The 55927-nt window shown below is 65.3% G+C and carries 57 protein-coding genes and 1 pseudogene (2 of these 58 cut by a window edge); 24 read left to right on the plus strand and 34 right to left on the minus strand.

Annotated elements, in window-relative coordinates; translation table 11 throughout:
• From OHQ90_RS26555 to OHQ90_RS26575, 5 genes are all read right to left on the minus strand, one after another.
• Positions 1-1305, minus strand: partial view of a nickel-dependent hydrogenase large subunit gene (locus OHQ90_RS26555; RefSeq protein ID WP_328401931.1) — the 5' portion only. Its footprint begins 492 nt before the window's first position; 1305 of the gene's 1797 nt are visible here — the first part of the coding sequence; its start codon is at positions 1303-1305; the stop codon falls past the left edge of the window.
• A gap of 11 nt (positions 1306-1316) precedes the next feature.
• The gene (locus OHQ90_RS26560) at positions 1317-2372 is read right to left on the minus strand and encodes a hydrogenase expression protein HypE (RefSeq protein ID WP_328401933.1); all 1056 of its coding nucleotides are present in this window, start codon (positions 2370-2372) and stop codon (positions 1317-1319) included.
• A gap of 88 nt (positions 2373-2460) precedes the next feature.
• Complete coding sequence (gene hypB / locus OHQ90_RS26565) at positions 2461-3282, minus strand: hydrogenase nickel incorporation protein HypB (RefSeq protein WP_328401935.1); 822 nt, start codon at positions 3280-3282, stop codon at positions 2461-2463.
• Positions 3240-3614, minus strand: coding sequence for a hydrogenase maturation nickel metallochaperone HypA (hypA, locus tag OHQ90_RS26570; RefSeq protein ID WP_328413123.1), 375 nt, complete (start codon positions 3612-3614; stop codon positions 3240-3242). Before hypA ends, hypB begins: the two co-directional genes overlap by 43 nt.
• 85 nt (positions 3615-3699) lie before the next feature.
• The gene (locus tag OHQ90_RS26575) at positions 3700-4437 is read right to left on the minus strand and encodes an SDR family oxidoreductase (RefSeq protein ID WP_328401937.1); all 738 of its coding nucleotides are present in this window, start codon (positions 4435-4437) and stop codon (positions 3700-3702) included.
• Between the two features lie 174 nt (positions 4438-4611).
• Between OHQ90_RS26575 and OHQ90_RS26580 the strand changes: the two genes are divergently transcribed.
• Both OHQ90_RS26580 and OHQ90_RS26585 read left to right on the plus strand, forming a co-directional pair.
• Positions 4612-7758 carry a BTAD domain-containing putative transcriptional regulator gene (locus tag OHQ90_RS26580; protein WP_328401939.1) on the plus strand — a complete coding sequence of 1049 codons (3147 nt, stop codon included), beginning with the start codon at positions 4612-4614 and terminating at the stop codon, positions 7756-7758.
• Positions 7759-7809: 51 nt separating this feature from the next.
• Positions 7810-9024, plus strand: coding sequence for an FAD-dependent monooxygenase (locus OHQ90_RS26585; RefSeq protein WP_328401941.1), 1215 nt, complete (start codon positions 7810-7812; stop codon positions 9022-9024).
• A 15-nt stretch (positions 9025-9039) separates the two neighbouring features.
• On the opposite strand, the gene OHQ90_RS26590 is transcribed toward OHQ90_RS26585, so the two are convergent.
• The 3 genes from OHQ90_RS26590 to OHQ90_RS26600 form a co-directional block, all read right to left on the minus strand.
• Complete coding sequence (locus OHQ90_RS26590) at positions 9040-9630, minus strand: NADPH-dependent FMN reductase (RefSeq protein ID WP_328401943.1); 591 nt, start codon at positions 9628-9630, stop codon at positions 9040-9042.
• Positions 9631-9747: 117 nt separating this feature from the next.
• Entirely contained in the window at positions 9748-11109 is a 1362-nt protein-coding gene (locus OHQ90_RS26595; RefSeq protein WP_328401945.1) for an NtaA/DmoA family FMN-dependent monooxygenase, read from the minus strand.
• Complete coding sequence (locus OHQ90_RS26600) at positions 11109-12203, minus strand: LLM class flavin-dependent oxidoreductase (protein ID WP_328401947.1); 1095 nt, start codon at positions 12201-12203, stop codon at positions 11109-11111. The genes OHQ90_RS26595 and OHQ90_RS26600 overlap by 1 nt, the downstream gene beginning before the upstream one ends.
• A 179-nt stretch (positions 12204-12382) precedes the next feature.
• Between OHQ90_RS26600 and OHQ90_RS26605 the strand changes: the two genes are divergently transcribed.
• The 4 genes from OHQ90_RS26605 (at position 12383) to OHQ90_RS26620 (ending at position 15033) form a co-directional block, all read left to right on the plus strand.
• Positions 12383-13321, plus strand: a complete 939-nt coding sequence (locus OHQ90_RS26605) for an LLM class flavin-dependent oxidoreductase (protein WP_328401949.1) — start codon at positions 12383-12385, stop codon at positions 13319-13321.
• A gap of 365 nt (positions 13322-13686) precedes the next feature.
• The gene (locus OHQ90_RS26610; RefSeq protein ID WP_328401951.1) at positions 13687-14076 is read left to right on the plus strand and encodes a hypothetical protein; all 390 of its coding nucleotides are present in this window, start codon (positions 13687-13689) and stop codon (positions 14074-14076) included.
• Between the two features lie 102 nt (positions 14077-14178).
• Entirely contained in the window at positions 14179-14640 is a 462-nt protein-coding gene (locus OHQ90_RS26615) for a roadblock/LC7 domain-containing protein (RefSeq protein ID WP_328401953.1), read from the plus strand.
• A gap of 21 nt (positions 14641-14661) precedes the next feature.
• Positions 14662-15033, plus strand: coding sequence for a hypothetical protein (locus OHQ90_RS26620; RefSeq protein WP_328401955.1), 372 nt, complete (start codon positions 14662-14664; stop codon positions 15031-15033).
• Positions 15034-15086: 53 nt separating this feature from the next.
• Here the strand turns inward: OHQ90_RS26620 and OHQ90_RS26625 are convergent, their stop codons facing one another.
• Complete coding sequence (locus OHQ90_RS26625; RefSeq protein ID WP_328401957.1) at positions 15087-16616, minus strand: FAD-dependent oxidoreductase; 1530 nt, start codon at positions 16614-16616, stop codon at positions 15087-15089.
• A 212-nt stretch (positions 16617-16828) separates the two neighbouring features.
• Between OHQ90_RS26625 and OHQ90_RS26630 the strand changes: the two genes are divergently transcribed.
• The 3 genes from OHQ90_RS26630 to OHQ90_RS26640 all read left to right on the plus strand — a co-directional run bounded on the left by OHQ90_RS26630 (position 16829) and on the right by OHQ90_RS26640 (position 19407).
• Entirely contained in the window at positions 16829-17683 is an 855-nt protein-coding gene (locus tag OHQ90_RS26630) for a helix-turn-helix transcriptional regulator (RefSeq protein WP_328401959.1), read from the plus strand.
• 76 nt (positions 17684-17759) lie between these two features.
• The gene (locus tag OHQ90_RS26635) at positions 17760-18530 is read left to right on the plus strand and encodes an SDR family NAD(P)-dependent oxidoreductase (RefSeq protein ID WP_328401961.1); all 771 of its coding nucleotides are present in this window, start codon (positions 17760-17762) and stop codon (positions 18528-18530) included.
• A 73-nt stretch (positions 18531-18603) separates the two neighbouring features.
• Positions 18604-19407, plus strand: coding sequence for an aminotransferase class IV family protein (locus tag OHQ90_RS26640; RefSeq protein WP_328401963.1), 804 nt, complete (start codon positions 18604-18606; stop codon positions 19405-19407).
• 15 nt (positions 19408-19422) lie between these two features.
• Here the strand turns inward: OHQ90_RS26640 and OHQ90_RS26645 are convergent, their stop codons facing one another.
• From OHQ90_RS26645 to OHQ90_RS26660, 4 genes are all read right to left on the minus strand, one after another.
• Positions 19423-20160, minus strand: coding sequence for a PP2C family protein-serine/threonine phosphatase (locus OHQ90_RS26645; protein ID WP_328401965.1), 738 nt, complete (start codon positions 20158-20160; stop codon positions 19423-19425).
• Between the two features lie 253 nt (positions 20161-20413).
• Positions 20414-21310 (minus strand): hypothetical protein, encoded by an 897-nt coding sequence (locus tag OHQ90_RS26650; RefSeq protein WP_328401967.1) that lies wholly within the window; start codon positions 21308-21310, stop codon positions 20414-20416.
• A gap of 263 nt (positions 21311-21573) precedes the next feature.
• Positions 21574-22053 (minus strand): carboxymuconolactone decarboxylase family protein, encoded by a 480-nt coding sequence (locus OHQ90_RS26655; protein WP_328401969.1) that lies wholly within the window; start codon positions 22051-22053, stop codon positions 21574-21576.
• A complete protein-coding gene (locus OHQ90_RS26660) occupies positions 22050-23129 on the minus strand; it encodes an NAD(P)H-dependent amine dehydrogenase family protein (protein WP_328401971.1) in 1080 nt (359 codons plus the stop codon). The genes OHQ90_RS26655 and OHQ90_RS26660 overlap by 4 nt, the downstream gene beginning before the upstream one ends.
• 271 nt (positions 23130-23400) lie before the next feature.
• Between OHQ90_RS26660 and OHQ90_RS26665 the strand changes: the two genes are divergently transcribed.
• From OHQ90_RS26665 to OHQ90_RS26675, 3 genes are all read left to right on the plus strand, one after another.
• Complete coding sequence (locus tag OHQ90_RS26665) at positions 23401-24066, plus strand: hypothetical protein (RefSeq protein ID WP_328401973.1); 666 nt, start codon at positions 23401-23403, stop codon at positions 24064-24066.
• Between the two features lie 512 nt (positions 24067-24578).
• Positions 24579-25106: a hemerythrin domain-containing protein gene (locus OHQ90_RS26670; RefSeq protein WP_328401975.1), complete on the plus strand. Its 528-nt coding sequence runs from the start codon at positions 24579-24581 to the stop codon at positions 25104-25106.
• Positions 25107-25197: 91 nt separating this feature from the next.
• A complete protein-coding gene (locus OHQ90_RS26675) occupies positions 25198-26802 on the plus strand; it encodes a tetratricopeptide repeat protein (RefSeq protein WP_328401976.1) in 1605 nt (534 codons plus the stop codon).
• On the opposite strand, the gene OHQ90_RS26680 is transcribed toward OHQ90_RS26675, so the two are convergent.
• Positions 26781-27353: an NADAR family protein gene (locus OHQ90_RS26680; RefSeq protein ID WP_328401978.1), complete on the minus strand. Its 573-nt coding sequence runs from the start codon at positions 27351-27353 to the stop codon at positions 26781-26783. The genes OHQ90_RS26675 and OHQ90_RS26680 overlap by 22 nt on opposite strands.
• 360 nt (positions 27354-27713) lie before the next feature.
• Here OHQ90_RS26680 and erm point away from each other — a divergent pair, with 360 nt between their 5' ends.
• The 4 genes from erm to OHQ90_RS26700 all read left to right on the plus strand — a co-directional run bounded on the left by erm (position 27714) and on the right by OHQ90_RS26700 (position 32419).
• Positions 27714-28523 (plus strand): 23S ribosomal RNA methyltransferase Erm, encoded by an 810-nt coding sequence (gene erm / locus OHQ90_RS26685; protein ID WP_328401980.1) that lies wholly within the window; start codon positions 27714-27716, stop codon positions 28521-28523.
• Between the two features lie 55 nt (positions 28524-28578).
• Positions 28579-30804, plus strand: coding sequence for a serine/threonine-protein kinase (locus OHQ90_RS26690; protein ID WP_328401982.1), 2226 nt, complete (start codon positions 28579-28581; stop codon positions 30802-30804).
• 176 nt (positions 30805-30980) lie between these two features.
• Positions 30981-31202, plus strand: a complete 222-nt coding sequence (locus OHQ90_RS26695) for a hypothetical protein (RefSeq protein WP_328401984.1) — start codon at positions 30981-30983, stop codon at positions 31200-31202.
• Positions 31202-32419 carry a hypothetical protein gene (locus tag OHQ90_RS26700; protein ID WP_328401986.1) on the plus strand — a complete coding sequence of 406 codons (1218 nt, stop codon included), beginning with the start codon at positions 31202-31204 and terminating at the stop codon, positions 32417-32419. The genes OHQ90_RS26695 and OHQ90_RS26700 overlap by 1 nt, the downstream gene beginning before the upstream one ends.
• A 9-nt stretch (positions 32420-32428) precedes the next feature.
• Here OHQ90_RS26700 and thpD read toward each other — a convergent pair whose 3' ends face one another.
• The 10 genes from thpD to OHQ90_RS26750 form a co-directional block, all read right to left on the minus strand.
• Complete coding sequence (thpD, locus tag OHQ90_RS26705) at positions 32429-33316, minus strand: ectoine hydroxylase (protein WP_442941498.1); 888 nt, start codon at positions 33314-33316, stop codon at positions 32429-32431.
• A gap of 12 nt (positions 33317-33328) precedes the next feature.
• A complete protein-coding gene (locus OHQ90_RS26710) occupies positions 33329-33724 on the minus strand; it encodes an ectoine synthase (RefSeq protein WP_328401988.1) in 396 nt (131 codons plus the stop codon).
• 1 nt (position 33725) lies between these two features.
• Positions 33726-34988 carry a diaminobutyrate--2-oxoglutarate transaminase gene (gene ectB, locus OHQ90_RS26715; protein WP_328401990.1) on the minus strand — a complete coding sequence of 421 codons (1263 nt, stop codon included), beginning with the start codon at positions 34986-34988 and terminating at the stop codon, positions 33726-33728.
• Complete coding sequence (ectA, locus tag OHQ90_RS26720; RefSeq protein WP_328401992.1) at positions 34985-35572, minus strand: diaminobutyrate acetyltransferase; 588 nt, start codon at positions 35570-35572, stop codon at positions 34985-34987. Before ectA ends, ectB begins: the two co-directional genes overlap by 4 nt.
• Positions 35573-35667: 95 nt before the next feature.
• Positions 35668-36858, minus strand: a complete 1191-nt coding sequence (locus OHQ90_RS26725; protein ID WP_328401994.1) for a HAMP domain-containing sensor histidine kinase — start codon at positions 36856-36858, stop codon at positions 35668-35670.
• Positions 36845-37555, minus strand: a complete 711-nt coding sequence (locus tag OHQ90_RS26730; protein WP_328401996.1) for a response regulator transcription factor — start codon at positions 37553-37555, stop codon at positions 36845-36847. The genes OHQ90_RS26725 and OHQ90_RS26730 overlap by 14 nt, the downstream gene beginning before the upstream one ends.
• A gap of 246 nt (positions 37556-37801) precedes the next feature.
• Entirely contained in the window at positions 37802-38200 is a 399-nt protein-coding gene (locus tag OHQ90_RS26735; protein WP_328401998.1) for a hypothetical protein, read from the minus strand.
• Positions 38201-38336: 136 nt separating this feature from the next.
• On the minus strand, positions 38337-39122 hold the full coding sequence (locus OHQ90_RS26740) for an RNA polymerase sigma factor SigF (RefSeq protein ID WP_328402000.1): 786 nt from the start codon (positions 39120-39122) through the stop codon (positions 38337-38339).
• Entirely contained in the window at positions 39112-39516 is a 405-nt protein-coding gene (locus OHQ90_RS26745; protein WP_328402002.1) for an ATP-binding protein, read from the minus strand. Before OHQ90_RS26745 ends, OHQ90_RS26740 begins: the two co-directional genes overlap by 11 nt.
• A 45-nt stretch (positions 39517-39561) precedes the next feature.
• Positions 39562-40068: a DUF6328 family protein gene (locus OHQ90_RS26750; RefSeq protein WP_328402004.1), complete on the minus strand. Its 507-nt coding sequence runs from the start codon at positions 40066-40068 to the stop codon at positions 39562-39564.
• Positions 40069-40183: 115 nt separating this feature from the next.
• Here OHQ90_RS26750 and OHQ90_RS26755 point away from each other — a divergent pair, with 115 nt between their 5' ends.
• Entirely contained in the window at positions 40184-40477 is a 294-nt protein-coding gene (locus OHQ90_RS26755; RefSeq protein ID WP_328402006.1) for a hypothetical protein, read from the plus strand.
• 89 nt (positions 40478-40566) lie between these two features.
• Complete coding sequence (locus tag OHQ90_RS26760; RefSeq protein ID WP_328402008.1) at positions 40567-40875, plus strand: hypothetical protein; 309 nt, start codon at positions 40567-40569, stop codon at positions 40873-40875.
• 93 nt (positions 40876-40968) lie between these two features.
• On the opposite strand, the gene mbp1 (OHQ90_RS26765) is transcribed toward OHQ90_RS26760, so the two are convergent.
• The 3 genes from mbp1 (OHQ90_RS26765) to OHQ90_RS26775 all read right to left on the minus strand — a co-directional run bounded on the left by mbp1 (OHQ90_RS26765) (position 40969) and on the right by OHQ90_RS26775 (position 42944).
• Positions 40969-41214, minus strand: a complete 246-nt coding sequence (gene mbp1 / locus OHQ90_RS26765) for a microaggregate-binding protein 1 (RefSeq protein ID WP_328413126.1) — start codon at positions 41212-41214, stop codon at positions 40969-40971.
• A gap of 387 nt (positions 41215-41601) precedes the next feature.
• Positions 41602-42030 (minus strand): ATP-binding protein, encoded by a 429-nt coding sequence (locus OHQ90_RS26770; protein WP_328402010.1) that lies wholly within the window; start codon positions 42028-42030, stop codon positions 41602-41604.
• Positions 42031-42245: 215 nt separating this feature from the next.
• Positions 42246-42944 (minus strand): PAS and ANTAR domain-containing protein, encoded by a 699-nt coding sequence (locus OHQ90_RS26775; RefSeq protein WP_328402012.1) that lies wholly within the window; start codon positions 42942-42944, stop codon positions 42246-42248.
• 246 nt (positions 42945-43190) lie between these two features.
• On the opposite strand from OHQ90_RS26775, the gene OHQ90_RS26780 reads away from it, so the two are divergent.
• Complete coding sequence (locus tag OHQ90_RS26780) at positions 43191-43646, plus strand: hypothetical protein (RefSeq protein WP_328402014.1); 456 nt, start codon at positions 43191-43193, stop codon at positions 43644-43646.
• 66 nt (positions 43647-43712) lie between these two features.
• Complete coding sequence (locus OHQ90_RS26785) at positions 43713-43907, plus strand: hypothetical protein (RefSeq protein ID WP_328402016.1); 195 nt, start codon at positions 43713-43715, stop codon at positions 43905-43907.
• Positions 43908-43969: 62 nt separating this feature from the next.
• On the opposite strand, the gene mbp1 (OHQ90_RS26790) is transcribed toward OHQ90_RS26785, so the two are convergent.
• Positions 43970-44209, minus strand: a complete 240-nt coding sequence (gene mbp1, locus OHQ90_RS26790) for a microaggregate-binding protein 1 (protein WP_328402018.1) — start codon at positions 44207-44209, stop codon at positions 43970-43972.
• 115 nt (positions 44210-44324) lie between these two features.
• On the opposite strand from mbp1 (OHQ90_RS26790), the gene OHQ90_RS26795 reads away from it, so the two are divergent.
• Positions 44325-44546, plus strand: a complete 222-nt coding sequence (locus tag OHQ90_RS26795; protein ID WP_328402020.1) for an FAD-dependent oxidoreductase — start codon at positions 44325-44327, stop codon at positions 44544-44546.
• Positions 44495-45023, plus strand: a pseudogene (locus tag OHQ90_RS39565) (Rieske 2Fe-2S domain-containing protein); the annotation flags it as partial. The gene OHQ90_RS26795 and the pseudogene OHQ90_RS39565, both read left to right, overlap by 52 nt.
• A 46-nt stretch (positions 45024-45069) precedes the next feature.
• Here OHQ90_RS39565 and OHQ90_RS26800 read toward each other — a convergent pair.
• A complete protein-coding gene (locus tag OHQ90_RS26800) occupies positions 45070-45597 on the minus strand; it encodes an AAA family ATPase (RefSeq protein ID WP_328402022.1) in 528 nt (175 codons plus the stop codon).
• 267 nt (positions 45598-45864) lie between these two features.
• Entirely contained in the window at positions 45865-47418 is a 1554-nt protein-coding gene (locus OHQ90_RS26805) for an amino acid permease (protein ID WP_328402024.1), read from the minus strand.
• Positions 47419-47953: 535 nt separating this feature from the next.
• On the opposite strand from OHQ90_RS26805, the gene OHQ90_RS26810 reads away from it, so the two are divergent.
• Both OHQ90_RS26810 and OHQ90_RS26815 read left to right on the plus strand, forming a co-directional pair.
• The gene (locus tag OHQ90_RS26810) at positions 47954-49126 is read left to right on the plus strand and encodes an aminoglycoside phosphotransferase family protein (RefSeq protein ID WP_328402026.1); all 1173 of its coding nucleotides are present in this window, start codon (positions 47954-47956) and stop codon (positions 49124-49126) included.
• A 281-nt stretch (positions 49127-49407) separates the two neighbouring features.
• Entirely contained in the window at positions 49408-50664 is a 1257-nt protein-coding gene (locus OHQ90_RS26815; protein ID WP_328402028.1) for a cytochrome P450, read from the plus strand.
• A 6-nt stretch (positions 50665-50670) separates the two neighbouring features.
• On the opposite strand, the gene OHQ90_RS26820 is transcribed toward OHQ90_RS26815, so the two are convergent.
• The 4 genes in view from OHQ90_RS26820 to OHQ90_RS26835 are tightly spaced (each overlapping or abutting the next) and all read right to left on the minus strand, a layout consistent with a single transcriptional unit that may run on beyond the window.
• Positions 50671-51339 (minus strand): FHA domain-containing protein, encoded by a 669-nt coding sequence (locus OHQ90_RS26820; RefSeq protein WP_328402030.1) that lies wholly within the window; start codon positions 51337-51339, stop codon positions 50671-50673.
• Positions 51339-52625 carry a vWA domain-containing protein gene (locus OHQ90_RS26825; RefSeq protein WP_328402032.1) on the minus strand — a complete coding sequence of 429 codons (1287 nt, stop codon included), beginning with the start codon at positions 52623-52625 and terminating at the stop codon, positions 51339-51341. Before OHQ90_RS26825 ends, OHQ90_RS26820 begins: the two co-directional genes overlap by 1 nt.
• Positions 52625-53758 (minus strand): PP2C family protein-serine/threonine phosphatase, encoded by a 1134-nt coding sequence (locus OHQ90_RS26830; RefSeq protein ID WP_328402034.1) that lies wholly within the window; start codon positions 53756-53758, stop codon positions 52625-52627. Before OHQ90_RS26830 ends, OHQ90_RS26825 begins: the two co-directional genes overlap by 1 nt.
• Positions 53755-55927, minus strand: partial view of a serine/threonine-protein kinase gene (locus OHQ90_RS26835; protein ID WP_328402035.1) — the 3' portion only. It continues 191 nt past the right edge of the window; 2173 of the gene's 2364 nt are visible here — the last part of the coding sequence; its start codon lies off the right edge, out of view; the stop codon is at positions 53755-53757. Before OHQ90_RS26835 ends, OHQ90_RS26830 begins: the two co-directional genes overlap by 4 nt.

Genomic DNA, 55927 nt, shown 5'->3' on the forward strand with positions numbered 1-55927 from the left:
GATCTTCCATTCGAAGGTCACCGGGCCTTTGAGCGCGGTCTTCGGCAGGTCGATCTGCACACTGTGCCCCGTCGACTTCACATAGCCGTTGTCGACAAGACCGGCCAGCGCCGTCGCCCACAGCCGCGCCAGCGGCCCGCCGCCGGTGTCGAGTGCGAGATGGTCGGTGCCGTCGAACCAGCGAGGTGACATCACCCAGCTGTACTTGTCGTCCATGTCGCGCTTCTGCGGCTTGGGATTGGTGTGCTGGTTCCACGGATGGCGACGATCGACCGGATTACCGAGCGGGTCGGTTTTCACGAACATCTCCTGATCGGTCCAGTCCTCGTAATACGAACTACCCAAGAGGATTCGGAGGCCGAGGTTGATGTCGACCAAGGAGGTGGTGATCAGCTTGCCGTCGACCACGATGCCCGGGGTGACGAACATCTTGCGGCCCCACGCCTCCATGTCCTTGTAGGCGAAGTTGCACACCTCGGGATCCTGGAACGAACCCCAGCAGCCGAGCAGAGTGCGACGCTGGCCCACCTGGTCGTAGCCGGGCAGTGCCTCGTAGAAGAAGTCGAACAGATCGTCGTGCATCGGCACGACCTTCTTCATGAACTCGACGTAGCGCATCAGCCGAGACATGTAGTCGGTCATCAGCTGAATCGTCGCGACCGTACCGACACCGCCGGGATACAGCGTCGACGGATGCACATGTCTGCCCTCCATCAGGCAGAACATCTCGCGGGTGTAGCGGCTGACCTGAAGTGCCTCGCGATAGAACTCGCCGGTGAACGGGTTGAGGGCCCGCATGATGTCGGCGATGGTTCGATAGCCATGTTCATCGGAATGCGGTGACAGTGTTTTCTCCGCCATCGCCAGCACGCCGGGATTGGTTTCGGCGACCATCTTTTCGCAGAAGTCCACGCCGACGAGGTTCTCCTGAAAGATATTGTGATCGAACATGTACTCGGCGGCCTCACCCAGATTGACGATCCACTCTCCCAGGTTCGGCGGCTTCACTCCGTACGCCATGTTCTGGCAATAGCAAGAGCAGGTGGCGTGATTGTCGCCGCAGATTCCGCAGATGCGGCTGGTGATGAAGTGCGCGTCACGAGGATCCTTGCCGCGCATGAAGATCGAGTATCCGCGGAAGATGGACGAGGTGCTGTGGCACTCGACCACCTCACGATTCTCGAAATCTATTTTGGTGTAGATGCCTAGGCTGCCGACGATTCGGGTGATCGGATCCCACGCCATTTCGACGAGACTGTCGGGATCGATCTTTCGGTGCGACGGCTCCGGGATAATCTGTGTCATCGAAGATTCTCCTACCAGGTGCGCGACGCGCCGGATTCCAGCTTCTTACCCTTGTGGCGCCAGCGGGGTTCTTTATCGAGTGTGTTGCCGGTGATGTGACGCAGGCTGCGAATCACCGACCCGTAGAGGCCTGATGCGGAGGAGGAGAGCTTTCCGCCCGGCGGCTCGTCCATGAACGGCATGAACTTGTCGGGGAATCCGGGCATAGTGCAGCCGATGCAGATGCCACCCACATTCGGGCAGCCACCGACGCCGTTGATCCAACCGCGTTTGGGCACATTGCATTTGACTACCGGGCCCCAACATCCCAGTTTCACAATGCATTTCGGCGAACCGTATTCCGTGGCGAAGTCACCCTGCTCGTAGTAGCCCGCCCGGTCACAGCCCTCGTGCACAGTCGCGCCGAACAGCCACTTCGGCCGCAACGCTTCGTCGAGCGGGATCATCGGCGCCTGGCCGGTTGCCATGTAGAGCAGGTACGTCAGTGTCTCCGATAGGTTGTCCGGCTGAATCGGGCAACCGGGAACGCAGACGATCGGGATATCCGCCTTGCTCTTCCAGGTCCAGCCGAGGTAGTCCGGCACGCCCATGGCGCCCGTCGGGTTGCCTGCCATCGCATGGATGCCGCCATAGGTGGCACAGGTGCCGACCGCGACAACAGCGGTCGCTTTGGGTGCGAGGCGGTCGAGCCATTCACTGGTCGTCATCGGCTGACCGGTGTCGGGGTTATTACCGAACCCGCACCAATAGCCTTCTTCGTGCAATTGCTCGTTCGGAATCGACCCTTCCACGACCAGCACGAACGGTTCCAATTCACCGCGATCCGCTTTGAAGAACCATTCGAGGAAGTCGTCGGCACCGCCCGTCGGTCCGCATTCGAAATCGATGAGCGGCCAATGAACCGCGATCTTCGGCAAGCCGGGGAGCGCCCCCAGTGCAATCTCTTCGATGCTCGGCTGAGTGGCCGCAGTTAGAGCCACCGAGTCACCGTCACAACCTAGGCCGGCGTTGATCCACAAGACATGGATCAACGTTTCTTCGGCTCGGACTGCTTCCTGAGTTGGCACAAACGCCACCTTCCGAAGTCCGGACACCGGGTGACGGTCTCGCCCATTTTGAAGAACGTCACCGCTATGTGACCCTGATCACAAGAGTTTAGGCTCGCTCGACAACATGATCAAGACTGGCCGCACCGCGTTCCTTCGCAAGCCAGTCGTACCAGCGCGCCACGCCGTCGCCGGTGGTCACCGACATCGGCAGCATTTCGACGCCCGGGTTGATCGAACGGGCATATTCGCGACATTTATCCAGATCGAAATCCACATAGGGCAGCAGATCGGTCTTGTTGACAATGACAAGCCCTGCGGCCGCGAACATATGTGGGTACTTGAGTGGCTTGTCGGTCCCCTCGGTCACCGAGATAACGACGACCTTGCTGCGCTCACCCAGATCGAACAGCGCAGGGCAGACCAGGTTGCCGACATTCTCGATGAACAACAGAGTGCCCGGTGCAGGCGATAGGGCATCAAATGCGCGCCGCAGCATGTCGGCATCCAGATGGCAACCGGCGCCGGTATTGATCTGCACCACCGCGCAGCCGGTCGCCTTGATGCGCTCGGCATCCAACAGGGTCTCCTGATCGCCCTCGATGACGGCGATCGGTACCTCGCCGAGCTCTCTTATGGTGCGCTCGAGAAGTGTTGTCTTGCCCGCGCCCGGCGAGCTGGTCATGTTGAACGCCACGATATTTCGCTGTTCGAGCCATTCACGATTATGGCGAGCCAGCAGGTCGTTCTTCGCCAGGATCTTCTGCTCGAGGGTGATCGTTTCGGTCACCGGTAGGTGTACATGATCAGCGCCGTGATCATGGTGGTGATCGTGACCGTCGCCATGATCGTGGTGATGATCGTGATCGTGATCGTGTGGGACGGTGATCATGGCTGTTGTGTCGTTACCACATCCGCAGGTTGCGCACATTCTTCGCTCACTTCCATCGACCGGATTCGCAGTTCCCGCCCGGAAATCACATCGACGTCGGCACTTCCGCAGTGACACAACACGATCAGGTCGGTCAGCGCGAAGTCCGCGCCGCAGGACCGGCAGCTCGCCCGGCCCGGTACCGGCTCGATCTCGAGCCGTGCCCCTTCCGCGACCGTGCCTTCGGCGGCTAGTTCGAAGCAGAACTGCATCGCGTCGGGAACCACCGCACAGAGCGTACCGACCGCAACGGTGACACTGTGCACCTTCCGTCCCGCCGCGTGTCCACACACGGCGGCGATGACACTCTGTGTGATCGCCATTTCGTGCACGAAAGCCTCCCGCTCGGAGAGTGGACGGATAACGTTACTCCTGCACATCAGCCGCTTCCAGGCATTCGATGTCCCGTCGCGGGTCTCAGACACGTATGGTGTCGATGCTGTCGGCCGAGATCCAGCTTGCATCGCCGGAGGCCAGAAACGCAACCACATCGGCGATGTCCGCGGGGCGGCCGGATCGGCCGGGCGCGGTCATCGGACCCACCGTCGCGGTGGCATCCAGGATGGCTGCGGTGCCGTCGGTCTCGGTTGCTCGGGGTGCGACCGTGTTCACCGTTATCCCGCGCGGCCCGAGTTCGACGGCGAGGGTTCTGCCGAGGACGTCGATGGCGCCCTTGCTCATTGCATAGGCCACCTGCGACGGTGCAGCCGAGCGGGGCGCACACGAGAAGATGTTGACGATGCGACCGCCGTCGTTGAGCAGGCACAGCGCATGCTGGAGGATGAAGAACGGGGCGGCCACATTGACCGCGAAAAGCCGATCGAACTCCTCCGGCTCCACCTGGGATATCGAGCCACCAAAATCGCCACCGCCCGCGTTGATAACCAGAATGTCCAGCCGCTCGCCGAACGGTCCGGCCGCTAGACCGGCGAACAGGGTGTCGACACCGTCCGGAGTGCCGAGAGCGGCGCGCACTGCGAACGCCTTTCCGCCGCCGGCCTCGATATCGGCCATGGTCTGTGCGGCAGCTGACTCGCTACCGTCGTAGTGGACGATGACGCTCGCGCCGTCGGATGCCAATCGCATCGCGACGGCCCGACCGATGCCTCGCGACGCCCCGGTGACCAGTGCGGTCCTACCGTGCAGATTCGACATATCGAGTCCCGAGCCCTACTTCCGAAGTGATGGATTACGGTTCGGGACAAGCCTCGGCCGAGGTGCTCACCACTTGCTCACCGACGACTCACCGCTTGGTGTCGCCGAGATCGGTGCTGGCATACTCTGCGGCATGGTTACCCCAGGTAGAGTTGCGATTTCGAGCGATACCTGATGCTTTTCGGAATTCTGGGACCGATCGAGGTGTGGCGCGAGGACGGTAGCCCGGGCGTGGTCGGGGGGCCGCAGGTTCGCGCACTGTTGGCATTGCTGCTGCTGGATGCCGGACACGCCGTCGGGCGTGAACGGCTGATCGACGGGTTGTACGGCGAAGAACCGCCCGGAGACGCGGCGCACGCTCTGCAGTCGCAGGTTTCGCGGCTGCGACGTGTATTGCGTGACGTGACGGCGTCCGGCACAACCGTCGAGCACAGTTCGACGGGGTATCGGCTCGCCGTCGACCCGGAGCTGGTCGACGCGCACCGCTTCGGCTGTTTGGCCGATCACGGGCGGCGGGCGCTTGCTGCCGGGGATCCGGCCGCCGCGGCGACGCTGTTGACCGAGGCGCTCAGCCTGTGGCGCGGCGAGGCCCTCGCCGATGTCGTGGACGCCCCATTCGCGCGGCCGCATGCTGCACGCCTTGCCGACGCACGGGCCGCCGTGCTGGAGGATCGCGCTGCGGCACTGCTCGCGCTGGGCGACCACCGTGCCGTCGCGGCCGAGTTGCCCGAGTTGCTGGCCACCGACCCGCTGCGTGAGCGAGCCGTCGCACTGCTGATGCGGGCGCTGTATGCGGGCGGGCGGCAGGCCGAGGCGTTTGCCGTGTACACACAGGCCAGGCAGCTGCTCGCCGACGAGTTCGGCGCCGAACCAGCCGCGGAGCTCACGGCGGCACACCTGGCCATCCTGCGGGCCGAGTCTGCGGCAACCCCGATCGCGCGTCGCATGCCCGCCCAGCTCACCAGCTTCGTCGGTCGCGACCGTGAACTCCACGAAGTGGCGGCCCTGCTCTCGCAGGAACGACTGGTGACCCTCAGCGGTCCGGGCGGCACCGGTAAGACCCGCCTCGCCATCGAGGTCGGTGCCCGCGCGCGTGGCGAGGTGTGCTTTATCGATCTGTCGCCGTCGGTCGACGGTGCGCAGGTGGTACAGGCCATCGCCGGGGCATTCGGGGTGCGCGAAACAGGGCTGCTGCCTTCGGATTCCGGCCCGGCAGACGCCGAATCCCGGCTCCTCGACGCACTCGCCGACCGTGCGCAGCTGATCATCCTGGACAACTGCGAGCAGGTGATCGACGTCGTCGCCGCGCTCGCTCATCGGCTACTCACGGCCTGTCCCGGCCTCCGAATTCTGGCCACCAGCCGTGAAGCACTGAATATCACCGGTGAAACCGTGTTCCCAGTTGGGCAATTGGCCGTGCCTGCACCAGATGTGGAGCTTGCTGAGGCATCGGGCGCTCCCGCAGTGCGGCTGTTCGCCGACCGCGCGGCAGCGACGCGGCCAGGGTTCGTCGTGGATGCGGGCACCATCGGGCCGGTTCGGCGGATCTGCGCGGACCTCGACGGTCTGCCGCTGGCGATCGAACTGGCCGCCGCCAGGCTGCGCACGCTCTCTCTCGAAGAGATCGAAACCCGTCTGGCCCAACGATTCCGGCTGCTATCACGCGGCAGCCGCACGGCCGCACCGCGACACCAGACGCTGCGCGCCGTGGTCCAGTGGAGCTGGGACATGCTCGACGTCGACGAACAAGCGCTCGCACGGCGGTTCACGGTATTCGCGGGTGGCGCCACGCTGACCGACGCCGAGCGCGTGTGCGGCTCATCGAACGCCGGCGATCTGCTGGCGAGTCTGGTGGACAAGTCCTTGGTCGACGTCGACGCCGGCCGATACCGCATGCTGGCGACGGTGCGCGAGTTCTGTGCGGAGCGGCTCGCCGAAGCCGGTGAGACCGCACAGCTGAACCGGCGTCACGCCGAGTACTTCGTAGCATTGGTCGAACACGCAGACCTCCGGCTGCGCGGGCCCGAGCAACTCGAATTCCTGGCCCGGCTCGCCGCCGAGCATGCCAATCTGCTCGCTGCCCTACGCTGGGCCGTCGGCGCGGGCGCAACCGTCTCCGACCTCGATGCGCCGCCGGACCCCGGCGACGCGAAGTTGGCTGTACGACTCATCGCGGCGTCATCATGGTTCTGGTGGTTGCGCGGGCTGCGCGCCGAGTCCGCGCCGCTGGCCACCCAACTGTTGGACCGGCTCGGTTCCGACACTCCTGCTGAGGAATACGCCCTGTGCGTCGCGACCGCCGCCCAAGATCACGGCGATCCCGGCGACCACCTCGCGCACGCCGCGACCGCGATCGCGAACCAAGACCGGCCGTTGCAACGACCATATCTCTTGCTGCTCTTGATGATCGGCGGCGGCAAAATCGACATGCCCGCCGAACAACAGCGCACCCTCTTCGGTGCCGATCGGTGGTCGCAGGCGTTCCGGCGCGTCGGACAGGGGCTCGAACTCGTCTTCGCCGGACAGCCGTCGGCGGCGGAGCGCGAATTCACGTCCGCGCTGGATGGTTTCCGCCCGCTCGGCGACCGGTGGGCGATCGCGACCGTGCTGGACAAGCTGGCAGCGATCGCCGACTGTCGCGGCGAACCTGCGCGCTCGGTGGAGTTGATGGATGAGGCCATCGCGCTGGTCGAACAGCTCGGCACGGTCGAGGACACCGCAGACCTGCTCAACCGCCGGGCAGATGCCAGGGTCCGGTGCGGCGCATTCGATGCGGCTCGCTCGGATTACCAACGTGCCGAGGAGTTTTCGCGCACAGTCGGATGTCCGAGCATGCGCGCCAACGCGCGCAGAGGACTCGGCGATATCGCTCGGATCGAAGGCAACTCCACGCTGGCAGCCCGGGAGTACGCGCTGGCGCTCGAACTGAGCGAGCACATCTCGTTCAGCGCACAGGAGACGCGGGCACGGATCCTCATCGGATCGGGCTGGGTCGCCGCGGCGCACGGCGACGTGGAGCAGGCCAGGTCGGCACACCTGGCCGGTCTCGCCGCGGCCATGGCCAGCGGCAACCTGCCCGTCGCCGCGGGCGCGGTGGAGGGCTTGGCCGATACTTGTCTGCTGGCAGGCGACGTTGAGCGCGCAGCCCTGCTGCTCGGCGCCGGAGCTGCCCTGCGCGGTGCGCCACCGTCGGGCGACCGCGATGTCGCGCGGGTTGTCGCCGAAGCCGAGCGTCTGCTCGGGCCGAAGCAGTACCTCGATGCCCGGCAGCGCGGCAGCGCTCTAGCCCGTCATGAGGTGCTGCAACTGGCGGGTGCGTAACGGTCGGCAGAGGGTGAGCGTTCGGTGAGCGCCGACACCGACGCTTGCCATATGACAAGGACACAGCGCTTCGCCAATAAGACCGTCTTGATCTCCGGCGCCGGCGTCGCAGGCCCGGCCCTCGCCTACTGGCTGCACCGATACGGGTTTACCGTCACCGTCGTCGAACAAGCTCCTGCCCTTCGGGAGGGCGGCTACAAGGTCGACCTGCGTGGCGTCGCAATGAATGTCATCGAGCGGATGGGGCTGCTATCCGAGATCCGGAAAGCGAGCACCCAGATGCGCGGCGGCGCGTGGGTGAACCGGTCGGGCAAGACGCTCACGACACTCGGCCCCGACCTGATCGGCATGCGCGCCCCCGGTGAGGAGGAGGTACTGCGCGGTGATCTCGCCCGAATCATGTTCGACGCGAGCAAGAGTGGGGTCGAGTATCTGTTCGGGGACTCGATCACCGATATCGCCCAGGTGCCGCACGGGGTGCACGTGAGTTTCGAGCATGCCCCGACGCGAGTGTTCGATCTGGTTGTCGGTGCCGACGGATTGCATTCGACCGTGCGGCGCCAGGTGTTCGGGCTCGAAACCGAGTTCGTCCACCACACCGGGATGCACGCGTGCGTATTCAGCGTGCCCAATCACCTCGATCTGGACCGCTGGGAGCTCATCTATCCCACGCCGGGCAGAGTGGTGCAGGTCTACAGCACCCAGCAGTCGACCGCGAAGGCCCAATTCGTCTTTCCGACACCGAAAACCCTGCCCGACCGCCGGGATGTCGCCGGACAGCAGCGCCTGGTCACCGATACGTTCGCCGACGGCGGGTGGGAGACCGCGACGCTGCTGCAGGCGATGCCCCACTCCCCGGACTTCTACTTCGACTCGGTCAGCCAGGTCCGCCTCGACCAGTGGTCGCTGCGGCGCGTTGCCTTGGTCGGCGACGCCGCCTACAGCCCGTCGCCATTGTCCGGCCAGGGCACCAGCCTTGCCATGGTTGGCGCGTATGTCCTTGCGGGGGAACTGAACTCGGCCGGAGGCGACCACCACGTCGCTTTTCCGAGGTACCAGGAAAAGATGCGCGACTATGTCGAGCTGAACCTCACCCTCGGCTGGAACAACGCCGGCCAAATGGTGGCGGGCAGCAAGAGCGCCATTCGGATGCAGACCACCATGATGCGGATGCTGCGCTACCTGCCGTGGCAGGACCTCGCACTGCGCCCGATCATAAAGCCGCTCAACCACGCTGCCAACGCCATCACCCTCGAGGACTACTGAATCGAACGTCGCGGGTCAAGCGACATAGGGCCGCTCGGACCTCGCCGATCGGAGGGCTTCGCCGAACCAGACAAGTTGGTCGAGCAGCTTGGTAGCGGCGGCCTTGCTCGGTGCGGGCTCGGTCGGCAGGCCCAGAGCATCGAATCGCTGTGCGGCACCGTGGAAGCTGACGGTGTCACGCACAGTGACCGCGTGCAGCTCCGTAAAGACCTGCTTCAGGTGTTCGACAGCACGTAAACCGCCCGAAAGGCCTCCATAGGACACAAATCCGATCGGTTTCGCCTGCCACTGGGTGAAATGCCAATCGATCGCGTTCTTCAGCGGCGCGGGATAGCTGTGGTTGTACTCCGGTGTCACCACGACGAACGCGTCCGCGTTCGCGAGGCGGGCACCCATCTCCGCCAGAGCCCGCGCGCCCCGCTCACCCGGGTCGTCGGACATGTGCGGCGGCAGCTGTATGTCCGCGAGGTCGATGAGGTCGATGCCGAGGTCCTGGCGCTGTGCGGCGAGTTCGACGAACCACTTGGCGACGGTCGGGCCGAATCGCCCGGAGCGGGTGCTTCCGACGATGACGGCGAGCTGAAGCGGACTAACTGTTGGGGTCATACACAGAGCGTCGAACATCAACGAAGGTTGAGGTCAAATCGGCAGCGAGCCGAGGCTCTCGAACGACGCCCACCACACCGCACACCACCCGCGCGGGCCGAGGCGAATCCGGCGGGCTCAGCGCCTGGTCAGCGGTGGGCGGAGGCCGAGATGATGGCGGAGTGTCGTTCCGGTGTATCCGGTGCGGTAGGAACCACGTTCCTGGAGTTCGGGAACCAACCAGTCGACGATCTCGTCGAGGCCGGTCGGCACCAGGTAGGGCGAGATATTGAAGCCGTGGGTTGCGCCGTACCGGACCCAGCGAGTGAGTTCGTCGGCAACCTGGCCGGGCGTGCCCCGGAATCCGGATCGCTGCGAGGTTTCGATTGCCACCTGCCGCAGCGACAGGTTCTTCGCCTCGGCAAGTGCCCGCCACTGCCTGGCAATCGCCACCGGGTCCTGGCCGTCGCGCTGTGCGCCACGGGCTCCCGAGATCACGGTGGGCACCGGGTCCTCCGCGGGCAGCGGACCGTCCGGATCGAGATCGGAGAGATCGCGGCCCCACACCTGTCCGACCAGTGACAGCGCGGTCTGGCCGGTGAACTGGCTCTCCAGCACCCAGCGGGCCTTCTCTTCGACCTCGGATTCCCGCTCCGCCAATACGATCTGGGTGCCGGGCAGGATCTTGATGTCGTCGTCGGGGCGTCCGACGGTGCGCAGCCTGGCCCGGATGTCGTCGGCGAACGCGAGCGCGGCATCGAAATGCGTTCCGTGCCTGGAGAAGATGACATCGGCGTGCGCGGCGGCGAACTCGCGACCGGCGGGTGAATCGCCGGCCTGGAAGATGACCGGATGCCCCTGCGCGGAGCGCGGCAGTGTCGGGGTGATCGAGACCTGGAAGTGTTCGTTGTCGCGTGCCACGGTGCGCACCGCGCCCGGTTCCAGCCAGGCGGCGCCATCACGTGCGGTCGCAATAGCGTTGTCCGACCAGGCATCCCACAGTTCGCGGGCGATCCGGATGAATTCGCCCGCGCGCTCGTAGCGCTGAGCGTGGTCAAGGTATCCGCCGCGCCGGAAGTTCTCGCCAGTCCAGGCATTGTCGGTGGTGACTGCATTCCAGCCCGCGCGTCCACCCGAAAGCAGATCCAGTCCGGACAGGCGGCGCGAGAGGTCCGCCGGTTCGTTGTAGGTGGTGTTCTGCGTGGCGACCAGCCCGATGTGGCTGGTGATTCCGGCCAGCGCCGCGAGTTGGGCAATCGCGTCGGGACGGCCCGCGATGTCCAGGTCGAGGATCTTGCCGTTCTGCTCGCGCAGGCGCAGACCTTCGCCCAGGAAGAAGGCGTCGAAGAGTCCCCGTTCGGCGGTGGTGATGGTGCGTCGGAAGGTCTCGAAGTCGATCTGGGACCCGCTGGTGGGGTCCGACCAGATGGTGGAGTGGTTGACGCCCTGGAAGAAGACGCCGAAATGCACCTGTGCGTCGGGGAACGGAACGTCGGCCATCAGTGCTGATCCTTCGCGTATCGATTGTCCGGCCGGGCAAGTCCGAGGTTGGCACGCAGCGTCGAACCAGGCACGGGACGGTGGGCCAGGCCGGATCGGAACAGAGCGGGCAAAACATAGTGCGCGAGCACCGGTAGGTCCTCATCGATGACCGCCAGGTGCAGGCGCACGCCGTCGACGTGGTGGGCGAGTTCGGTCAGCAGCGCGATCAGATCCTTCGATTTGCCCGAGAATCGTAGGCGAGCAGCATGTTTCGCGGTCGCGTAGCGGTCCAGATCGGCGAGCCGCTCCGCCGCAGAAGCCAGCGGAAGGTCGAGGGCGACATCGAGTTCCACGAAAACCAGCGCACCGGACTCATGAGCTCGATCGGCGGCCGCGAGGGTCTGGGCGAGATCCACGCCCGACACCAGTGCTACATCCGCTTGCCCGGGTTCGGCGGCGCCGTTGGAGAAGACAACCACTTGGCCCTGCGGCGGGCGTGGCACGATCGAGGGGCCCTTCACCGAGAAGCTCTCGCCGACGAAGTCGACGTAATGCAGCTTGTCGCGGTCGAGGAATTTGCCTGTCGCATAGTCGCGAACGACCGCGTCGTCTTCCCAGGAATCCCACAGGCGGCGCGCGACCTCGATCGAATCACGGTGTTCCTGAGCAAGTTCCGCCTCGGCGGTGCGTGCCGGTCGGCCCCAGGCCGTCGCCGCGGCGGGGTCGGCGATCGTTGTCGCGATCCAGCCGCCGCGACCGCGCGAGGTGTAGTCGAGAGTGGCCAGTTGCGAGGATGTGTGGAACGGCTCCGCATACGTGGTCGCCACCGCGGGAACAAGGCCCAGGGTGCTGGTCGTCGCCGCAACGAAAGAGGCGCGGGTCACAGCATCGATCCGCCCCGCGGGTTGATCGCTCGGTACCAGGATCGAATCGTCGAAGGTCGCCAGCGTGAAGCCGGCATTTTCGGCCGCTGCCACGCGCGCCTGCACCGTGTGGCCGGTCAGGAACCGATCGGGTTCGTGCGTGGCTCGGCGCCATGCGGCCGGGTGGTAGCCCTCGCCGTCCACTTCGACACCCAACGCGAAGACTTTTCTGCCGTTGCTCACCGCCATAGGTATGACGATCGTCAAACTTGTCCATCACCGCCATGTTTTGCGTCGTGGTGATCGCAACCCTCGGCGACCGCACCGAGCCGGCGCGCACCCGGCGGCGAATTCGATCGCGGTGACGCGAGCACTCTTTACCTTCGACGTAATTGCCCCGGATCCACCGGCGGACAAGGCTGGTCGGTATGACAAAAATCGGCGTGCTGCTGCCGAGCCGGGAGACGGCGATGACCGGCCGGCATGATGCGGCCGGGTTGGTGGATTTCGCGCGGGCGGCCGAACATGCCGGGTTCGACTCGGTGTGGGTGGGCGATTCGCCGTTGGCGCGCACGAGGGCCGAACCGCTCACGGTGCTCGGCGCCGTCGCGGCGAGCACGTCGCGAGTGTGGTTGGGCACGGCCGCCTACACCGCGACGCTGCGCCACCCGCTGCTCGGTGCACACACTGCGGCCACCGTTGATCAGCTCAGTGCCGGCCGACTGGTCCTTGGGCTCGGCGCCGGTTTCCCGGTGCCGGAGAGCGCGGCCGAATTCGAGTCTGTCGGAGCGCCTTTCGCACAGCGGGTCGGCCGGCTGGACGAGACAGTGGCCATCTGGCGGCAGAGTTGGTCGGGCGGCGGCCGGTTCGACGGCCGCTACTGGCATCTCGATGACCTGTCGCGCGCGCTGCCTGCCCACGACATCACCGGGCCACCGCTCTGGCTCGCAGGTGGCGACACGCCACGGGTCCTACAGCGTGTCGCCCGACTCTACGATGGCTGGCTGCCGTTCCTGCCGGATCCGGCGGCCTACGCCCGCGCCTGGGACACGATTCGAGAGCTGACCACCCGCACGGTCACCGCCGGTTTCTATGCCACGATCAATATCAACGACAACACCGCAGTGGCCCGCGCCGAGCTCGACCGTTACGTCCACCAGTACTATCGGCGGTCGCTGGACGAAATGTCCATGATACAAGCATATTTCGGCGGCCCCGCCGATCAATGCGCCGAGTGGCTCGGGCGCTACTTCGAGGCCGGTGCGACACATGTGGTGCTTCGCATCGGCTCGCTCGACGCACGCAATCAGCTGGACGCGATAGCCGACACCCTCCTGCCTGCGCTGCACACCGCGCCGACATCGTAGCCGTTGCCGCGCCGGGATCCGGATCGGTGCCGCGGGCTACCCGATCGGAAACGCCACCGACTCGGCAATGATCATCGATGCGTGGCCGCCGACGTCAGTAGCGGGATTACGTATCGAAATTATTAGTACCGAACGGTATTCGGCTACTCGTAGTGACGGAAACCGAAAGGTATCGATACCGAATGGTATTCGACGTCTTTTATCCAGCAGGATACCGAAAGGTATTGATACCGAGAGGTATTCTTGTGCCATTTCCGGGGGAAATGCTCGCCCGATCGGAATTCTCCTGACATTTGCTGTACATCACTCGTGACGGTGTGTACCGTCTGGAATCCTGAAACCCTCACAGGACAGGCCAGGGGCGCGTGATCGGAATCGACGGCTGTGTGCAACGCATTATGAACATTCCTGGTGCGCGCAGCGTGACGTTCGTGGACGGCGCGAGCGGCCTGGCGATCGCCGCAAGCGGCAGGCACGCGCTGGTGGACGAGCACGAGGACGCCGCGGCCACCACCGACGTGGTCCGAGCGGTACTCGACTGCCCGGCGCTCGCCACCGGCCGTGACGACGCCATCACCGAGCTCATTGTGTGCGGCACCCGGGGATATCACCTGTTGAATCTGGTGAACGGCGACTTCGATGGTCAACTCTTCGTGCACGTGCTATTCGACGACGACACCGGAAATCTCGGGATGGCGCGATTTCGGCTCCAGGGCATTCTCGCCGAATTGGCAGCTGACGGTCATGAGCGTTGAGCTCGCGGTCCAACCACATCGGCTCGAGAAGGAAAGGCGCACCGGGATGTTGGAAACCCTGGCGTTACTGCCGGAGTCCGAGCCGTGTCCTGCGGAGCGGACGTGACCGCGCGCAAGAAACTACTCGGCGAACTGATGGGAAGGTTGACCAAGGTGGCGATGCCAGGACCCGAACCGAATGCGGTGGTGCTCACGCAACTACAAGCGCTACGCGATCGCGTCCCGCGGCTGACCGGCTCGCTGGTGGCATCCAACGACGGCCTGCTCGTCGCCCACGATCTGCCGCGGCACATAGAGCCCGACACGATGGCCGCGATGGCCGCCGCACAACTGTCGCTGTCGCACCGGTTGGCCACCACCGCGTACGGCGGTGGTTTCCACGAGGTCGTGGTGCGCGGCACCGACGGGCATGTGGTGATCTACGCGGCGGGTTGGACCTCGCTGACGGTGCTGGCGGGCCCCGAGGTGAATGTCGGCCGGCTCCATCTGGAGTCGCGCCCGGTGGCCCGCACGATCGCCGACCAGCTGGCGGCGACGTCGAACGAACTCGACAAAGACAACTAATACCGATTGAAAGGAACAGACATGTCCACCATGGATCTGGCGCTCAAAGACATGATGGTGATCGACGGCGCGATCGGCGCCGCCGTCGTCGACTACAACAGCGGCATGGCGCTCGGCATGCTCAGCAGTTCCAAGTCCCTGGACCTGCAGGTCGCGGCGGCGGGCAATACCGAGGTGGTGCGCGCCAAGATGCGCACCATGGAGCAGCTCGGGCTCAATGACGGTATCGAGGACATCCTCATCACGCTCTCGGGCCAGTACCACATCATCCGGCCGATGACCGGCCGTAAGTCCAAGGGCCTTTTCCTCTACCTCGCCATGGACCGAGGCCGGGCAAACCTCGCGATGGCCCGACACCGCCTCAAGGGTATCGAGGAAGAACTCGACGTGTGATCGGCTCGTTTGCGGTGCCCGGGCCCGGGCACCGCAAGCGCAACGCCGACCTACTATTCGGGCGCGCCGAACCAGCGAGTCACTGCGCTCGACAGTCCGTCGATCTCGGTCGAGTCCGCGGCCCATGCCACGTAGCCGTCGGGGCGGATGAGCATCGCCGCGAGAGAGCGCGAACGGGTGGGTTTTGCGGTGACGACTCGGACTCGGGAAGACCAGGGGGCCACCAGGTTTCGGAGTTCGGCGGAGTCGGCGAGATCGAGCAGAATTGCGCCGCCGTCCACGAAATGGTCTTCGACGCGGCTGCCATCGGACAGTTCGAAATCGGGGGCGGGCGCTCCGGTGAGTGCGTGGCCGCCGCCGAGGTCGTAGCGGTGGCGAACGCCCGAAAGGTTCTTGAAGACAGTGGTTGCCCCGTCGGTAGTGGCCAATAGTTCGGCGAAGACGGTGCGCAGTGTCCGGCTTCGCTGGTCCAACCGCATCAGTGCGACTTGCGCGCGGGTCCAATCCAGCACCCAGGCGCCGATCGGGTGCCGCTCGGCGGTGTAGGTGTCCAGCAGGTTTGCCGGCGCCCAGCCGCGCACAACGGCGGCGAGCTTCCAGCCCAAGTTCACGGCATCGCCGATGCCGAGGTTGAGACCCTGGCCGCCGAACGGGGAATGCACGTGCGCGGCATCGCCGGCCAGCAGCACCCGGCCCTGGCGGTAGTCGGTGACCTGCCGAGTGTTGTCGGTGAATCGGGTAGCCGAGTGCACCGCCGTGATTTCGACCGGCACTCCGGAGACGGCGCGCAGACTTGCCTGTAGCTCGTCCGCCGTGATCGGTGCGTCGCGATCGGCGGGCGGCCCATCCATCTCCACGGTGAGGAAACGACCCGGCGTCGGCCCGTAGGCGTAGATGCCCGTAGGCGTCGAGCTCCAACCCGGCACCAGTGCTTCGGCGCCCGTCATCTCCACAACCGCCTGATGACCGGTGATCTCGGGATCGAGGCCGGGAAATTCGAATCCCGCCAGCTTGCGTACGAGGCTGCGGCCACCGTCACAACCCACCAGCCATGCCGTGCGGACCTCGGCATCGCCGAGCTGAATGACGACGGCATCGGCGGCGTCGGTGAAGCCGGTCAACTCGACACCGCGGCGAATCACCACACCGAGTTCCTCGGCACGCCGGGCGAGGATTGCTTCGATGCTTTGCTGCGGCACCAGAAACACCGCGGCGGCGGGACCGAGATCAGCGAATTCCTCGTCGTCGTAGTCGATATCCTCGACATCGAGGAATACCCCGGCGAAATGACCGGCGCCCGGCCGCTTACTCGTCGTCCCGATCACCGTGCCACCACGCTGCGCCTGAAACTTCCGTATCACCGCCAGCATCTCGTCCTGCCGCTCGACCAACTCGGGCAGCAGGCCACGCCGGGCGAGCGCTCGCGCCGTCGGCACATTGATAGCGCCGGCCTTGAGCGTCATGTCGGGTTCGTTCAGCCGTTCGACCACCAGCACATCGACCCCGGTCAGCCGCAATTCGCAGGCCAGCATCAAGCCGACAGGCCCGGCTCCGGCGATCACCACATCGAATGTCTCGTTCATGAATCACACTGTGCCGAGACCTGATTGCGCCCACCTTGCGTCTTCTTGCGTGCCGCTTGCGTCGATATCGCGGCGGCGGTGCGGCACGACGCTGCCGACCTCGAGACCGCACGCGGACGCTCGGATCACCGCATTGCCGGGCGCCGGCAACGGCGGCACGGGTTGTCCCGGCGGCGGAATCTCGAACAACCGGTCGTTGCTACTTTGGTCATATGACCAGCGAATCGCCAGCGGTAACACAGCGGCGCCGCGAGCAGCTCCGTGACTTCCTGCGCACCCGCCGGGCGCGGCTCACACCCGTTGATGTCGGTATGGCGGCGACGGGCAGGCGACGGACGCCGGGGCTGCGGCGCGAGGAGGTCGCCATGCTGGCCGGAGTCGGCGTGTCCTGGTACACGTGGCTCGAGCAGGGACGCGACATCAAGGTTTCGGCCGAAGTACTCGACGCCATCGGTCGTGCGTTGCGGCTGACCGAGCCCGAACGTATGCACCTGTATGTGCTGGCCGGGCTCAACCCGCCGATGAGCGGCGGGCCGCGCAATGCCGTCGTCACCCCGGAGCTGCGAGCGCTGCTCGACGCGTGGGCGCCGCGGCCCGCGGTGCTGCGGGACCGGTACTGGAACCTGCTGGCGATCAACGACGCGGCGCACACCGCGCTCGGCTACGACGGCGTCGACCACAACTGCCTTTTCACCTTCTTCACCAATGCTCGGCACCGCGCCATGCACCTGCACTGGGAGTCGGTTGCGCCCGATGTCGTCGCCGCCTTTCGCGCCGAAGCAGCGCGCGCTCCCGGCGACCCGGAGTTCGACAAGGTGGTCGACGAGCTCACCGCCATCAGCCCCGAGTTCGCCGAACTGTGGGCTCGCCACGACGTGGCCGGCCCCACCCAGGCCGTGAAGGCGGTGCGCCACCCCGAGGTCGGCGACCTGATCTTCGACATGCTGCCGTTGGCCGTCGCCGATCACTCCGACTGGCACGTGGAGTTGTACAACCCGCGCCCGGGCACCGGGACAGAGGTTCGGCTCGAACGCCTGACGCACGCTCGGCTCGCCGCCCCGGCCTGAACACCAGCCTGGTGGTGCCACACCCTGGATAACTGCACACTGTTTGTCGTTCGCATCGTTGGGGAGGCTGATTGCCATGCCCCACAGCAACTCTCGTTTCGACAACAAGATCGCACTCATCACGGGCGGCAGCAGCGGCATGGGACTCGCCACCGCACGCCGGTTGCTCGCCGAAGGCGCACAGGTGGTCATCACCGGGCGCGACAAGGTAAAGCTCGACGCCGCGGTCGACGGACTGGACGGCGGGGACCGCGTCCTGGCGATCCGCGGCGACGTGGCGAACCTCGCTGATCTCGATGCCATGACGACCGCGATCCGTGCACGCTACGGGCGGCTGGATGTGGTCTTCGCCAATGCAGGTGTCGGCGTGTTCCAGCCACACAGTGAGATCACCGAGGCCGCATTCGATCGGGCCGTCGGCATCAATTTCAAAGGCGTGTTCTTCACCATCCAGCGGACCGTTCCCTTGCTCCCCGAGCATGCGGCGATCGTCATCAATGCCTCGTGGACGCTGCACCGTGGCCTGGCTGACGCCTCCCTCTACTCGGCGACCAAAGCGGCGGTGCACAATCTGGCGCACACACTCGCCGCCGAGTTGGGGCCCAAGGGAATTCGGGTCAACTCCGTCAGCCCCGGCTACATCGAAACCCCGATGTTCCACGACAACGTCTCCGCGGCGGCGGCCGCCGCCGTGGTCGCCGAGGTGGCCGCCGGTCGCATCGGCACCGCCGAAGATGTCGCCGATGCGGTCGCCTTCCTCGCTTCCGATGCAGCGTCCTACATCAATGGACAGGACCTCATCATCGACGGCGGCCTGGTCGCGGCCGTCGGCGGGCCGAGGAACTAGCCCGAATGCTCCACCGGGCGCGGCAATGCTCGCGTTGCCAGCTGTATACGACACGACTACTCAGGGAAAATCCATGACCGCCTTCATTGTTCAGCGCAACGGCCAAGCAGCGACCGTCGAAGAGTTGGCGCCACTCGCTTTTGCAGGCTACGCCCACTTCACGGCAATGCAGGTGCGCGACAGCCGGATCCGGGGCCTCGACCTGCATCTGGAGCGGCTGCGGGTGGCCTCGGTGGAATTGTTCGGCCAGGCGTTACCCGACGATCGGGTGCGGTCCTACCTGCGGACGGCATTGGCGGCGAGTCCGCCCGATGTCTCGCTGACGGCCACGATGTACTCCCCCGCGGGCGAATTCACCGCGACCGGAATCGATGTCGAGCCCGATGTGCTGGTCCGCACCGGACCGGCAACTGCTGGTCCGCAAGGCCCGTTGACACTGGCGACGGTCGAGTACGAACGGGTCCTGCCCACGGTGAAACACGTCGGCGAGGTCGCCAAGACGTACTTCCTGCGCAGCGCCGTCGGGCATGGCCTCGACGACGCGGCCTTCGTCGACCGCAAGGGCAGGCTCAGCGAGGCCTCGATCTGGAATCTGGCCTTCTGGGACGGCACCGCGGTGGTGTGGCCGGTCGCCGAGATGCTGGGCGGGACCACCATGGGCATCGTGCGCAGGCAGCTCGATCGCCTGGGCATTCCCCAGCGCAACCGGGAGATCTCGCCCGCCGACCTGCCCACGCTGACCGGAGCCGTGGTCATGAACTCATGGACCCCGGGCATCGCGGTACATCGCATCGACACTGTCGCTTTGCCCGAGGCACCGGCGTTCGTGGACCTACTGCACCAGGCCTACCAGGCCGAACCACCCACTGCGCCGTAGCGGCTGCGAGGTGCCTCAGCCTGCGTCCACCACGAATGCCGTGGCATTATCGGTTCCGCCGGATCGCAAAGCATTGTCCACCAACGCTTCCGCGGCGATCCCCGCTGTCGCCCCGCCGGCGAGTATCGCCTTGATGTCGGTCATCTCCATGCGCTTGTGCACACCATCGGTGCTCAGCAACAGCCTACCTCCGCTCGATCCGGTGGCGGTGTGCCCGACGGCCGCCGGACCCACGGTGCGCGCCGACGTGGTGACGAGATGATTCAGCCGTGGCGCGGCGTGTAGTCCGCTGGCGCGAAAGTGCTCGGCGACAGTGTGATCCGTCGTGATCTGGTGCAGCACCCGGCCGTTCCACCGGTACGCTCGACAGTCGCCGACCCACGCTATGTCGCACGGACCCTTGGGCTGATCGGTCTCGAGCACGGCGACGACAAGCACGCTGTCGGCGCCCTCCTGCGGAAACTCGTGCAACAATTTCTGCTGGGCCGCAAGGATTCCCGCTACCGCCCCGCTGCGCGCGCCCACCCGCGCTGCGATATTCGCGACGGTACGTGCCGCTCGCGCCGCGAGCAGGTGATCACCGACACCATCGGCTACGACGAAAGCAGTACGTCCCACCGTCGAATCGGTATAGGTAGCCGCGGCATCGGCGTTGATCGACCGCGGGCCGCGTCTGCTCACCGACTCCCCCGCGATACCGGTGAGCAACACCGGCTCACGAGGAATGATGGCGGTCGTCACTGCTGTGTGCACGGCCTGACCTCCTCGGACTGCACTCTGCCAGTGCTGCCGATCAGCACCACCTCAGTCAACCGCACCATCATGAGGACAGCGCCAGAATCACCCGTGCAGTTCCTGTGAATGTAGCGACCGCCCGCAGCTGAGCAGGCGCGCCCGCAGCTGCTCGAGCACCGGCTCCCCGAGCCCGATGAGATATCGGCGCGCCGATCCGTCACCTCCGCGAATCGAGTGGCAGTGCGTGGCGCCTGCCTCTGCCGACCTGGCGCTAGCGCTCGACAGTCAGCGCCGACCGGTTCAGGAGCACCCAGGTAGGGTCACCCGAGTCCAGACCGAGGTGGTATGCATCGTAGCCCCGCGCGGTGGCGTAACGCCCCATATCGGACAGGATGAGGTCGCGCTGGCCGTTTACCTCGTCGCGTCGGAGGTTCTGTTCGGGGCTGCGCTCAACTCCTTCCAGAAGCCGCAACTCGGAACCGAGTTCCCTGTCGACCTCGGCCATTTCGGTGCTCAGACTATCGATGTCTGTCACTCGCGCGCCCGGTCGCAACGCCATGCGTATGACACCTTCGGGTCGATCATTCGCGTAACCGAGCGCGACTTCTCTGTCAGTGCTCGCATAGGTCCCCGCCCCGAACGAGGAGGTTTCCAACTGCCCAGCGAAATACGGGCCTGTCTTGAATTCCTCGGCATAGCGTGGATTGTTCACACCACGGAACAGTTCCTGTCCGCGGGCGGCCACCACCGCATCCACATCCGCCGGCCCGCCGAGTACAGGCAATCGATCAAAGCCTTGGACTCGCGCCAACTCCGCCAAAACCCCGTCGGCAGCAGACTCGTTGCCCCACACAGAGCGCGACTCGAGGTCAAGAGAACGGAGTCGACCGTAGTCCATCTCTTCAAGAACATCCCGGCCATGAGCGATGTTCAACGCTTCATTCGAGAAGCCGACGGCCGCCGCAGGGGTGTTCGACAAGCTCTCCAGCGACGCGCGGCCATCGCTATCTCCTCCTCTTAAAACCTCCCCCGAGGAATGGAGACCGACGGAAGTCTGCCGAAGGGGCATCGACACGCCGATGCCGATGTCGCAGACCGTCGTATCGAGCTGCGCGACAACACGACGGAGAGCGGAAGCCGGGGTTAGCGTGTGCCAGTTCGACATCATCGAACGCGGCCGATCTTCTGAGGGCCAGCCCTATCCGCTGCTTGGGCCCCTGTGTAAACGATCCGCACGTGCACTCCGCTTCGTGGGCTTCCTACCTGAAGGATAGGTTATCGACGAGCGAAGATCGCCTCGGGGAGCTCAATTCATTGCCAGCACCGGTCGATGTGGAGAGTCTGCATGGCATGAGCATTGTAGGCGGCCGACTGAAGCGCCCACGGCGATATATTGCCCGATCGCCAACTTACGCAAACAGTTCGAGTCGCTCAGTGTCCTGGCAGCACGCAGACCGCGTCAAGGCCCAGGACGTGGTTGAGGCGGCCGAAAGCCAGCCATGAGCCGATGCTCATGCTCAGTTCCACGATTTCGGTTTGGGTGTAGTGCGCGGTCATACGGTCCCAGAACTCTTGGTCCAGGTTGTGGTGGTCGAGGGCGTAGCGTTCGGCATATTCGGCGGACAGGCGGGTGCGCTCGTCGAAGGCATCGGTGGTGCGCCAGTTGGTCACCGCTTCCGCGAAGCCCTCTTCGACCTTTGTGCCGTCGCGTTCGGTGCGCCAGTCCAGGCAGAAGATGCACCCGTTGATCTGGGCGATACGCAGCCGTGCGGCTTCGAATTCGCGCAGGCCGAGGGTGGTGTGCGAGTAGACCGACAGGGAGAAGTTCGACGCAGCGAGGCCGATGCCGGGAACCATTTCGCCCCAGACGTAGCCGATGGGATCTTTGCCTTCGGGGATGTCGATGTTCATGAGTGTTTCCTTCCGAGCTTGCCGACCGCGGGACGCAGTGGGACATCGAGTGCGTCGTAGAGACCCGGTTCGGCCTCGACCAGCCAGTCGATGGCGTTCACCAATCTGCCTACGGCAGTGGCGTTTCCGCCCGCAGCGCGGTTGCCGTCCTCGTCGCCGGCTTCGATGGTGACCTCGATGCGGGGGTGACCTTCGACGATCACGCGGTGCGCGCCCGCCCCGTCGGGTGGTGTCGGCCAGTCCGGTGCGCAGGAGGGATGGATGCGGGTGACGTGCTCGATGACGATGCGCGGCTCGCCTTCGACGACGCCCTGCACCTCGAACCGCACCGCACCCTGCGTGCCCGCGCCGAATTCACCCATGGTCGTTGTTGTGACGGCGGATTCGAGGGCACGTCGGTCCAACGTTTCACGGATCTCGTCGAGTTCGACACCGAGTGCCCGCGCCATCAATCGAATCTGCCCGCCCCACACCATTGTCGGGATACCCGGCGCGGTCATCGGCGGCTGGTAGTCCATCGGCTGGCCCATACCGACCAGGTAGCGGACCGAATCGGGCTGGTCGTAGGTCGAGTAGTCGAAGATCTCCTGGCAGCGGATCACCTCGACGGTATGGCCGAGGCCGCTGAGCAACAGCGGCAGCACGTCGTTGCCCCAGCCGGGGTCCACCCCGGAGACGAAGAGCGATCCGCCGCCGTCGGCAATCGCGGCCAGCACCGGGTCGCGAAGTTCCGGTGGAGCGTTGCGCGGATCGTAGAGCGCATACAGCGCGGGCGTGACGACAACAGCACCGGCACGCAGGGCTCCGATGATGTCGGCGAGCGCGTCATCGGGCCGGATATCACCCGACGCCGCATAGACGACCGCGCGCGGTCGCGCGGCCAGCGTCGCAGCGACGTCATCGGACGCCGCGACACCTATCTCGTAGTCGAGCCCGGCCAGTGCGCCCGCATCGCGGCCCACCTTCTCCGGGTTGCGCACGAGCACACCCGTCAGTTCCAGCTCGGGATGGGCCGCGACGGCACGGATGGCCGACCGGCCGACATTGCCCGTGCCCCAGACGATCGTGGGGATCATCGGCCGAGACTAGCAAGCGCTTGGTTCGGGCGTCCGGGATATGCGCAATGTCGAAGTGCGACTGAGCAATTCGCGCAATACAGTCAGGACGTGGCGTTGTATCTTGCCAAATATCCGGCGAGGCGCCGCAGATCGTCGTCGTCCCACTCGAGGAAGCGCTCGGTGAACGCGTCCCGACGCCGCCGTTCGGCCTCGCCCGCAATGCGACGCCCCTCCGGCGTCGGGCGCAGCCGTCGAACTGGTTTTCAAACAGGTCGCCGGACAACAGGGCGTGCCGCTGACCGTCACCGACGTCGCGCCGCCCGCCAACGGCGACCCCACCGCACAGGGGATCTTCTTCCTACTGGTGGCATTGAGCGTCGGCTCGTACGGCAGCGTCGCGGCCATCGGTGCAGCAGGTACCGGGTTGCGGATCGGCGGGCGGGCGCTCGTCGGTGCGGCGACCTCGCTGGCGGTGAGCATCATCGGGATCACAGTCGCCGGACGGCTATTCCATGTGGTCGACCACGACTACGCCGCGATCTGGGCGCTGTCGTGGCTCTACTGCGTGGGCATCGTCCTGGTCGGCATCGGAGTGCATACCTTCCTGAAGCGCTGGACCACGCTGGTCCTGATGATCCTGTTCGTCATGCTCAACTTCACGACCTCCGGCGGCATCTATCGCCCAGAACTCCAGAGCGGATTCTTCGGTGCGCTGCACAGCTTCTGGAACGGCGCGGGTTTCGTCGAGGGCGCACGCAGCCTGCTCTACTTCGACGGCGGCGCCGGCTTGGACGGACGCCTGGTGAGCCTGTTCCTATGGCTCGCCGCGGGCGCGGCACTCCTGGTCGCGGCAGGCCGCCACGAGAAGCGCCGGTCCCCGATCGTCGCGCAAGCCGACCCGGCGAGCGTTCGACAAAAGGCCGAAGAAGAGATGGCGGAGGCGGTCGGTGTCTGATCGCCGATCCCGCAGCACCTATCGACATCGGCAAGGTACGCTGTTCTGCATCGGCTGCCGAATGTGTTGAGTAGGCTAGCCAACGGGGGCACTTCCACTTCTTCCACAAGAGGCAAAGTATCTGTAACCGCGAGTAACAGATATATGCACTCGCCCAGCCCCGGTTCCGCCCATCGATACGGGCACGTATGAGCGCATGCGAGGCCCGGCGGTGCGTTTCGGATTTCATCAGCCCACAGTCGATCGAGCATCCGTGTCGGCGTGACCGGGTTGATCGCCGAGTTGCTGTCGTGCTAATCATGAACCGTGTCGCGTCGCGCCGCCGAGTGGACGGCGGTCGCCATGGAGGCGCCGTGATCGAGGAGACCGCCATGCGTCCACATTCGCGTCCGCAGTGACGCCGAGCCGCGCCTTCGGCGCCGGCCATATCGCATAACGGAGCCCGCTTTTCGGGCCACATACCGCCGATCTATTGCGATCGGTCGGATTCTCCCTCGATCGAAGGACTTCCCATGCCTGACAACACTCCCCCGCCTGCAACAAACCGGTCGGTCGACCGCGTCCGCGCCCTCGGGCGTGAACTCACCGAGGTACACCAGGACCTGCGCACCGAACTGCGCCGTGTCCGTAATGAATTCGACCGCTACCTGGCGAGCGACGAGGTACCGCCCACGCAACTTCGCACACACTGCACGGCCTTCTGTGCGGCCTTGACGCGTCACCACTCCAGCGAGGACACCACGGCCTTTCCCGCCCTTGGCAACCAATTCCCGGAATTGGCGCCGGTGCTCGCCGAGCTCAGCGCCGATCATCACCTCGTCGCGGACATCCTGCGCAGGCTGCAACAGCTTCTCGCCGAGGTTGGACCGGACAATGCGGTCACCGCCAAGCGCGAACTCGACGGCCTCGCCGCGATCCTCGAATCCCACTTCCAGTGGGAAGAGCGGCGACTCGTCGAGGCGTTCGACGCGCTCGAAATCACTGCTTCGACGGGCGAGCAACTCTTCGGCGTAACGGTATGCGCCCCAGCGGAGGATTGAGCCGCGGGCCTTCTGGCCCGCCGAGTACGGTATACCCCGCCACACCGCACAGGACGGGGGCGACAACCATCGGTGGAAAGGCGGGGCGCGAATGACTGAGCCGCATTCACAGTGGCATGCGCGGAATTCGGCCGACAACCTACCGCTGGCCGCCCGCTACCAGTCCGCCGATCCGATCCGCTGGAACGGCAGCATGGTCTATCCCATGTATACCGAGCGGGTCGGACCCGCACCCATCTTGGTCAGCATGACACTGCTGTCGGCGGCACCACCGGCCGGACTTCGCGGGCACGGGATCGGTCTGTCGATGACCGATGGCCATATCCGCCTCGCGGGCAGGCAACTCGGCGGCGTCGATGTGTGGAGTGATGCTCTCGCCTCGGGCATCACTTTCGAACTGTTCCCCAACAACCCCGGCGCCCTGTTCAGTCTGACGCCGGTCTGGGTCGACCCGTTCGGAATCGAGCAGTCGTATTCGGGCAATTACGGCATGCTGATCGAACAACCGCCGAGCGGCCGACTCGTGCTCTGGTGCAGCGTCGGCGAAGGCCCACCGAATTTCGCCAACCTCGTGGTCGAGATCGAGACAACACTCGCCGACACCATGGTCCCCGAAAGCACCCCCGCGCAGCGCCCGCCGACCCACAGCCCGCCCACGCACACCCCGCTCCCGCAGCACCCACCCGTACCCGATCCACTTCTGCAGAACCCATTGCCTCAAAGCTCCTTGCACACCCCACCGCAGCAAAACCCTCTGCCGCAGAACCCGCCCCAGCACGACCCGCGCCTGCAAAACCCCCTCCCGCAGAACGCGCCCCAGCAAAGCGCCCCATACAACCCACCCCGGCAAGACCCACTTCCACAGAACCCACCCCAGCACGACCTCCCCCTACAGAACCCACCCCAGCACGACCTCCCCCTACAGAACCCACCGCAGCACGACATCCACCTGCAGAACCCGCTCCCGCAGAACCCGCTGCAGCACGACATCCACCCGCAGAACCCGCCGCAGCGCGAGGTCCACCTGCAGAACCCCCTCCCGCAGAACCCGCTCCTGCAAAGCCCCCCGCACGACCGACCCCGGCACGATCCGCTTCCACAGAGCCTACTTATGCAGAACCCATCCCGGCACGTCTCGCCTCAACAGGACCTCCTTCCCCAGAACCTGTTCGTACAGAACCACTCCCAGCACGAGCCGCTTCTGCTGAACACCCCTCCCCAGTACCCAACTCTGCAAAACCCACCCCTGCACGCGCCATCCCTGACAAGCCCGGCCGCGCAAGCTTCACCCCTGCAAACCCCGTCCCTCCCAGACCCTGCCACGCAAACCGCACCCATCCCGGTCACGACCGCACCTGCGCCCGAACCCCGATATCGCACCGCCCTCTACGATCTCGGCGTCGCCATGTACAGCCGCGGCGAGGAGGACGGGGCGTGCAGCCTATGGGCGCAGGCGGCCGAAGCAGGCCACGCCGGTGCGGCCTACGACCTGGGCGTTGTCCGTTTTCGCGGCGGCGACCTCGCCGGGGCCGAACACTGGTGGCGTACGGCCGCCGATCGCCGCGAGTCCCGCGCGATGATCGGACTCGCCGAACTCCTGGAACGCCAGGGCAATTCGTCGGAGGCCAGGGTCTGGCGCGCGTGCGCCGCCGAGGAGCACACGGCCGAGAACGATCATTCGGTCGGTTCCGGCTGAGCCACCCGCAATTCGTCGCGCGCCGCCATCAAGGCGAACCCGAGCAGATTCAATCCGCGCCAATGCGCCGGGTTCTCGGCCCGTGGATCGTCGGCGGCCAGCCCGATACCCCAGATCCGGTCCACCGGACTGGCTTCCACCAGCACCCGGTCTCCCGTCCCGAGCAGATACTGCTTCAGCTGCTCGTGCTGCCCGAACTTCGCGACACTGCCGGCCACCACAATGTCGAAACGTTGTGCAGCCCAGATGATGTCGTTGAATCCACGCACCTGTCGGCCCAGCTCCTTCGCCTGCTTCGGATACCTCGCCGCCACAACCCGTTCGGCAGTATCGGTATCCCCGAACAACATCGCCTTGCCCCACATCATGTAGTGCTCGGCGGTGGCGAAGGTCAGTCCGTCGACCTGGAACGGCGCAGGCCACCACTGGCTGAAACAGCCGTGCCCGACACTGCCGTCCTGCTGCGGCTGATGCCCCCAGAACCGCACGTACTTCACCCGCCCCGCACCCTCGGCATAGCTGATCAACTCCGGAACCGACCCCACGCGCATGCCAGACAGTGTGCCCGAACAGCATCGCCGCCGCAGGTCGGATTATCGGGTCACCGATGGGCAACGCCGCTGCCCGTATGCAATAGGCCGATAATTCGTTCGCGCACCGAGACACGGTGTCGTAGGTTGGCCGACATGGGAACACCTGGCATGAACGGAGCGTGCGCGGCCGGCGTGCACTACATGCGGCTGCGCGCGGAGGCCTGGGCCCTGCCTGCGCATCGCACTGCTCGGGTTCCCCGTCACCTCTGATCGGGGCCCTCCCGCACGGTCGATAGCGACCGGCACTGCACTGTGACCTGGCATGGGTCCGGGCGAATCACACCTTCCTGATTCGACCACTCCGTTCGGAGGACACCCATGTCCCGCACCCGTTCTCTTGCGCGTGCCCGCGACACGCACACCCGGTCCAGCAGCACCCGCAAACGGCTGTCGCAGAACTTCCTCACCGATGTCGACACCGCACGCATGTTCGTGGCGTCCGCACGTATCGGGCCCACCGATTTGGTCGTAGAAATAGGTCCCGGCGACGGGATGCTGACTCGGCAACTACTGGGCAGCGCCGGTCGGGTGCTCACCTACGAGAAGGACCGCCAGTATGCGGACCGCCTGCGCACCAGGTATGCGGGCAACGACCGCATCCGTTGCGTCCACGCCGACTTCCGCGAAATGCGCACGCCGGCCGAGCCGTTCACGGTGGTTGCGAATATCCCGTTCGCCAGTAGCACCGACATCGTCCGCTGGTGTCTGTCTGCGCAGCGGCTGAGCTCCGCGACATTGCTGACCCAACGCGAATTCGCACGCAAGCATTCCGGCGACTATGGGCGGTGGACGAAGCTCACCGTCACCCATTGGCCAACTGCGACAATCGAATTGGGGGCCACTGTCGATCGCCGGAAGTTCCGTCCCGTCCCCGGCGTCGACGCGGCGGTGCTGCGGCTCGTCAGGCGGCAGCAACCGCTGCTCACGCCGGAAGCGATGGCCGATTACCGTCGCATGGTCGAGCTCGGCTTCGCCGGTGCCGGTGGTTCCTTTGCCTCGTCCCTCCGGCGCGCCTTCCCGAACAAGCGTGTGCGCACGGCGTGCGCACACGCCGGGATAGCCGCCGATCTGCCGGTGGGATTCGTACCGCCGGACAGTTGGCTCGACGTTTACCGGGCACTGAGGTAGCAACTTCCCGGCTCAACAGTCCGCCGATGTGGCGCAGCGGCGATACGATGCGCAGATGTCGCACCCCGCTCCGCCGGTATCGGGGGCGACGGTCACCCCGGACCGATCGCCGAATAGTTCACGTGGGGTCGCCGAGGCGTGGCGGGCTTCGGACACGCCACCGGACCTGCCCGCGTACCTTCCGGACTCCCCCGCCATCCGCCGGGTGTCGCTGATCGAGTTGATCAAGGTCGATCTCGCCAACCGGTGGATGCGAGGGGCCGAGCCGAAGCGGCTGTCGCAGTATGTCGAGGATCTGCCGGAGTTGGGCACCTGGCCGTTGCCGCCGGATCTGATCTACGAGGAGTTCCACGTCCGCAGGCGGGCAGGCCGTTCGGTGGAGGTCGCCGAATACACGGCCGCGTATCCCGAACAGGCCGACCAGCTTTCCGAAATGCTGGCCACCGACGACTATCGCAGTACGCTCGTGGCCGGGGCAGCCGAGCCTGCGAACCTCGACGATATCGAGGTCGGTCAGAAGATCGACGACTTCGACCTGATGACCGGGCTGGGGCGCGGTGCATTCGCCAGGGTTTTCCTGGCTCGGCAGCGATCGATGCAGCGCCTGGTCGCAGTCAAGATTTCGCAGGACAAGAGCGCCGAGCCGCAGACCTTGGCGCAGCTGGATCACGACTACATCGTGCGGGTGTTCGACCAGCGCGTGCCGGAGGGACGCAGGCTGCGGCTGCTCTATATGCAGTACGTGCCGGGCGGGACGCTGTTCACGGTGCTCGAACGGGTGCGGGCGACACCGGCCGGGGAACGCAGCGGCGCATTGCTGGTGGATGTCATCGATTCGGTGCTCACCGACAAGGGCGAGATCCGGCCGAGCGAATCGGTGACGCGGGCCGAATTGGCAACGTTGTCGTGGCCGGAAACGATCGCCTGGCTCGGTCGCAGATTGGCGGAGGCGCTGGACTACGCCGGGCGCGTCGGGGTCCTGCATCGCGATATCAAACCGGCGAATGTGCTGTTGACCGCGGAGGGCATCCCCAAGCTCGCCGATTTCAACATCAGCTTCAGCGGCAATGTCTCCGGCGACAGCCCGATCGCCTACTTCGGCGGATCGCTGGCCTACATGTCCCCGGAGCAGTTGGCGGCCGTGCATCCGGACAAGTCGGCCTCGGCCGCCGATCTCGACACGCGCAGTGATCTCTACGCGCTGGCCGTCATGCTATGGGAATTGCTCACCGGTCGAAAACCTTTCGACGATGATGTGATGACAGGCGGCGATCGCACCGCGCTCGACGGCATGTTGCTGCGCCGCTCGGGCAGCCCGCAATCGCTGCCGTACGGGGATCTTCCGCCCGACTGCCCAGCCGCGCTGCGCCGGGCGCTGGTGCGTGCGCTCGACCCGGATCCGGACCACCGGTGGCCGCGCGGCGCGGATATGGCCCAGCAGTTCGACGTCTGCCTCGATGCCCGCGCCCGCGATCTCGTCGATCCGCCGCCACACAGCGGACGCCTGCGGGCCAGACCGCTCATGCACCCGATCATGGCACTCGCCATCGCGGTGCCCAACGCGCTGGCGATCCTCTACAGCTACAGCCACAATCGAACACTGATCATCGACAAACTGGACGAGCAGGCGCAGCACCGCTTCGACCAGGTCGCTCTCACCGCCTACGGGATCTGTTTCTTCATCGGATTCGTGGTCACCAATGTGTTGCTCGCCCATCTGTGGTCGGTCGCGCGTGGGCTGCGCGCGGGCAAGCCCTACGATGCGGCCACCCTCGCTCGTGCTCGCACCGACACCCTGCAGCTCGGTCGGCGTAATGTGCTGACCTGCTTCGCTTTATGGGCTCTTTCGGGGATCGTCGTGCCGGTCTCCGTGCAGCTGTCGGGCAATCAGCTCAGCGCTGAGGCGTACGTACATTTCTTTATCACCCAGATCGTCTGCGGCGCCATCGCCATGGCCTACCCGTACTTCCTGGTCACCTTCTATGCCGTGCGTAGTCTGTACCCGATGTTCCTTCCGCACGGCGGGCTCGGCGCCCAGGACGCGCGCCAGCTGGAGCAATTGGACCGAGCCAGCACCTATTTCCTCGTCGTCGCGGCCGCCGTTCCGCTGCTCGGTGTCGCGGGCGCAACTTTCATTCCGCCGCAGGACCTTCCCGCAGTGATCATCGCCTTGCGTGTGTTGTGCGTCGGCAGCGCCCTGGCCTTCGTCGGCGTCTACTGGCTGTTCCGCATGCTCGAGCAGGATCTCGCGGCGCTACAGCGCATCGTCTCGCGCGGTTGATCTGCCAGCTCGGCTGAATCAAAGTGCGTAGGTCAACCCCCCGACACTTTGCTGATGGATTGCCAGCAAGTCTGTCTCAGACGAACCCTCCCGACATCCGGCCGAAGCCTGCACAATGTGATCGAGAACGCCGCCCGGACAGTCATGTCCGCGCGGCCGAACGTGGGGAGACACGGATGAGCTCGAGAACCGACCTCGAACGCGAACTGGGCGGGCGGCTTTCGGCCCTCGATCTACTCTCCGACCAGGAGACCACGGAGCTGTTGACGATGTTCCGTACGGCACAGCGGATCGAGACCGAGGGATTGACCGACGCCGTGGACAAGGTGGTCGGCGCGCTGCCGTGGCCATTGCGCACCGCGGCCAAGAAGATCATGTTCGGGAATGCGCTGGGCTGATGACGTACTTGGTGACCAAGGCCCAGATCATTCTGCTGGCCAGAACTTTACACGTGCAGGCCGAGAGCCTCGCACACCTCGAGAAGCTCGGCGCGGAGCAACTGCACGATCTACAAGAACGCATGGCAGGCATAATTTTCGATCAGAACAACGCGATCTTCGAGCGACTCAGTGCGCTGGTTCCGATCGTGCCGCTGCGCATCTCGCTGCCGCTGGTGACGCGAGTCGTGCCGCCGACGATGGCTGGCCGGGCGGCGGGCGCGGTCGGGGTCGACCATCCGAAGAAGGCCGCCGAGGCAGTCGGCATGTTGGATGTCTCCTATGCGGCGGACTGTGCGCCCTTCATGGATCCGCGCAGCGTCGGTCAACTCGCCGACGTCGCTCCTCCCGGCCCGGTCATCCGAATCACCAACGAGCTGTTGCGTCGTGGCGACTACATCACCGCGGGGCCGTTGCTCGCCTACGCGACACCGGAATTGATCCGAGCCGTCGAGCAGGGTGTGCACGATGACGAGGCGCTCATCCGGTCGGCCGCGTACGCGTTCTCCGGCGCAAACGTCAGTGCCATCGTGCGAGAACTGCTCACCGGACCCGCCCAACGGATTCCGCGCATCGTCGCCACCGTGCTCGCCGGCGAGATCGATCTGCGATTGGCCGCGCTCTCGACGTTCGCCCGCTGCGACGAGGACGTGATCGCCGCGGTCGGCGACATCCTGTTCGACATCGGTTCGACCGGGGCGATCACCGACTTCGCCAACTCCGCCATCGAGGCGGGCGCGGTGCCCGACATCCTCATGTTCATCGGGCATTTCAGCCCGGCGGCGCTGGACAGCCTGGCCGCCAACCCGTTGACGGCCGACGCAGCGGCGATGGCATCGCTGGTTGCCGGGCTCGACGAGCGTGCCGAGGCCGCACTCTGGCGCGGACTGCTGAACCTGGTGGAGCGCGCCACGCCCGATGTACAAGGCCGAGTCGCACGGCATCTCACCGAACTGACCGATCCAACCCTCGCGGCGCTGCCCGTCGTCGCAACGACGGCACACCTGTGGCCGACGCTGCTGCGAGTGCTCGCCGCGGCGGAGATCCGCACTCAGACGCACATCGGTGCGGTGTGGTCGAAGCTGCCCGCCGCCGACCGCGAGAAACTCGAACGCCGAGTCAGCGACCTGGCGCTCGACACCGAACTGGCCACCCTCACCGGCGCGCTCGACAGCTAAGGCCGTTGCCTATACCGGCGTGAAGTCTCGGCTGCCGATGTAGCCGGGCCGCCGCGCGGGCGCGGCAAACGGTTCCACCAGAGTGTTCTCCACGCTGTTGAATACCAGGAAGATGTTCGAACGTGGGAACGGGGTGATGTTGTTCGACGACCCGTGCATGACATTGGAGTCGAACAGCAGCGCCGATCCGGCGGCGCCGGTGAACTGGGCGATCCCGCACCGGTTGGCCAGTGCCGCCACATCGGCCCGGCTCGGCACGCCGATCTCCTGTTCCTGCAACGACTCCCGGTAGTGCTCGGCGGGCGTACTCCCGGTACAGGGCACGAAGGTACGGTGCGAGCCGGGCATCATCATGAGGCTGCCGTTGATCGAATAATTGTTGGTGAGCGCGATCGACAGGCTCACCGCGCGCGGCGCGGGCATCCCGTCCTCCGCGTGCCAGGTTTCGAAATCCGAATGCCAGTAGAAGCCGGCGCCGCGGAAACCCGGCATGTAGTTGACTCGGCTCTGATGCAGATAGACCTTCGAACCCAGTACCTGCCTGGCCAATCCGGCGACTCGTGACTCGCGCACGAGCTCGGCCACCGCCGCACTGAGCCGATGCACCTCGAAGATCGAGCGCACCCGGTTCGACGACTTCTCCACGATGACACGGTCGTCGCCGTACAGCGCCGGATCCCCGGCGAGGCGGTCGATTTCGGCGCTGAAATCGACCACCTCACCGGGAGTCAGTAGCGCGTCGAGGATCGCGAACCCGTCGGCGTCGAAGCTCGCCAGTTCCTGGTGCTCGATCCGGCCCCATACCGTCGGATCAGGGCGATCCAGGTGCGGCGCGGGGCCGCCGAGCCGGGTCGGGTAGCGATCAATGATGCGAGTGTCAGTGTGCGCCAACACTATTACAGATTCCTTTCACACCGCGTTGGCGGCGACAAGCGGGTAGACGCCGTTGCTGTCGTGGACTTCCTGCCCGGTCACCGGCGGGTTGAAGACGCACATCATCCGCATCTCGGTGCGCGCGTGCAGCCGGTGGCGCTCGTGCTCGTCGAGCAGGTACATCGAGCCGGGTTCGAGTTCGTAGGTGACGTCGTTGTCCAGATCGGTGAGCGTCCCCTCCCCCTCGATCAGCCACACTGCTTCCACGTGATAGCGGTAATGGAATTCGTGCTCGGTACCCGCGTCGATGGTGGTCTCATGGAAGGAGAAACCGACGCCGTCACCGCCGAGGACGATGCGCTTGCTGCGCCAACCCGTGCCCGCGACATCGCGTTCGGTACCAGTGATGGCCGCAGTGGTTCGTACGATCATCTCAGCGACCCCCGATGGTGTCGATGGCCGTGCTCAGCAGATCGAGGCCGAGGTCGAGTTCCTCGTCGCTGATGGTCAACGGCGGCAGCAACTTCACTACCTCGTCCATGGAACCGGAGGTTTCCACCAGCAGCCCGCGCTCGAAGGCGACCTGGCAGACCTTGCTCGCCTGGGACGGGTCGTCGAACACTACGCCCTGCACCAGCCCACGCCCGCGCAGCGAGACGCCGGGGATCTCCGCGGCCAGCCTGCCGAGCACCTGCTCGATCCGTTGGCCCTTGGTCTCGGTCGAGACCTGCAGTGCGCCGTCGGACCAGAAGTGTTCCAGCGCCACCTGTGCCGTGACAAAGGCCGGGTTGTTGCCGCGGAAGGTGCCGTTGTGCTCACCCGGCGCCCACTGGTCGAGTTCCGGCTTGAACAGCACCAGCGCCATCGGCAACCCGTAGCCGCCGATCGACTTCGACAGCGTCACGATGTCCGGCGTGATGCCTGCGACCTCGAAGGAGAAAAACGGCCCGGTCCGCCCGCAGCCCATCTGCACGTCGTCGACGATCAGCAGGATCTCCCGGGCGGCGCACAAGCCGGCCAGGTGGCGCAGCCATTCCGGGCGTGCCACATTGACGCCGCCCTCGCCCTGCACGGTCTCCACAATCACCGCGGCCGGGCGATCGAAGCCGGACGACGTGTCGTCGAGCACGCGCTCCATCCACTGGAAATCGGCGGTGGTGCCGTCGAAATAGCCGTCGTAGGGCATCGGCGTCGCGTGCACCAACGGCACGCCCGCACCCGCACGCTTGGCGGCGTTGCCGGTCACCGACAATGCGCCGAGCGTCATACCGTGGAAGGCGTTGGTGAAGCTGAGGATGGTCTTGCGGCCGGTGATCTTGCGCGCGAGCTTCAGCGCTGCCTCGACCGCATTGGCACCCGTCGGGCCGGGGAATTGAACCTTGTAGTCCAGGCCGCGCGGCGCGAGGACGGTGTCGCGCAACGTCTCCAGCAGCCGCCGCTTGGCCACCGTCGACATGTCCAGTCCGTGCGTGATGCCGTCGCTCGCGATGTAATCCAGCAGCGGCTGCTTGAGCACCGGATTGTTGTGGCCGTAGTTCAGCGCGCCCGCGCCCGCAAAGAAATCGAGGTAGTCCTTGCCGTCCTCGTCGCGCAGCCAGGATCCTTTAGCGGTGGTGAATACCGTGGGCCATGCTCGGCAATATCCACGAACATTCGATTCGAGTTCTTCGAAAATGGTTGTTTCAGCGGTAATCATCGGCGATCCTCCTGCGTGGTACGGGCGGTCGGGGCGATTCGATAGAGATCTTCTGCGGCGTGGCTGTCCGGGAAGACTCCGGGTTCGAACAAGGGGCGCTTGGTGATTCGCGCATCGCGGCGGCGCGCCACCGCCGTGAACATGGCGATGGATCCGGGGTTGTCCGGTGCGATGGTCGTTTCCAGCACCGAAACTCCAGCTTCGGCGACGGTGTCGAGCAACTTGTCGAGCAGCGCGGCACCGATGCCGCGCCCCTGCTGGGCCCGCTCGACCGCCACCTGCCAGACGAACACCGTGTATGGCGCCTGCGGACGGACATAGCCGATCACGAAACCCACGACCCGGCCGCCCACTTCGGCGACCACCGAGGTGCCGGGGAAGTCCCGGCACCAGAGCAGGTAGGCATAGCTGGAATTGGTGTCCAGCACATGGGAATTCTTCGCGATCCGCCAGATGTCGGCCGCGTCGCCGACCCGCGGCGCGCGCAGCACAACACGCGCTCCCGGCGCGGAACTCGCTGCGGCCGAGGGTGACTCAGCATGTGGTCGATCGATTGTTGCGGTGGACAGTGTTGGCAGTGACATACATCTCCCAGGTTGGGTCTGCAGTACTTATCCAGGCTTACGAATCAACTTTGAGGTGATACGGTCGAGTTGTTTACGGTCGTGTTACGAAAAGGTCACAGAGCCTCGCCGGCGAGGCCGGGCAACCGGAGGGCGAACCGGGCACCACCGCCCGGCCGGTCCAGGCACTCGACCCGACCGCGATGCGCGGACATCGTTTCGGCGACCAATGCCAGACCGATGCCGGTGCCGGTCGCCGAACTGCGACCCGACCGCATGGTCACGAAGCGCTCGAAGATACGACCACGATCCGCCGCGGGCACACCGGGCCCTGCGTCGTCGACGGTGATCACCGCGTCGCCGCCCTCGCGGCGCACGGTCACCGCCACAACGCCGCCGCCGTGCCGGTCGGCATTCGCCAGCAGATTCACCAGGGCTCGTTCCAGCTCGAGTTTGCGGCCGCGCACGGTCACGTCCTCGACTACGGTCAGCAGCTCCGGCGCGTGCCTGCTGCCGGCCAGTGTGTGGGTCAGCAGCTCGCGGACCGATAACGAATCGGCGTCGCCGCGGTGCATGCCCGCCTCGGCGCGGGCCAAGGCCAGCAGATCGTCGAGCAGCCTGCGCAGGTGATCGACCTCGTCGGTGACCAATCCCAGCGCCCGGCGCGGACGCTCCGGGAACTCGCCACTGTGCCGATTGAGCACGTCGACGCCTGCCATCAGGGTGGTCAGCGGGGTGCGCAATTCGTGGCTGACATCGCCGACCAGGCGATGTTCACGTTCGATCCGCCGCTGCAGCGAGTCGACCATGGTGTTGAACGACCCGACAGTCGTGGCCAGATCCGGGTCACGGGTCTCGGGCAGCCGGGTGGTGAGGTCACCGGCCGCAATCCGAGCGGCGGTCTTGGAGACCTGCTGCAGGGGGGTGAGCACCCGCTTGCTGGCCCACCAGCCGACCGCGGCACCGATCAGGGTGGCGACGAGCGCACAGCCGATCAGAACATTGCGCAGCAACTCCAGATCGGACTGCAGATCGCCGGCCGCGTAGCCCTGTGTCTGCGGCCGCTGTGCCTCCAGGTAGCTGCGGCTGATGGCGAAGACCGAAATCACCAATACCAGGGACATCAGCGCGGTAATCGCGGCGAACGCCGCCACTACCCGGGTGCGCAGGCTCCAGCGCTCCGGATCGAATCCGAATGCGCGCCTGGATTCCGCCGCAGAGTGCCACCGTTCACCAGCGGAGTGCTGCCGGTCAGCAGCATGCTCCCAGCGCTCGGGCGCGAACTGCTGCCGATCAGCGCTGCACATCTAGCCGGTAACCGAGCCCGCGCACCGTCACCACGATGCGTGGGTCGGATGGATCCAGCTCGATCTTGGTGCGCAACCTGCGCATATGCACGTCGACGATCCGCTCGTCGCCGAAAAAGCCACGGTCCCATACCCTTTCGAGGAGCAGGGTACGGCTCAGCACCCGGCCGGGAGTGTCGGCGAGTTCGCACAACAGGCGGAACTCGGTCAGCGTCAACCCGATCTCTTCGTCGCCACGGCGCACCGCACCGCCGTCGGGGGCCAGGACCAAGGGCGCTTCCGGGTGCGCGTCGAGCACTACTTCCTGCGGGGTGTCCCGCTCCGCGGACAGCCGCGCGCGCCGTCGCAGCGCCCGCATCCTGGCGGTGATCTCTTTGATCTCGAACGGCTTGGCGACGAAATCGTCCGCACCGGCCTCCAGCGCCGCCACGACGTCGTGAGTATCATCACGCGCGCTGACCACGATGATCGGCACGTCGTGTTCGCGCCGGATCTCCCGGATGCAGTCGAAGCCGTCCATGCCGCCGAGCATCAGATCGACGATCATCACATCAGGGACGCCATTGCTGCGCAGATGGATGAGCGCGTCCTCGGCTTCCTCCGCCTCTGCGACGTCGTAGCCCTCGTCTTCCATGGCCAACCGCAGTGCACCACGCACACGATTGTCATCTTCCACGATCATCAGGTTCGCGCTCAAGACCCTCATCCTTTGCAGACACGCGTGGAGCGTGCCGCGACGCGGAGAATCGCATCCCCATACCGACGCGACAGTTTCCGCACTTCGAGCAACTTGCCGAACACACAATTACCCGGACCGACCGTTCGATAAACGTCGCGGTTCTCGGTCAACGATGTGTACAGCGGCCTCCAGCCTGCTCATGTATGCGGCGGCGACGCAAGCTGGGCGTGATGTCCGACACAATCATGCGTCGACTCGGACGGGTCATCCGACCACGCGATCCACGCCCTCCAGCCGGTTGAAATTACTGAGCGATCCATCCGCCCACTGCTCCTGATACAGGAAGCTCAAACCTCGGGCATCGAAGTCGGCGAACCATTCGTCCCAATCCACCGGCTGCAGGACGGCACCGCCGTACCCGGGGAAATCCAGGCGCAGTACACCGAGGTGCCCGTTGTAGGCACTGCCCGGCATCGTCGCAGGACGCGCGCCACGCCGCTCGGCCCACCGTCGAATGACCTCGTGATCGGTAGTGACCAGCGCGCGACCCGGCCGCGCGGGCCGGTCGGTGGGAGAGGAGATTTCTTGCGCTTGTTTCAGCAACCGTGAACTATCCGGAGAGGTGTGCACGTTCCGGGTGCTCGGTCGTCGCTGATAGTTCATGACGACCTCCTGCGCCGTAGGCATCGAAATCCGACTACTGTCTGCGTACCCCTTGGTCGCATCCGGCAAACCGATACCACAGCACGACGAAATACCTTCGTGAGCAAGGCAACTCGGAGGCATTCCGAAATTGTGCTCAATCGCGCAAAGCCTGTTCGCGCAGCACCTTCAGCGTGCGCGACAGAATGCGTGACACGTGCATCTGGGAGACGCCGAGATACTCGGCGATCTGGTTCTGGGTCTTCGACTCGAAGAAACGCATGATCAGCACCCGGCGCTCGCGCTCGGGCAGCTCCGCGATCAGCGGCTTCACCGCCATGAAATCTTCCACCAGGTGGTAGGAGGACTCCTCGGCGCCGAGGCTTTCCAGTAGCGGCAACAGCGCATTCTCGTTGTCGTCACCGGCCAGCGCATCGATCGAGGACGACTGATAGGCGTTGCCCGCTATCAACGCCTGGGTGACCTCCACCAGGTCTACTTCGAGTTCGGCGGCGATCTCCCTTGCCTTCGGAATTCGTCCGAGTCGCTGCGCGAGGGCCTCGACCGCAGGTCCGATGGTCAGCTGAATCTCCTTGACCCGCCGCGGAACTCGTACTGCCCAGGTGTTGTCGCGGAAATGCCTGCGCACCTCGCCCATGATCGTCGGCACCGCAAAGGACAGGAACGACGATCCACGATCGATGTCGAAACGATCGGTCGCATGCACCAGTCCGAGCCGCGCCACCTGTAGCAGATCGTCGAAAGCCTCGCCGCGCCCGGCGAACCTGCGGGCAATGTGCTCCGCCAAGGGCAGGCAACGTTCGATCAGCTCATCCCGCAGCGCTTCCCGGCGCGGGTCTTCGGAGTCCAGCGCGGCGACCTTCTCGAAGAGCGGCTCGATATTGTCATAGCTGTCGCCCGGCGATCTCGATTCACCGGACATCCGAGGCACCTCGTACCCAGCTGAAGTCGACTGCGGTCGGATATCCCGAGACTACGCTGTCGAACGGGGACTGCACCGCGGCGATGGAATCGGTGAGGGTGCGCACAATATGCCAGCCGAAGCCCGCGTGCGCCACCACTGTTTCCGCCGCCGCGATCGAGGCGACGTGTACGAACATCTGCGTCTGGTCATAGCTGAACTCACAGTCGATGGCCGAGCCCGGCACCGCGTCCAGGATCAGCGAGGTGGCCACCTCGTCGAGCGCGAGTCGGATATCGGTCACTTCGTCGAGTGCGAAATCCGCAATCATCGCCACGGTTTCGGCGAGTGCGCGCAGCATCGTCAGCTGTTCCAATTGCGCAGGCACCTGGATCCCGATCGTTGTCGTCTCCACCGAATCGCGCTCCTTCCGGGATCGTTCGAACAGGTACCCGAGGGTTCAGGGTCGAAACCCGTATTCGCTACTCGCTTTTCGCCATCGCCACGGTGCGACGCCCCAGGCCGCGGCGAACAGGACCGCTACGGCCGCACCCGCAATCGCACCCTCGGTGGTGCCCTCGACGACGTCGACCACCAAAACCAACGCACCGAGCAGCGACGCACCGAGCAGGGCGATACCGACCATCGCACACTGGTGCGCCGCCGCGACCACGCTGCCCAAACGGTGCCGCCGGAACAGAATCCGATGCCAGGAAACCGGTGCGACAAGGAAAATCATCGCGGCGACAGCGGCCGCAACGGTGGCGAGATAGAGCAGCCGCAGCGGGTGCGACAGCGTGGCAAACCCGGCCTGGAACGGCAGAATCAGCAGCGATCCGATGAGGAACTGCACGCCGGTTTGGACCACACGCAATTCCTGGACCAGGGTGTTCCAATTCCGGTCCAGCTGCTGAGTCTCAGTTTCCCCACGAGGGTTCCGATCCGAGGCGTGATCTTGTGCGGCCACGAACAGCTTCCTAGCCCTACCGTTCGCATACCCAGGTTCCCAGCGCATACACACCCCGCTCCGGGGTATTCGGACGAATGCCCCTGTTCGACGGTTCGACCTGAAAGGACACATTATGCCCGGCGAACCGAGCGATTCGAGCCGAAACAAAGACATCGACCGGCCCGAACACGATTTTCCGGACGACTCACGCACCACAAGAACCCATGCCGGTGAATCTATAGAAGATACCCGCAACTGGCCGGGAATCATTCTCTTCGGCATCGGAATCGCCTTGATCGCGCTCACCCTGACCGCCGCGGGATACGGATTTGCCGCCTGGGCGGTTATCGACGGTATTGCGTGCATCCTGCGCCTGGGAATAGGTGCGGTGTTGGTGACCGCCGAACACCGGCGGGTCGAGAACTAGGAAGGGCTCGTCCGCGGCGAACCGCACGGCCATTGATATCCATTTCGTCAGGAGAATCCGACATGAGAACAACCGAACGACCGAGCAGGATGGCGATCGCCGCGTTTGTGGTCGCCGCCGCGGCCGCCCTGTTCACCAGCGGCTGCGACGACGCGAAGAAGGCAGTCAACGCGGGTGGTGACACACCGTGCAACGAGTTCGTCGCGCAGGACAAAGACAAGCAGCGCATTACCGTGACCAAGTTCCTCGAGCAGGAACGCAGCGACAAGTCAGCACCGACGAACGACCGGGCGATCGACGCCGCGATTGCGTCCATCGAATTGATGTGCAGGGCCCAGGCCAATCCGGATACGCCGATCAGGAAGGCCGATCTGACGGGCATATTCGTTCCCAAGTAGGCTGATACAGTCGAAACAAAAGGGTTGCCGGACGAAACTCCGGCAACCCTTTATGTATTCAGCGATGGAATCTTCTACGAAGGACCGACTCGACTACTGGCCGCGTTGATACGCGCGCTGACGCTGTTCGCCCAAAGCGGCTTCGGCACGTTCCTTTTCGGCGGCGGCCTCCTTTTGCGCAGCTTCGCGCTGAGATTTCGCCTTGTCCTGCTGAGCCTTTCCTTCGTCCCGCAGGTCGTCGTTTCCGAAGACGGCTCCTGCGGCCTCCTTGACCTTTCCCTTGACACCTTCGACAGTGCCTTCGACAGCTTCGCGGGGACCACTATTGTGTTCGGACACGATATCTACCTCCGAAATGCCGGTTATCAGGTGGACACTCACCGCATACCCGCCACCGATGGACTCAATCGGAAGTCTCGATTTTCGAAGGTAACGGTGGTCACAACAACTCTCGCGGTTTGCCCATGAAGGCAACGGGTATCGCCTCGGCGGAGCGGTCATGACACAAGGCAGAGGAGCACACCATGGATTCCGCGACGGTACCTCCCATTCCCGATCCCGACCCGATACCGGATCCAGGGTCACCGCCGCCGATACCGCAGCCGGGGGAACCGGTTCCGCCCGCACCCGACCCGGTGCCGCCGCCGGTTCCGGAACCACCGCCGGTGCCAGGTCCGGGGCCAACCGAACCGCCACCGCCCATTCAGTGAGCGGCAGTCACCGGTGTCAGCGGTTGTCCGAACTCCGCACCCAGGTGAAGTCCACAGCGGTCGGATACCCGGACACTGTCTCGTCGTAGTGCTCCTGTGTCGTGGTAAGGGAGTCGGTCAGCGTTCGCACGATGTGCCAGCCGAAGCTGTCTTCGCCGACCGCTGGTCGCGCGGCCCCCACCGAAGCGACATGGACACGCATCTGGTTGTCGTCGTAGCGGAATGCACAGTCGAGAGTGCTGCCCGGCACGGCGTCCAGGATCAGCGAGGTGGCCACCTCGTCGAGCGCGAGGCGGATGTCGCCGACCTCGTCCAGCGCGAAATCCGCGATCAACGCGACGGTTTCGGCGAGGGCGCGCAACATGATCAGCTGCCCGAGCTCGGCGGGCACCCGGATACCGATGGCCCTCGTTCCCAACGCTGCTTGCGAGATCGGTTTCGCCATGCCAACCACCACCTTTTCTTGCCGTCACCGAGCGGGTCGCTTCGTTCGACACCAAACGACAGCCCGGGCCCTGTCGGCCGATCCTTGCTTATCGGGCGATCACGGGTGCGACGGATAGCCAGCGGCACGCGCATGGACCGGCTACCCGGTCCATGCCGCTCGAAACCCCTGGTCTTGTCGGAAACCTGATTGGTGTCGTGGTGGGATGACGCCGCTCAGCGCCCGTCGGCCGATCCGCTCGGCGGGATCCGGGTGTGCACAGTCAGCAGCAGGTGATCGAACTCCGTGCGAAGTCCTGTTGTGGAGTGCACCATCGACCGCAGATCGGCGACCAGCTGGGTGGCCAGGGCACGCAGTTTGGTGTTGGTCTCCTGGGAACGCCAGCTCAGCACCCGGAACGCCTGTTCGGCGCTGATGCCGTAGACCAGAATCAACGCCCCCTTCGCCTGTTCGATCACTGCACGCGTCGCGTACAACTCGGGCAGGGTGTCGTCGAGGGTCTCCCTGCGGTGTTCCTCGATGGTGTGCGTGACGTCGATGTAGTACCCCGACGTGCCGATCACCTCGTTCTTGTCGTCGACCATGCGGTCGGCGACGACGATCACGTGGTGGACATCGCCCTCGGTATCGACGATGCGGTGGCTGCTGCAGAACGGCTCGGCGGTCTCGACGGATTTGGCCAGCGCGCTGGCCACCTGTGCTCGGTCGTCGGGATGCTTGTGGGACAGCAGCAGCTCGGTGGTCGGTTCTATCTCTCCGCAGACATATCCGTGCATGCGTGCAACCTCATCGGACCATTCCCACTTCTGGTCGGCGAACAGGAAGTGGAAATAGCCGGCATTCTGCGGCGTGCCTGCACCGATCACGCGATCGAGCGCATGCGCGCCTTCGGGGGACAAACCGCTCTCCGTCACAGAGCAAGTATGTTCCGCACGCCTCGCCGCTGCGACTGAATGGGCTTCTCCGACTATCGTTCGGCGCGTCACGCATCCAATGCCGCGCGCATCGTCCCTACCGCCGGGCTGCGCCCGCACGCACCGGGAGACGTCACCGCGTAGGCCCGATCGCCCGCAACAGCAGCCACCGATTGAGCGGTACTTCTCCGGGTAATCGGAACGCGACGCCACCATATCGGCATCATCCGATATCGAGGAGGAGAAGTGAATCGGCTCAGTATTGCAGTGCGGATCGTCTTGTCCGCCGGACTACTCACCGCCGGTGCTCAGCTCGCGGCATGCTCGGGCAACGGCGAACCCGATCTGGCGCCGGCGACACCGACGACGAACAGCATCTCGATCTCGATTCCTGCGCCCTCGAGTTCTTCGGGCGCGCCCAATACCGACGAGATCACCACCGCGGCGGCCACCCAGCTCTGCGACATGATTCGACCAGAGGTCGGCACCTGGCGCGATGAGGGCACCGTGCTCGGCAAGATTTCGTTCAATGGCACCGTGCACAATTGGGCAGCCCGCAACGGCGGCCTCAACGACGTCGTCATCGCCAACCGCAAGATCATCGACACGATCACCCTCGAACATTGCCCCGATGTCCGCCAGCAGGTGCTCGATGCCTTGGATATTCCGGACCTCGCGTCCGGGCTTGCGGGTTTCAACTGATCCGGCTGCCGGTCACCCCGATATTGCGCGCCACGGACTCCTGGTACGAAACAGGGAGGTGAAGACATGACAACCCGACATCAACAGAATGTCGTGAATCTCTTACATGCACAGCACAAGCGAATGACCGAGCTGATCGAGGAAATCCTGTCGTCGGCCGGCACCGAGAACAGTGCTGCCATCCGAGAGCTCATGCGACTGATCGCGGTGCACGAGGCCACCGAGGAAGAATTGGTGCAACGCACCGTCAGCGCATGCTGAGCATCTGGACGAACGAGGTTGCCCGGTTGTGAGACCGGGCAACCTCGCGGTCGATCAGGGCGTTACTGCTGTCGCGTCCGTTCCCGCAGCTCTGCCAGATCTGCGTCGGCCCTTGCCTTTTCGGCTTCGGCTTCCTTCTTCGCCGCGTCACGCAGCGATGCCGCCTTTTCCTGCTGGGCTCGGCCTTCGTCCCGCAGATTGTCATTGCCGAGAACGGCTCCTGCCGCTTCCTTGGCAGTGCCCTTCACGCCCTCGACGGCACCTTCGAAACCTTCGTGTGGTCCGCTCTTGTGTTCGGGCACGGTATTTCACCTCCAATAATTGGATGATCAACAGTGACCGCATACCCGGCGTCAGCCGGTCTAATCGACACGCATTCCAACGTTTCACGGCACCGATATCGGCTATGCCGGGAATATGACGCCACTCTGGTTGAACGACGCCAAGGTGCCGGCGCGGCTGCGGCTGACGCCGGGACTCCGCTTCGACACCGTCGTGATCGGCGGCGGCTTAACCGGTCTGGTGACCGCGTTGCTGCTGGCCGAGAGCGGCGTCGAGGTGGCGGTGGTCGAGGGTAGACGTCTCGGCCCGGCCGGGAACGCATCCTGGTCGCGACCGGTTACGCGAAATGGGGACTGACCAATGGCATCGCCGCCGCGCTCGCCCTCGCAGGCCGCATCAACGGCAAACCGCCGCGGTGGTCCGGCGGCCTCACCAGCTGGCGCCCCGCCGAACTCAAAGCAATCCCTTCGGCGGCGCAAACCAACAGCGCCGTCGCACTGCGCCTTTCGACCGGTTGACTACGCGTGGCCCGATCCCCACCGAAGGCTGTGGCCACGTCGAACGCCACGGCCTCCAGCCCACAGCCGTCAGCACGGTCGACGGCAAAACCACCGAAGTCTCCGCCATCTGTCCCCACCTCTACGGCATAGTCCGCTGGAATGACGCCGAAAAGTCCTGGGACTGCCCCTCCACGGCTCGCGCTTCACCGCGGACGGCACTCTCCTCGACGGCCCCGCAACCGCCTCCCTCACCCTGATCTCCGGGCCCGCCGCCGTACCGGTCACCGACCCGCCTCGAGGTGGGCCGACGACGGTGTTGCCCGAAAAGATCTAGGCGGTGCCGCTTTCGGGCCTGCGTGTGGCGCATAGGTTGCTGACGGCTATTCGAGCACGGGTTCGGCGCGAGCGAGGATCTGGTCGACGGACTGTTCGATCGTCAGATCGGAAGTGTCCAGCCATAATCCGATGCGCGGTGTCGTCGCACGCAATCCCGTGTCCAGATCCTCGACGGTGAAGGCACCGTAGGCGACCTTGTCACGCCCCGCCTCGCGCACCGCGACAATGTCCGGCCGCGGTGCGAGCACCACGACATACAGTGGCCTGGTCCGGATCTGATCGACAAACCACGGCAGCTCACCACCGAGCACGACGTCTTGGACGATCGCGGTGAAACCCGCTGCCGCATAAGCGTCGGCCGTGTCCGCGGCCAATCCGTATCGCAGCCGCAGCTGCGCCAGCGCGTCCTGTGACGGTTGCGGACTCATCTCCGCCCGCCCACCGACGACGAACCGCCGGAACGTGTCGCCACGCACGTGTGCCGAGAGTGGGAACCGCTCGGCCAGCGCCTGCGCGATCGTGGACTTCCCGGCGGCCTGAATACCGGTGATCAGATATACCGCGGATGTCATGCCGCCATGATTGCAGTTCGGTGGTCCAGCCCGATCTACCACCCTCCACCCAGCCGAATCAGGATTCTCGACCAGGCGACTCCGCGGATGAGAGAACGGTTCGAGATGGCGTAGACCTGCTTGGTCGCACCGTATTCCGAGCCGGCCCCGGTCACCGACCTCGGGGGTGTATCGGCGCCCACCGACTCGATGCCGGCTTGGGGTTGTGCCTGTCAGAATCGGACTGCCACGCGAACCTTCCCGAATTCGTAATTCTCTCTGTAGCTTTCACTTGATTTCCCGGTCAGAGATAGCTGTCGAGGGCGGAATTGCGTTCCGGTGCCGACGATCCTCGTAGCCGACCGACCGCATCTCAGCGACCGCCGGGAGCAGCGCGATGAATCCCATTCGGAGGCGCGCGACGCTCGCCATCTTCCGCCGGGCCACGAACCAGCCGACGACGAGGGCCGGAACCATGACAAGCACTGTCGTGAGCACTGCCCACCGTTGGACCTCGTCATCGTTCGTCGCCATCAGTGTCACAACTCCGGCAAGGAACACAAGTGTGGCAATACCGGTGAATGGAGACCCCGGCAGCCGGAACGCAGGGCGCACGACCCGGCCGGTGCGCGACCAGCGCCACAACTGCAACTGGCTGAGCACGATCACCGACCAGCATGTGATGGTGCCCAAGGCCGACACGTTCAGCACGATCTCGAACGCTTTCTCCGGCATGACGGCGTTGAGTGCGACTCCGAACAGCGCGATCGCACCGGTCGCCAGAATCCCGACGAAGGGCACGCCCCTGGTCGACATCCGGAACATGATGGCGGGCGCGCTGCCATTCGTCGACATCGACCGCAGGATCCGGCCGGTCGCGTAGAAGCCGGCGGTGAGGCTGGAGAACGCCGCCGTCAGCACCACCACATTCATCAGCGCCGCGGCACCGCCGAGGCCGAGCTTGGAGAAGAAGGTCACGAAGGGGCTCTCACCCGCCTTGAAACTGGTGTACGGCAGCAGTAGGGCAAGCAAGACCAACGATCCCACATAGAACACCGCTATTCGGGCGATGATCGAGTTGATCGCGCGCGGCATTACCCTGGCCGTATCCTTGGCCTCCCCCGCCGCCGTCCCGACCAATTCCACCCCGGCATAGGCGAAAACCACACCGGTAGTGACCATAACGAGCGGCAGTATGCCGGTGGGAAACAATCCACCGCTGTGCTCGACCACGCTGACACCGGTTTCCTGGCCCTGAATGCGGAACCGGCCGACCAGAAAGACCGTTCCCGCCATCAGGAATGCCACCAGCGCAACGACCTTCACCAGCGCGACCCAGAACTCCAGCTCACCGAACCATCTCACCGACACCATGTTGATGCCCAGCACCAACATCAATGCCACGAATGCGATCACCCATTGCGGAACCCCCTGGAAGGCTCGCCAGTAATGGAAGTAGGTGGCTATGGCAGTGATATCAACAATTCCGGTCATGCACCAGTGGAAGAAGTACATCCAGCCGATGCCGAATGCGTACTTCTCACCGAAGAACTCGCGCGCATACGACACGAACGACCCCGATGACGGGCGGTGCATCACCAATTCACCGAGGGCACGCAGAATGAAGAAAGTGAACATTCCGCACACCGCGTACACGATGAACAAACCGGGGCCCGCATTCGCCAGGCGGCTTCCTGCGCCGAGGAAGAGACCCGTGCCGATAACGCCGCCGATGGCGATCATCTGCACTTGGCGTGGTCGGAGGCTCTGGCGGTAGCCGACGTCTTCGGTCCGCAACGAACCTGTCGCTTGCGAGTCTTCACCGGAACGAACTGTGGTCATGGTGGGAAGCCCTTCACCCCGAACAATCGGATCGCTCCCGAATGTACCGCTAGTCAACGGACCATTCAACGGGTTCTACAATATGCCGTAAATCTGCCTTCAACACCTCTTTCCCCCCAGAGATGCTCCCTAAACGCCTTCCCGAAGATCCGACTCGACGAATCTCGCCGCTGCACATCGGGCCGTTAGATACGGAATGATCGGTACCCTGGCCTGGGATGACGCCGATCCGACCCATGCGCCGACGCTGCTCCACCGCTATGTCAGCAACACGACGAAGCTCGAGCAGCATTCGGATCGCGGTCACCTCGGCAGTTCGGGCCCGAGATCGCCGAGTCGCTCCCCGTCCCCCGAGCTCGACACGTGCGCTTCCAATCACCCGAAAGAACCACCGGCCGTCGCGATCACGCCACAATCAGCGAAATTGTTGTCGCACAACCGATCCGAACGCATCGGGTACTGTCCTACGGCACGTGTTCGTGAACGGGACAGTTGCTCAGGATTTTTCGTCACACCTCGGAATCGAGGTAAACGAATGAACCACAAACTCTGGTTGCTCGGTCGGGTCGCCACAGTCGGTGGTCATGTGCTGCGCGAGAAGATCACCCGACCGAAGGCCAGGAGCGTCGGCGATGTCCCCGCCTCAGGTGCCGCGATCACCGCCCAATGGCTGACGGCTGTTCTGTGTCGCGATGTCGCCGATGCCGAGGTCGTCGCGTTCAGCACCACCAACGGCAGCAGCGGCACGTCCACGCGGGCGGCGATTCGCGTCGAATACAACGAAGCAGGCACACAGGCCGGTCTGCCGACCGAACTGTTCGCGAAGACCACCACGTCCTTCAGCCAGCGCATGTTGCTCGGTGGCGGAAAAATGATCGACGGCGAAACCCGCTTCTTCATGGACTTACGCCCCCAGGTCGAGCTGGAGGCGCCGCTCGGCTATTGGGGCACCTTCGATTCGTCGTCGTGGCGGTCCATTGTGCTGATGGAAGACGTTGCCGCAACTCGAGGCGCGGTGTTCATCGAGCCGAACGCCCCGATCGCCCGGACCCAGATCGAAGATCTGGTCCGCAATCTCGCCCGACTACACGGCACCTTCTGGGAGCATCCGTCGATCGCTACTCTGAAGAACCCCAATGATTTCCTCGCCGCCATCCGGTCCTCGATCGATATGAAGGGTCGCTGCGCGGTCGGCATGGAGCGAGCCGAAGCGGTGATACCCGAGACCCTCTACGGTCAGAGCGAACGGTTGTGGGCCGGCGTCGAGCGGGCGATCGACATCGCGACCAACGATATGCCGCAGACGTTGCTGCACGGCGACCCACACATCGGACAGACCTACGTGACCAGCGACGGCCGCATGGGATTCGCCGACTGGCAGGTGGTGATGCACGGCGGCTGGGCCCATGACTTCGCGTACACCGTCAACTCGGGCTGCGAGCCCGAAGACCGGCGCGCGTGGGACCGTGAACTACTCGAGCTCTACCTCGACGAGCTCGCACGCGCCGGCGGCAAAGCGCCGTCCTTCGACGATGCCTGGCTGGCCTATCGGCAGCAGTCCATGTTCGCCTACGCGGCCTGGGCATTCACCATCGGCCGAGCGGTGTACCAGCCCAAGATGCAAACGGACGAAACCTGTTTGACGTTGTTGAAGCGAATCGCCACCGCCCTGGACGATCACGATTCGCTGGGCGCCCTCGGCGTCTGACGAACCGCCGCCCGACTCGGTCATCGGACAGAGCAGTACCCGCCGCCGCCGGGTGCCGCTCTCGATCGAGTCGGAACGACAAGTTTCACCGCACACCACACACCGGCCGATCTAGCTGGTCGGACCAATGTTGCCACGCATGGGCGTTCGATATCGAACGTGTCGCTATACCATCGAGCGGTTCCGGCCGGAACCAGGAACCGCGCTCTCCGGAGCAGCGATTCGGCCCGGAATCGTGCTACACCACCCGCCGTGCACACGAATTGTCTGGAGTTCCATCCTTGAATACGCCGCCCCAGCTCCAAGCCCGATCCTGCCCGGTCTACCACGGCTCACCGACCGATTCCAACGACCCACGAGTGCCGCTGCACGCGCCGGAATTCGCCGCCGATCCACACCGCGCCTACCGCGAAATGCGCAGCCAATACGGCTCTTTGGCACCGGTGGAACTTGCGCCGGAGGTACCCGCCACCTTGGTGATCGGCTACAACACCGCAGTGCGAATCCTCAACGATCCCGAACACTTCCCCGCCGATCCCCGCACCTGGCAGAAAAACATCCCCACCGACTGCCCCATCCTCCCACTGCTGGGATGGCGACCACTCGCAAGCAGAAGCACCGGCCTCGACTTCGCACGCTACCGCCAGGCCAGTACCGCAAGCCTCGACGCGATAGACCTCTACGCGCTCCACGACATCGTGGAAGACATCGCCATCCCGCTGGTCAACACCTTCTGCCAAGACGGCAAAGCCGACCTGATCAGCCAATACGTGTTCCCGCTCGTGTTCCAGGTCGTCAACACATTGCTCGGCTGCCCCCCGGAAATAGGGCAGCGAGTCGCCGCCGGCACGGCCGCCATCGTCGAGGGAGTCGATGCCGAAAACGGCAACAAGATACTGTTCGAAGCACTACTGGAACTCGTAGCACTCAAACGAACCGAACCAGCAAACGACATCACCACCGTGCTACTACAACATCCATCCGAACTCGACGAAATGGAAGTCGTCAACCACGTAGCACAGGTCTACGGCACAGGGATCGAGTTCCTACTGAACCTGATCGTCAACACCCTACTGGTGATCCTCACCGACGACCGGTTCGGCGGCAGCGTCATGGGCGGAAACCTCTCCTCCCGCGAAGCCCTCGACGAAGTCTTGTTCAACGACCCACCACTGGCCAACCTCCTGATCAGCTACCCACGCCAACCGATCCTCGTCGACGACGTCTGGCTACCCGCCCATCAGCCGGTCGTCATCAGCATGGCCGCATGCAACAACGACCCCACCATCCGAACCGAAAACCAGGCAGGCAATCGCGCCCACCTGGCATGGGGCATCGGCCCACACGCCTGCCCCGCGCAATCCTCGGCCTACCTCATCGCGCAAGACGCCATCGACCAACTCCTCGATGCGCTACCCGAGATGCGACCAGACCTCCCGACCGGGGAACCAGTCTGGCGGCCAGGTCCCTTCCACCGCGCCTTGACCGCCCTACCGGTCGCCTTCCCGCCCTGCCCTCCGTTGAACGTGCACGGCTGATCGGCCTCACGCGAGTTCGGCGGACACCGTGATCGTGGTCCAACCGCCGAGGTGAATACGGTCGCCGCTGCGCAAGGGGACTGCCATCTTGGGTGTGATCAGCTCGTCGCTGCCGTTGAGGCTGGTGCCGTTGGTGGAACCGAGGTCGGTGATGCTGAGGCCGTCGGCGGCGACGTGGATCATCGCGTGCGCGCGGGAGATGCCGATGTCGGCGGGCGCGAGGCCCAGATCGATGTCGGGTTCGAGGCCCTGTGAGACGCTACGTTTGCCGATCAGAATATCGCCCTCGCGCAGGGTAATTCGGCGCTCCGGGTAGAACGCGGGGAAGCCGACCTGATCGGCATCGGGGCCGTCGCGGGCGACCACCCGGTCATAGAAGTCACGATCAGCGGTGATCGTCGCTACCCATGTCACCACTCCAGAGATTCGGGCGGATGGGGTCGCGGGATCAGATTCGGCAACTCCCGGTTCCGGCCGCGCGGGGGCGGCCGGAACCGGGGCGGGCAGCGCCGAATCATGGCCGCACACCTCACAGAATCGGCCACTGATCGGCGCACCGCAGTACGGGCATTCCGTGGTCGGCGCAGGCATGACCGTCGCAGGATCGGCCAGCGGCAAGCCACAGACATCGCAGTAGTCGGTGGCGACGGAGTGATGGCCTTCCGGACAGACCATCACGCTTCCTTCCGCACCCGTGCCGTCTTGGTCGAGCGCGCGTCCAGCGCCATCTCATCGGCGGCTTCGACTTTGGCGCGCAATCGCACCGTCCCGTTGTGTTCGTCGACCTCCACGACTCCGCGCAACAGCTTGGCCGTCCCCTCATTGCCGGATTCCGCGGCCAACTGCACCGCTCTGCGCAGCTTCGCCGTCGCGGTGTCCACATCACCGTTCTTGCGGGCGGTCAGCCCCTCTTGGACAACCTGTGCGAGCTCGGCCTGACCCGTGTAATGCGCTACCCGCCTGCTGATTCGGGCCGACAGCTCCGTTTCGGTGGTCCACACCGCGCGGACGAGCCCTTGACCGACCACCTCCGCACCCGCGACCACGCTGATCCTGGCCGCCAGCTTCTCCCGGCCGGGCGCGGCGGGTTCCACCCGCACCTGCACGTGATAGTCCCGGTCCTCCGCCCCCCACGCCCCGAGCGGGTACTCCCCCACCTGCGCACCGGATTCGGTACGACGCGCAGTCAGGTCCTCGATGGTCGGTGCGACCTGTTTGACGAACTGCACCGCCGCGCCCGCAGGCGTCCAGACCCGCAACGTCAGCTCCGGGATCGCCTTGGTCATCGCGGACTGCGTCATGGCGGCGAAGTCGACGGCCAGGTGGGCCGGGTCGGAGACGATGTCGACAGTCCCGTGCAGCGCCGAGGCGATGGCGCGCAATTCGTCCACCCGCCAGTCGGTTCCGACACCACGGCAGTCGCAGGTGAACATTCCTTCGGACTGCCGGATCTCGGCGGCGAGCGCCTCGGGCTCCTCATGTTCGTTCTTGCCGTCGGTCAGCAAAATCGCATGCACCAGCGCGCCGGGATGCATAGTTGCCAGCTGTCGGGTCAGTCCGAGCCAGGTGCCCATCGCGGTGCCGCCGGTGGGCCGCAGTTTATCGAGGTGGCGGCGCGCCGCGGCCCGGCTCTCCCGGCTTGCGAGCACCGACGGCGTGTCAGTGGGGAACACCAGGCGCGCCATCGAGGTGCCCTGCACGATCGCAAACTTCGCTCCGTCGGGCAACACGTCCAACGCCGCAAGCGTGGCTTTGCGCGCTTCGTCGAATTTTCGCGCCGTGCCCATCGACCCGGAACTGTCGATGATGAGGATCTCCACCCGGTCCGGCGACGGCCCCGCGGCCACGAAATCTGCCCCGGTCTCGATGGTGACGACGGCATCCACCGTGCCCGTCCCTTCGGCCAGATACTCGTTCTGGTCGATCGCTACCGAAATGCCGTTGCCGTCAACCGAACTCACTACTTTTCTCCTGGCTTGTCGGGCTGCCCGACGGGCACAAGCGCAACGGTGATGTTGTCGCTGCCGCCGGAGCGCAACGCGAAGTCGACGAGCTCGCGCGCGGCGAGCAGCGCGGTGGCGGGGGTGGTGGCCATGCCCGCCAGCGCCTCTGGATCGGCCTGGTAGTTCCACAGCCCGTCGCTGCACAGCAACAGGACGCCGGGGCCGGTGGTGCGCAAGGTCCGCACACAGGAGTCCGACCACGGTTTCGGGTCGCTGTCCGCGCCGAGCCAGCGCAGCAGAGTGTGAGCGCGCGGGTCCTTCATGGCGGCCGCTTCGTCCATGGCGCCGGCGTCCACGAGAGCCTGTGCCCACGAATCGTCGGACGACAGTCGCTGGGACGGCGCCGCATCGCGGGCCTGCGGATCGCGGGCACGCAACCAATAGGCGCGGCTGTCACCGACATTCGCGACGGTGATCTCCGCTGTGCCGTCGCCGAGTCGACGCACGACGGCCGAGACGTAGGTGCACGAGGGGGCGTGGCCGTCGTACTCACCGATATCGCGCACTGCCGTGGCAGCGGCCGCGAGTCCAGCCATCACCGCATCCTCGGCGGAGCGCGAGTCACCCAACGCGGCGACGGTGGCATCGACGCCGACCCGTGCCGCGGCACCCGATGCCGCCTGCGGATCCTCCGACGTAGACACCCCGTCGCAGACGACGAGCACCATCGAGGCACGCTGCCACGGGGTTCGGCCCGCTACGACGGCAGCGGCGACCGCATCCTCGTTGCGAGCGTGCGCGATACCGCGATCGGTCACGACACACACCGCACCCAGATCCGCCTCGCACCGGTCCGGTTCGGGACGCAGTTGCCCGCAGTCGCGACAGTAGCCGTCGGCGTCGTAATGAAGCCCGCCGCAGCCGTCGCATGTCGCTGCCGTGTCCGGGTCGGGCTGCGGCAGGGCGACCCGGCGCAGCCCATGGGCGATCAGCGCACCGAGCTCACGACCGCAGGCTTCGCAATAGCGGTCGGCCGCACTGACACTCGCGGCGCATCCCGGGCACCTGGCCGCTGCGGCGGCCTGCCTGCCTGCGTTCACGGCTCCACCCGCGGGCGCTGTATCTATGGTTCGCTCCTTACGCTCGCTCACAACGTCGTCCTCGGCCGGATCCGGTTGGCCCGATCCACCAGTTCGAAACGCGTCCACATATTGTCGGTTTCGCGAGCCAGGTCGCGATAGCACCGTTCCAGTCCGATGCGCACACCGTCCTGGTCCAGGCGCGCGCCGAGCAGCGTTTCATGCGCCGAAGGCACTTTGCCCGCAGCCAGCCAGGCCAGTGCGGCGTCGAGCACCCGCATCCGAATCTGCGCCCCACGGCGTTTGGAGTCCAGCCGCAGCCGCTCGACCCGAGCGCCCGCGTCCCACAGCAGCGATTCGGACAGCTCGGCCGCCGCACGCCCGGTCAGCATTGTTTCCACTGCCGCGATCCGGGCCTCGGAGTGCAGCGCCGATGCGGCGTCCACCTGGTCGAGCGCAGCCACCGCGCCCTCGCGGTCGCCGCGAGCCCGACGCAGGCGAGCAAGGCCGAATACGGCACTGGCAAACGAGTGATCAGTGCGCCACACCGTGTCGTAATAGCGCGATGCCTCCTGGGGCGCCGCCTCCGCACCGGCCAGTTCGGCGACGGCCGCCAATGCCAGTTTCGGCGCAGCCTCACCGGGCAGCGCGGCGTATACGGCATCGAATTCTGCCCGGGCCGTATCGAAATCCCCGGCGAGAAGCCGTGCTTGTCCGCGATACCAGGCCAAACGCCAATCGCCGGGCAGGGTTTCGGCAAGCCCGTCCAGTCGTCGTTCGGCCCCCGCCGAATCTCCCACCTCGAGTGCCGCGCGCACCAGTCGCAGCGGGATCTCCACCGACTCACCGCGCTTGGTGACGACCGCCCGCAGCCCCGCCTCGAAGGCGCTCGCCAATTCCGCAGGCGTACTCCCGGTTGTGGTGGCCAGGAGCGCGGCGCCGCTGTCGCCGGGGTCGACGAGCGGAACCGGCAGCGCCGCAACGACTGTGCCCGGTGCCACCACGGCGTCCGCGCCGACGCCGAACACCGCACGCGGCGGCCCGAAATACGCCGACATGCCCGGTCGTGGCACCCCGTCATCAGTGCTGAGCACCTCGCGCAGCACACCGGTGAGCTGGTCGGCCATCTCCTCCGTCGAGGAGAATCTGGCTTCCGGTTCGGCGTCGGTGGCGCGCACTAGGAACCGGTGCAGCGAATCGTATTTCGACAGCAGCGGTTCGGTGGCCGGTCCGGGCAGTTCGCCGAAGTGCCCGCCCTGCTGCGGCACATTCATCACCAGCACGGCGAGGGTACGTCCCACCGTGTACACCTCGGTGGCGACTGTCGGTCCGGACTCGGCGATCTCGGGAGCCTGGTATCCGATGGTGCCGTAGATATTGCTGTCCTGATCGTCCATGGCGATCACGGCGCCGAGATCGATGAGTTTGAGCTGCTCATCGGTCTGCATCACGTTGTCGGGCTTGAAATCACAGTAGGCAAGGCCGAGCGAATGCAGATAACCCAGTGCGGGCAGCATCTCCAGGATGTAGGCGATCGCCTGGGCGGGCGGCAGATAGCCGCCGTCGGTGTCGCGGCGGCCGCGCAGGATCTGCTTGAGCGAGGTGCCGCCGACGTACTCCATGACGATGTAGCCGACGGCAATGCCATCGGGTCCGGTGTGTTCGACGAAGTTGTGAATCTTGACGATGCTGGGGTGCTCGACCTCTGCGAGAAACCGCTTCTCGGCCATGGCCGCCGCCATCGCGTCGACATCGCCGGAATTCAGCAACCCTTTCAGGACCACCCAGCGGTCGCTGACATTGCGGTCGGTCGCCAGATAGATCCAGCCGAGCCCGCCGTGTGCGAGACAGCCCGCCACCTCGTATTGCCCACCGACCAGATCGCCCTTGGACAGTTTGGGAGTGAAGGAGAACCGCGTGCCGCAGTTCGGGCAGAAGCCCTCGGTACGGCCGGGCACTCCATCGCGGCCGCGGCCGACCGCTCGTTCGCACTTGCCGCAGAACCGCTTCGACTCGGCGACCTCGGGGATTCTCATGATCGCGGTGGCCGGATCGATGCGCGGTACCCGCGGCACGTCGACCATGCCAGCACCGAGTCGTCCCCGCGCACTGGCCTTCGACGACGTGGACCGACCGGTGCGCACCGAGCGCCCCGACGATCGGTTGGTGCCGGTCGAGGCGGACCGAGCCGAGGTCGCCGAGGTCGTGGTGCGCACAGCAGGCGCGGTACCGCATTCGTCG

The sequence above is a fragment of the Nocardia sp. NBC_00403 genome (assembly GCF_036046055.1).
GTDB lineage: Bacteria > Actinomycetota > Actinomycetes > Mycobacteriales > Mycobacteriaceae > Nocardia.

What these genes read in the sequence shown, in the direction of transcription:
- hypB (WP_328401935.1), bottom strand. Translation starts at nt 3,282, where the DNA reads ATGTGCGCAACCTGCGGATGTGGTAACGACACAACAGCCATGATCACC.
- OHQ90_RS26575 (WP_328401937.1), bottom strand. Translation starts at nt 4,437, where the DNA reads ATGTCGAATCTGCACGGTAGGACCGCACTGGTCACCGGGGCGTCGCGA.
- OHQ90_RS26580 (WP_328401939.1), top strand. Translation starts at nt 4,612, where the DNA reads ATGCTTTTCGGAATTCTGGGACCGATCGAGGTGTGGCGCGAGGACGGT.
- OHQ90_RS26585 (WP_328401941.1), top strand. Translation starts at nt 7,810, where the DNA reads ATGACAAGGACACAGCGCTTCGCCAATAAGACCGTCTTGATCTCCGGC.
- OHQ90_RS26590 (WP_328401943.1), bottom strand. Translation starts at nt 9,630, where the DNA reads ATGACCCCAACAGTTAGTCCGCTTCAGCTCGCCGTCATCGTCGGAAGC.
- OHQ90_RS26595 (WP_328401945.1), bottom strand. Translation starts at nt 11,109, where the DNA reads ATGGCCGACGTTCCGTTCCCCGACGCACAGGTGCATTTCGGCGTCTTC.
- OHQ90_RS26600 (WP_328401947.1), bottom strand. Translation starts at nt 12,203, where the DNA reads ATGGCGGTGAGCAACGGCAGAAAAGTCTTCGCGTTGGGTGTCGAAGTG.
- OHQ90_RS26605 (WP_328401949.1), top strand. Translation starts at nt 12,383, where the DNA reads ATGACAAAAATCGGCGTGCTGCTGCCGAGCCGGGAGACGGCGATGACC.
- OHQ90_RS26620 (WP_328401955.1), top strand. Translation starts at nt 14,662, where the DNA reads ATGTCCACCATGGATCTGGCGCTCAAAGACATGATGGTGATCGACGGC.
- OHQ90_RS26625 (WP_328401957.1), bottom strand. Translation starts at nt 16,616, where the DNA reads ATGAACGAGACATTCGATGTGGTGATCGCCGGAGCCGGGCCTGTCGGC.
- OHQ90_RS26630 (WP_328401959.1), top strand. Translation starts at nt 16,829, where the DNA reads ATGACCAGCGAATCGCCAGCGGTAACACAGCGGCGCCGCGAGCAGCTC.
- OHQ90_RS26635 (WP_328401961.1), top strand. Translation starts at nt 17,760, where the DNA reads ATGCCCCACAGCAACTCTCGTTTCGACAACAAGATCGCACTCATCACG.
- OHQ90_RS26640 (WP_328401963.1), top strand. Translation starts at nt 18,604, where the DNA reads ATGACCGCCTTCATTGTTCAGCGCAACGGCCAAGCAGCGACCGTCGAA.
- OHQ90_RS26650 (WP_328401967.1), bottom strand. Translation starts at nt 21,310, where the DNA reads ATGATGTCGAACTGGCACACGCTAACCCCGGCTTCCGCTCTCCGTCGT.
- OHQ90_RS26655 (WP_328401969.1), bottom strand. Translation starts at nt 22,053, where the DNA reads ATGAACATCGACATCCCCGAAGGCAAAGATCCCATCGGCTACGTCTGG.
- OHQ90_RS26660 (WP_328401971.1), bottom strand. Translation starts at nt 23,129, where the DNA reads ATGATCCCCACGATCGTCTGGGGCACGGGCAATGTCGGCCGGTCGGCC.
- OHQ90_RS26670 (WP_328401975.1), top strand. Translation starts at nt 24,579, where the DNA reads ATGCCTGACAACACTCCCCCGCCTGCAACAAACCGGTCGGTCGACCGC.
- OHQ90_RS26675 (WP_328401976.1), top strand. Translation starts at nt 25,198, where the DNA reads ATGACTGAGCCGCATTCACAGTGGCATGCGCGGAATTCGGCCGACAAC.
- OHQ90_RS26680 (WP_328401978.1), bottom strand. Translation starts at nt 27,353, where the DNA reads ATGCGCGTGGGGTCGGTTCCGGAGTTGATCAGCTATGCCGAGGGTGCG.
- erm (WP_328401980.1), top strand. Translation starts at nt 27,714, where the DNA reads ATGTCCCGCACCCGTTCTCTTGCGCGTGCCCGCGACACGCACACCCGG.
- OHQ90_RS26690 (WP_328401982.1), top strand. Translation starts at nt 28,579, where the DNA reads ATGTCGCACCCCGCTCCGCCGGTATCGGGGGCGACGGTCACCCCGGAC.
- OHQ90_RS26695 (WP_328401984.1), top strand. Translation starts at nt 30,981, where the DNA reads ATGAGCTCGAGAACCGACCTCGAACGCGAACTGGGCGGGCGGCTTTCG.
- OHQ90_RS26700 (WP_328401986.1), top strand. Translation starts at nt 31,202, where the DNA reads ATGACGTACTTGGTGACCAAGGCCCAGATCATTCTGCTGGCCAGAACT.
- OHQ90_RS26710 (WP_328401988.1), bottom strand. Translation starts at nt 33,724, where the DNA reads ATGATCGTACGAACCACTGCGGCCATCACTGGTACCGAACGCGATGTC.
- ectB (WP_328401990.1), bottom strand. Translation starts at nt 34,988, where the DNA reads ATGATTACCGCTGAAACAACCATTTTCGAAGAACTCGAATCGAATGTT.
- ectA (WP_328401992.1), bottom strand. Translation starts at nt 35,572, where the DNA reads ATGTCACTGCCAACACTGTCCACCGCAACAATCGATCGACCACATGCT.
- OHQ90_RS26725 (WP_328401994.1), bottom strand. Translation starts at nt 36,858, where the DNA reads ATGTGCAGCGCTGATCGGCAGCAGTTCGCGCCCGAGCGCTGGGAGCAT.
- OHQ90_RS26735 (WP_328401998.1), bottom strand. Translation starts at nt 38,200, where the DNA reads ATGAACTATCAGCGACGACCGAGCACCCGGAACGTGCACACCTCTCCG.
- OHQ90_RS26740 (WP_328402000.1), bottom strand. Translation starts at nt 39,122, where the DNA reads ATGTCCGGTGAATCGAGATCGCCGGGCGACAGCTATGACAATATCGAG.
- OHQ90_RS26755 (WP_328402006.1), top strand. Translation starts at nt 40,184, where the DNA reads ATGCCCGGCGAACCGAGCGATTCGAGCCGAAACAAAGACATCGACCGG.
- OHQ90_RS26760 (WP_328402008.1), top strand. Translation starts at nt 40,567, where the DNA reads ATGGCGATCGCCGCGTTTGTGGTCGCCGCCGCGGCCGCCCTGTTCACC.
- OHQ90_RS26770 (WP_328402010.1), bottom strand. Translation starts at nt 42,030, where the DNA reads ATGGCGAAACCGATCTCGCAAGCAGCGTTGGGAACGAGGGCCATCGGT.
- OHQ90_RS26785 (WP_328402016.1), top strand. Translation starts at nt 43,713, where the DNA reads ATGACAACCCGACATCAACAGAATGTCGTGAATCTCTTACATGCACAG.
- OHQ90_RS26795 (WP_328402020.1), top strand. Translation starts at nt 44,325, where the DNA reads ATGACGCCACTCTGGTTGAACGACGCCAAGGTGCCGGCGCGGCTGCGG.
- OHQ90_RS26800 (WP_328402022.1), bottom strand. Translation starts at nt 45,597, where the DNA reads ATGACATCCGCGGTATATCTGATCACCGGTATTCAGGCCGCCGGGAAG.
- OHQ90_RS26805 (WP_328402024.1), bottom strand. Translation starts at nt 47,418, where the DNA reads ATGACCACAGTTCGTTCCGGTGAAGACTCGCAAGCGACAGGTTCGTTG.
- OHQ90_RS26810 (WP_328402026.1), top strand. Translation starts at nt 47,954, where the DNA reads ATGAACCACAAACTCTGGTTGCTCGGTCGGGTCGCCACAGTCGGTGGT.
- OHQ90_RS26820 (WP_328402030.1), bottom strand. Translation starts at nt 51,339, where the DNA reads ATGGTCTGTCCGGAAGGCCATCACTCCGTCGCCACCGACTACTGCGAT.